Annotated in this window: 61 protein-coding genes, 2 tRNA genes and 1 rRNA gene (1 of these 64 running past the window's edge); 31 read left to right on the top strand and 33 right to left on the bottom strand. The window is 69.6% G+C overall.

All coding sequences use genetic code 11. The features are described from left to right. The 5 genes from msrA (A4X16_RS02275) to A4X16_RS02255 form a co-directional block, all read right to left on the bottom strand. A protein-coding gene (gene msrA / locus A4X16_RS02275; protein ID WP_020625394.1) for a peptide-methionine (S)-S-oxide reductase MsrA crosses the window boundary here: on the bottom strand, positions 1 to 133 show its 5' end (the start). The gene continues 431 nt to the left of window position 1, outside the view; only the first 133 of its 564 coding nucleotides appear in the window; its start codon is at positions 131 to 133; its stop codon lies beyond the left edge, outside the window. Then, a complete protein-coding gene (gene msrB, locus A4X16_RS02270) occupies positions 130 to 606 on the bottom strand; it encodes a peptide-methionine (R)-S-oxide reductase MsrB (RefSeq protein ID WP_020625393.1) in 477 nt (158 codons plus the stop codon). Before msrB ends, msrA (A4X16_RS02275) begins: the two co-directional genes overlap by 4 nt. A gap of 126 nt (positions 607 to 732) precedes the next feature. Next, positions 733 to 2,181, bottom strand: coding sequence for a cysteine--tRNA ligase (gene cysS / locus A4X16_RS02265; protein ID WP_067115747.1), 1,449 nt, complete (start codon positions 2,179 to 2,181; stop codon positions 733 to 735). Positions 2,182 to 2,184: 3 nt separating this feature from the next. Next, complete coding sequence (locus A4X16_RS02260) at positions 2,185 to 3,048, bottom strand: DNA-3-methyladenine glycosylase family protein (RefSeq protein ID WP_067115744.1); 864 nt, start codon at positions 3,046 to 3,048, stop codon at positions 2,185 to 2,187. 7 nt (positions 3,049 to 3,055) lie between these two features. Beyond that, positions 3,056 to 3,430 carry a VOC family protein gene (locus tag A4X16_RS02255; RefSeq protein WP_067115741.1) on the bottom strand — a complete coding sequence of 125 codons (375 nt, stop codon included), beginning with the start codon at positions 3,428 to 3,430 and terminating at the stop codon, positions 3,056 to 3,058. A 77-nt stretch (positions 3,431 to 3,507) separates the two neighbouring features. On the opposite strand from A4X16_RS02255, the gene A4X16_RS02250 reads away from it, so the two are divergent. Further along, positions 3,508 to 3,945, top strand: coding sequence for a MarR family winged helix-turn-helix transcriptional regulator (locus A4X16_RS02250; RefSeq protein ID WP_067115738.1), 438 nt, complete (start codon positions 3,508 to 3,510; stop codon positions 3,943 to 3,945). Here A4X16_RS02250 and A4X16_RS02245 read toward each other — a convergent pair. The 4 genes from A4X16_RS02245 to A4X16_RS02230 all read right to left on the bottom strand — a co-directional run bounded on the left by A4X16_RS02245 (position 3,935) and on the right by A4X16_RS02230 (position 6,347). Next, complete coding sequence (locus A4X16_RS02245; protein ID WP_067115735.1) at positions 3,935 to 4,288, bottom strand: hypothetical protein; 354 nt, start codon at positions 4,286 to 4,288, stop codon at positions 3,935 to 3,937. The genes A4X16_RS02250 and A4X16_RS02245 overlap by 11 nt on opposite strands. Beyond that, positions 4,285 to 5,082 (bottom strand): helix-turn-helix domain-containing protein, encoded by a 798-nt coding sequence (locus A4X16_RS02240; protein ID WP_331709739.1) that lies wholly within the window; start codon positions 5,080 to 5,082, stop codon positions 4,285 to 4,287. The genes A4X16_RS02245 and A4X16_RS02240 overlap by 4 nt, the downstream gene beginning before the upstream one ends. 273 nt (positions 5,083 to 5,355) lie before the next feature. Then, positions 5,356 to 5,814 (bottom strand): DUF5709 domain-containing protein, encoded by a 459-nt coding sequence (locus A4X16_RS02235; RefSeq protein ID WP_067115729.1) that lies wholly within the window; start codon positions 5,812 to 5,814, stop codon positions 5,356 to 5,358. Next, positions 5,811 to 6,347 carry a carboxymuconolactone decarboxylase family protein gene (locus tag A4X16_RS02230; protein WP_067115726.1) on the bottom strand — a complete coding sequence of 179 codons (537 nt, stop codon included), beginning with the start codon at positions 6,345 to 6,347 and terminating at the stop codon, positions 5,811 to 5,813. The genes A4X16_RS02235 and A4X16_RS02230 overlap by 4 nt, the downstream gene beginning before the upstream one ends. A 253-nt stretch (positions 6,348 to 6,600) precedes the next feature. On the opposite strand from A4X16_RS02230, the gene msrA (A4X16_RS02225) reads away from it, so the two are divergent. The 25 genes from msrA (A4X16_RS02225) to A4X16_RS02110 all read left to right on the top strand — a co-directional run bounded on the left by msrA (A4X16_RS02225) (position 6,601) and on the right by A4X16_RS02110 (position 27,601). Beyond that, the gene (gene msrA / locus A4X16_RS02225; protein ID WP_067115864.1) at positions 6,601 to 7,101 is read left to right on the top strand and encodes a peptide-methionine (S)-S-oxide reductase MsrA; all 501 of its coding nucleotides are present in this window, start codon (positions 6,601 to 6,603) and stop codon (positions 7,099 to 7,101) included. 24 nt (positions 7,102 to 7,125) lie between these two features. After that, positions 7,126 to 7,521, top strand: coding sequence for a GNAT family N-acetyltransferase (locus A4X16_RS02220; RefSeq protein WP_082914216.1), 396 nt, complete (start codon positions 7,126 to 7,128; stop codon positions 7,519 to 7,521). Between the two features lie 28 nt (positions 7,522 to 7,549). After that, a complete protein-coding gene (gene trxA, locus A4X16_RS02215) occupies positions 7,550 to 7,930 on the top strand; it encodes a thioredoxin (protein WP_067115723.1) in 381 nt (126 codons plus the stop codon). Beyond that, positions 7,930 to 8,418 carry a carboxymuconolactone decarboxylase family protein gene (locus A4X16_RS02210; protein ID WP_067115721.1) on the top strand — a complete coding sequence of 163 codons (489 nt, stop codon included), beginning with the start codon at positions 7,930 to 7,932 and terminating at the stop codon, positions 8,416 to 8,418. Before trxA ends, A4X16_RS02210 begins: the two co-directional genes overlap by 1 nt. Before the next feature lie 9 nt (positions 8,419 to 8,427). Then, positions 8,428 to 9,447, top strand: coding sequence for an AraC family transcriptional regulator (locus A4X16_RS17340; protein WP_082914215.1), 1,020 nt, complete (start codon positions 8,428 to 8,430; stop codon positions 9,445 to 9,447). Positions 9,448 to 9,685: 238 nt separating this feature from the next. Next, positions 9,686 to 10,774 (top strand): ImmA/IrrE family metallo-endopeptidase, encoded by a 1,089-nt coding sequence (locus tag A4X16_RS02205; protein WP_067115718.1) that lies wholly within the window; start codon positions 9,686 to 9,688, stop codon positions 10,772 to 10,774. After that, on the top strand, positions 10,774 to 11,688 hold the full coding sequence (locus A4X16_RS02200; protein ID WP_067115715.1) for a bifunctional DNA primase/polymerase: 915 nt from the start codon (positions 10,774 to 10,776) through the stop codon (positions 11,686 to 11,688). The genes A4X16_RS02205 and A4X16_RS02200 overlap by 1 nt, the downstream gene beginning before the upstream one ends. Next, the gene (locus A4X16_RS02195; RefSeq protein ID WP_067115712.1) at positions 11,685 to 12,332 is read left to right on the top strand and encodes a DUF2637 domain-containing protein; all 648 of its coding nucleotides are present in this window, start codon (positions 11,685 to 11,687) and stop codon (positions 12,330 to 12,332) included. The genes A4X16_RS02200 and A4X16_RS02195 overlap by 4 nt, the downstream gene beginning before the upstream one ends. Next, complete coding sequence (locus A4X16_RS02190; RefSeq protein ID WP_067115709.1) at positions 12,329 to 12,760, top strand: hypothetical protein; 432 nt, start codon at positions 12,329 to 12,331, stop codon at positions 12,758 to 12,760. Before A4X16_RS02195 ends, A4X16_RS02190 begins: the two co-directional genes overlap by 4 nt. Positions 12,761 to 12,840: 80 nt before the next feature. Then, a complete protein-coding gene (locus A4X16_RS02185) occupies positions 12,841 to 13,704 on the top strand; it encodes a hypothetical protein (protein WP_024357599.1) in 864 nt (287 codons plus the stop codon). After that, entirely contained in the window at positions 13,701 to 14,774 is a 1,074-nt protein-coding gene (locus A4X16_RS02180; RefSeq protein WP_067115706.1) for a ParB N-terminal domain-containing protein, read from the top strand. The genes A4X16_RS02185 and A4X16_RS02180 overlap by 4 nt, the downstream gene beginning before the upstream one ends. A gap of 71 nt (positions 14,775 to 14,845) precedes the next feature. After that, positions 14,846 to 15,544 (top strand): hypothetical protein, encoded by a 699-nt coding sequence (locus A4X16_RS02175; RefSeq protein WP_067115703.1) that lies wholly within the window; start codon positions 14,846 to 14,848, stop codon positions 15,542 to 15,544. A gap of 15 nt (positions 15,545 to 15,559) precedes the next feature. Further along, the gene (locus A4X16_RS02170) at positions 15,560 to 16,735 is read left to right on the top strand and encodes a M23 family metallopeptidase (protein WP_024357602.1); all 1,176 of its coding nucleotides are present in this window, start codon (positions 15,560 to 15,562) and stop codon (positions 16,733 to 16,735) included. Beyond that, positions 16,735 to 17,001, top strand: a complete 267-nt coding sequence (locus A4X16_RS02165) for a DUF6112 family protein (protein ID WP_024357603.1) — start codon at positions 16,735 to 16,737, stop codon at positions 16,999 to 17,001. Before A4X16_RS02170 ends, A4X16_RS02165 begins: the two co-directional genes overlap by 1 nt. 78 nt (positions 17,002 to 17,079) lie before the next feature. Next, complete coding sequence (locus A4X16_RS02160) at positions 17,080 to 17,349, top strand: DUF6112 family protein (RefSeq protein ID WP_020627604.1); 270 nt, start codon at positions 17,080 to 17,082, stop codon at positions 17,347 to 17,349. A 40-nt stretch (positions 17,350 to 17,389) separates the two neighbouring features. Beyond that, positions 17,390 to 18,835 carry a conjugal transfer protein TrbL gene (locus A4X16_RS02155; RefSeq protein ID WP_067115857.1) on the top strand — a complete coding sequence of 482 codons (1,446 nt, stop codon included), beginning with the start codon at positions 17,390 to 17,392 and terminating at the stop codon, positions 18,833 to 18,835. Positions 18,836 to 18,841: 6 nt separating this feature from the next. Beyond that, positions 18,842 to 20,302: an SCO6880 family protein gene (locus tag A4X16_RS02150; RefSeq protein WP_024357605.1), complete on the top strand. Its 1,461-nt coding sequence runs from the start codon at positions 18,842 to 18,844 to the stop codon at positions 20,300 to 20,302. Between the two features lie 52 nt (positions 20,303 to 20,354). Further along, positions 20,355 to 21,191: a hypothetical protein gene (locus tag A4X16_RS02145; RefSeq protein ID WP_024357606.1), complete on the top strand. Its 837-nt coding sequence runs from the start codon at positions 20,355 to 20,357 to the stop codon at positions 21,189 to 21,191. Further along, positions 21,188 to 22,735 (top strand): ATP-binding protein, encoded by a 1,548-nt coding sequence (locus tag A4X16_RS02140; RefSeq protein WP_024357607.1) that lies wholly within the window; start codon positions 21,188 to 21,190, stop codon positions 22,733 to 22,735. The genes A4X16_RS02145 and A4X16_RS02140 overlap by 4 nt, the downstream gene beginning before the upstream one ends. Next, positions 22,735 to 23,292, top strand: coding sequence for a hypothetical protein (locus A4X16_RS02135; protein WP_024357608.1), 558 nt, complete (start codon positions 22,735 to 22,737; stop codon positions 23,290 to 23,292). Before A4X16_RS02140 ends, A4X16_RS02135 begins: the two co-directional genes overlap by 1 nt. Then, on the top strand, positions 23,289 to 25,085 hold the full coding sequence (locus A4X16_RS02130; protein ID WP_067115700.1) for a type IV secretory system conjugative DNA transfer family protein: 1,797 nt from the start codon (positions 23,289 to 23,291) through the stop codon (positions 25,083 to 25,085). Before A4X16_RS02135 ends, A4X16_RS02130 begins: the two co-directional genes overlap by 4 nt. A 53-nt stretch (positions 25,086 to 25,138) precedes the next feature. Beyond that, on the top strand, positions 25,139 to 25,591 hold the full coding sequence (locus tag A4X16_RS02125; RefSeq protein ID WP_067115697.1) for a single-stranded DNA-binding protein: 453 nt from the start codon (positions 25,139 to 25,141) through the stop codon (positions 25,589 to 25,591). Between the two features lie 15 nt (positions 25,592 to 25,606). Then, positions 25,607 to 26,179, top strand: coding sequence for a hypothetical protein (locus tag A4X16_RS02120; RefSeq protein WP_141369226.1), 573 nt, complete (start codon positions 25,607 to 25,609; stop codon positions 26,177 to 26,179). Beyond that, entirely contained in the window at positions 26,176 to 26,391 is a 216-nt protein-coding gene (locus A4X16_RS02115; protein ID WP_067115694.1) for a helix-turn-helix transcriptional regulator, read from the top strand. Before A4X16_RS02120 ends, A4X16_RS02115 begins: the two co-directional genes overlap by 4 nt. A gap of 43 nt (positions 26,392 to 26,434) precedes the next feature. Continuing rightward, positions 26,435 to 27,601 (top strand): tyrosine-type recombinase/integrase, encoded by a 1,167-nt coding sequence (locus tag A4X16_RS02110; protein WP_331709738.1) that lies wholly within the window; start codon positions 26,435 to 26,437, stop codon positions 27,599 to 27,601. Between the two features lie 208 nt (positions 27,602 to 27,809). On the opposite strand, the gene A4X16_RS02105 is transcribed toward A4X16_RS02110, so the two are convergent. Together A4X16_RS02105 and A4X16_RS02100 are read right to left on the bottom strand one after the other, a co-directional pair. After that, a tRNA-Pro gene (locus tag A4X16_RS02105) sits at positions 27,810 to 27,883 on the bottom strand. 112 nt (positions 27,884 to 27,995) lie between these two features. Continuing rightward, a tRNA-Pro gene (locus A4X16_RS02100) sits at positions 27,996 to 28,065 on the bottom strand. A gap of 118 nt (positions 28,066 to 28,183) precedes the next feature. Here A4X16_RS02100 and A4X16_RS02095 point away from each other — a divergent pair. Genes A4X16_RS02095 through A4X16_RS02075 form a run of 5 tightly spaced genes read left to right on the top strand, consistent with a single transcriptional unit; the run spans position 28,184 to position 31,859 of the window. Continuing rightward, on the top strand, positions 28,184 to 28,768 hold the full coding sequence (locus A4X16_RS02095; protein ID WP_067115687.1) for a GNAT family N-acetyltransferase: 585 nt from the start codon (positions 28,184 to 28,186) through the stop codon (positions 28,766 to 28,768). A gap of 37 nt (positions 28,769 to 28,805) precedes the next feature. After that, positions 28,806 to 29,258, top strand: a complete 453-nt coding sequence (locus A4X16_RS02090) for a hypothetical protein (protein ID WP_067115683.1) — start codon at positions 28,806 to 28,808, stop codon at positions 29,256 to 29,258. A 29-nt stretch (positions 29,259 to 29,287) separates the two neighbouring features. After that, on the top strand, positions 29,288 to 29,956 hold the full coding sequence (locus A4X16_RS02085; protein ID WP_067115680.1) for a lysoplasmalogenase: 669 nt from the start codon (positions 29,288 to 29,290) through the stop codon (positions 29,954 to 29,956). Continuing rightward, positions 29,956 to 30,342 carry an RNA-binding S4 domain-containing protein gene (locus A4X16_RS02080; RefSeq protein ID WP_067115677.1) on the top strand — a complete coding sequence of 129 codons (387 nt, stop codon included), beginning with the start codon at positions 29,956 to 29,958 and terminating at the stop codon, positions 30,340 to 30,342. The genes A4X16_RS02085 and A4X16_RS02080 overlap by 1 nt, the downstream gene beginning before the upstream one ends. Before the next feature lie 38 nt (positions 30,343 to 30,380). Further along, positions 30,381 to 31,859 (top strand): HNH endonuclease signature motif containing protein, encoded by a 1,479-nt coding sequence (locus A4X16_RS02075; RefSeq protein WP_067115674.1) that lies wholly within the window; start codon positions 30,381 to 30,383, stop codon positions 31,857 to 31,859. Positions 31,860 to 31,887: 28 nt separating this feature from the next. On the opposite strand, the gene A4X16_RS02070 is transcribed toward A4X16_RS02075, so the two are convergent. The 22 genes from A4X16_RS02070 to rrf all read right to left on the bottom strand — a co-directional run bounded on the left by A4X16_RS02070 (position 31,888) and on the right by rrf (position 54,529). Continuing rightward, positions 31,888 to 32,826, bottom strand: coding sequence for an NUDIX domain-containing protein (locus tag A4X16_RS02070; protein ID WP_067115671.1), 939 nt, complete (start codon positions 32,824 to 32,826; stop codon positions 31,888 to 31,890). Positions 32,827 to 32,931: 105 nt separating this feature from the next. Next, on the bottom strand, positions 32,932 to 34,404 hold the full coding sequence (gene der, locus A4X16_RS02065) for a ribosome biogenesis GTPase Der (RefSeq protein ID WP_197491747.1): 1,473 nt from the start codon (positions 34,402 to 34,404) through the stop codon (positions 32,932 to 32,934). 40 nt (positions 34,405 to 34,444) lie between these two features. Next, complete coding sequence (gene cmk / locus A4X16_RS02060) at positions 34,445 to 35,164, bottom strand: (d)CMP kinase (RefSeq protein WP_067115668.1); 720 nt, start codon at positions 35,162 to 35,164, stop codon at positions 34,445 to 34,447. Beyond that, on the bottom strand, positions 35,157 to 36,278 hold the full coding sequence (locus A4X16_RS02055) for a prephenate dehydrogenase (protein WP_067115851.1): 1,122 nt from the start codon (positions 36,276 to 36,278) through the stop codon (positions 35,157 to 35,159). Before A4X16_RS02055 ends, cmk begins: the two co-directional genes overlap by 8 nt. A 50-nt stretch (positions 36,279 to 36,328) precedes the next feature. Beyond that, positions 36,329 to 37,126 (bottom strand): pseudouridine synthase, encoded by a 798-nt coding sequence (locus tag A4X16_RS02050; protein WP_067115663.1) that lies wholly within the window; start codon positions 37,124 to 37,126, stop codon positions 36,329 to 36,331. Further along, the gene (gene scpB / locus A4X16_RS02045) at positions 37,123 to 37,779 is read right to left on the bottom strand and encodes an SMC-Scp complex subunit ScpB (RefSeq protein ID WP_067115661.1); all 657 of its coding nucleotides are present in this window, start codon (positions 37,777 to 37,779) and stop codon (positions 37,123 to 37,125) included. Before scpB ends, A4X16_RS02050 begins: the two co-directional genes overlap by 4 nt. Beyond that, positions 37,769 to 38,626: a segregation and condensation protein A gene (locus A4X16_RS02040; RefSeq protein WP_067115658.1), complete on the bottom strand. Its 858-nt coding sequence runs from the start codon at positions 38,624 to 38,626 to the stop codon at positions 37,769 to 37,771. Before A4X16_RS02040 ends, scpB begins: the two co-directional genes overlap by 11 nt. Next, entirely contained in the window at positions 38,610 to 39,500 is an 891-nt protein-coding gene (locus A4X16_RS02035) for a ParA family protein (protein WP_067115656.1), read from the bottom strand. The genes A4X16_RS02040 and A4X16_RS02035 overlap by 17 nt, the downstream gene beginning before the upstream one ends. A gap of 113 nt (positions 39,501 to 39,613) precedes the next feature. Further along, positions 39,614 to 40,966 carry an ABC transporter permease gene (locus A4X16_RS02030; protein ID WP_442922896.1) on the bottom strand — a complete coding sequence of 451 codons (1,353 nt, stop codon included), beginning with the start codon at positions 40,964 to 40,966 and terminating at the stop codon, positions 39,614 to 39,616. Next, positions 40,963 to 41,652 (bottom strand): ABC transporter ATP-binding protein, encoded by a 690-nt coding sequence (locus tag A4X16_RS02025; protein WP_067115652.1) that lies wholly within the window; start codon positions 41,650 to 41,652, stop codon positions 40,963 to 40,965. The genes A4X16_RS02030 and A4X16_RS02025 overlap by 4 nt, the downstream gene beginning before the upstream one ends. Further along, positions 41,649 to 43,223, bottom strand: coding sequence for a hypothetical protein (locus A4X16_RS02020; protein ID WP_082914214.1), 1,575 nt, complete (start codon positions 43,221 to 43,223; stop codon positions 41,649 to 41,651). The genes A4X16_RS02025 and A4X16_RS02020 overlap by 4 nt, the downstream gene beginning before the upstream one ends. A 1-nt stretch (position 43,224) precedes the next feature. Further along, a complete protein-coding gene (locus tag A4X16_RS02015) occupies positions 43,225 to 44,241 on the bottom strand; it encodes a hypothetical protein (protein WP_067115651.1) in 1,017 nt (338 codons plus the stop codon). Between the two features lie 146 nt (positions 44,242 to 44,387). After that, positions 44,388 to 45,290, bottom strand: a complete 903-nt coding sequence (gene xerD / locus A4X16_RS02010) for a site-specific tyrosine recombinase XerD (protein WP_067115649.1) — start codon at positions 45,288 to 45,290, stop codon at positions 44,388 to 44,390. A gap of 3 nt (positions 45,291 to 45,293) precedes the next feature. Further along, positions 45,294 to 45,863, bottom strand: a complete 570-nt coding sequence (locus tag A4X16_RS02005) for an NUDIX domain-containing protein (protein ID WP_231880236.1) — start codon at positions 45,861 to 45,863, stop codon at positions 45,294 to 45,296. A 2-nt stretch (positions 45,864 to 45,865) separates the two neighbouring features. Continuing rightward, positions 45,866 to 47,578 carry a CTP synthase gene (locus tag A4X16_RS02000; RefSeq protein ID WP_067115645.1) on the bottom strand — a complete coding sequence of 571 codons (1,713 nt, stop codon included), beginning with the start codon at positions 47,576 to 47,578 and terminating at the stop codon, positions 45,866 to 45,868. 17 nt (positions 47,579 to 47,595) lie between these two features. Beyond that, on the bottom strand, positions 47,596 to 49,287 hold the full coding sequence (recN, locus tag A4X16_RS01995) for a DNA repair protein RecN (protein ID WP_067115642.1): 1,692 nt from the start codon (positions 49,285 to 49,287) through the stop codon (positions 47,596 to 47,598). Then, positions 49,284 to 50,198 (bottom strand): NAD kinase, encoded by a 915-nt coding sequence (locus tag A4X16_RS01990; protein WP_067115639.1) that lies wholly within the window; start codon positions 50,196 to 50,198, stop codon positions 49,284 to 49,286. Before A4X16_RS01990 ends, recN begins: the two co-directional genes overlap by 4 nt. Next, positions 50,195 to 50,992, bottom strand: coding sequence for a TlyA family RNA methyltransferase (locus tag A4X16_RS01985; RefSeq protein ID WP_067115636.1), 798 nt, complete (start codon positions 50,990 to 50,992; stop codon positions 50,195 to 50,197). The genes A4X16_RS01990 and A4X16_RS01985 overlap by 4 nt, the downstream gene beginning before the upstream one ends. Next, the gene (locus A4X16_RS17990; protein ID WP_197491745.1) at positions 50,989 to 51,165 is read right to left on the bottom strand and encodes a hypothetical protein; all 177 of its coding nucleotides are present in this window, start codon (positions 51,163 to 51,165) and stop codon (positions 50,989 to 50,991) included. Before A4X16_RS17990 ends, A4X16_RS01985 begins: the two co-directional genes overlap by 4 nt. Positions 51,166 to 51,231: 66 nt before the next feature. Further along, complete coding sequence (locus A4X16_RS01980) at positions 51,232 to 52,269, bottom strand: HAD-IIA family hydrolase (protein WP_067115634.1); 1,038 nt, start codon at positions 52,267 to 52,269, stop codon at positions 51,232 to 51,234. Beyond that, positions 52,269 to 54,338: a hypothetical protein gene (locus tag A4X16_RS18200; protein WP_231880235.1), complete on the bottom strand. Its 2,070-nt coding sequence runs from the start codon at positions 54,336 to 54,338 to the stop codon at positions 52,269 to 52,271. Before A4X16_RS18200 ends, A4X16_RS01980 begins: the two co-directional genes overlap by 1 nt. Positions 54,339 to 54,412: 74 nt before the next feature. Then, positions 54,413 to 54,529, bottom strand: a 5S ribosomal RNA gene (gene rrf, locus A4X16_RS01965). Between the last annotated feature and the right edge of the window lie 169 nt (positions 54,530 to 54,698).

The raw sequence follows: 54,698 nt of genomic DNA, 5'->3' as shown, positions 1-54,698 counted from the left end.
CGCGGGTGCTGATCACGCCCGGCTGCTTGCGGATGAGCTCGTCCACGCCCCAGAAGCAGCCGCCGGCCAGGACGGCCGTCTCGGTGCCGGGTGTGCGGGTGACCTCTCCGGTGTCGTGAATTCCACTGGTCATGATGCGTGCTCCTTCGTGGTCGTGGTGGTGGTCTCGAACAGTGAGCGGAACTCTCCATACCCCTCGGCCTCCAGGTCGGAGACGGGGATGAACCGCAGCGCGGCGGAGTTCATGCAGTAGCGCAGGCCGCCGGCGTTCGCGGGGCCGTCGTCGAAGACGTGCCCGAGGTGGCTGTCCGCCCCGGTAGAGCGGACCTCGGTGCGGGGCATCCAGAGGGATCGGTCCGTCTTCGTGTGGACGGCGTCAGCGACGACCGGCTTGGTGAAGCTGGGCCATCCGGTTCCGCTGTCGTACTTGTCGGTGGATGAGAACAGGGGCTGTCCGGAGACGACGTCCACGTACAGGCCGTCCTCGTGGTTGTCCCAGTACTCGTTGCGGAAGGCCGGCTCGGTGCCGTCCTTCTGGGTGACGCGGTACTGCTGGTCGTTGAGGCGGCTCAGGGCCTCAGAAGTCTTGCTGTAGTCGTGCGACACGATGTCCTCCTTGTTCGGCGCCGCTGGCTGCGGCGTCACTGTTGATAACGCCGGGGTGACGCGGTTTGGTCCCGTGAGCCTGGGAGTGGGCTGTGACTTCGAGAATCCTCCTGTTGTTGTTCCGGGCTATGAGGTACGGCCTTCGGTGAAGCCCCATGTCGTACCTGACTCGCTGTCGTTGAGCACGATCCCGGCGGCGTCGAGTTCGTCACGGATACGGTCTGCGGTGCGGAAGTCTCCGGCCGCACGTGCCTGGGCTCGCTGGTTGAGCGCCTGTGCGACCAGGGCCTCCACTGCGCGCTCGGCGTGCGGGGGTGTGGCCGTTGATTCGTCCCACGGGCTGTCGCGCGGGTTGATGCCGAGGACGCCAGTCATGGCGAGCACCGCATCCAGCGTGTCGGCACCGGCCCGCGCGTCGTGCTGGGCGAGGGCGGTGTTACCCCGCCTGACCTCGTCATGGAGGACCGCGAGTGCCGTGGGGATGTTGAGGTCCTCATCCAAGGCGTTTCGGAATGCGACCGGCAGCATCTCCGCGTCCGCCGTCCGCCTGGAGTGGTTGGTGCTCCGGGTGATGAAGTCTTCGATCCTGCGCATCGCCGCCGTGGCTGCTCGCAGGGCCGAGTCGGTCAGTTCCAGGTTCGACCGATAGTGGGCCGATCCGAGGTAGTAGCGCAGGTCGAGAGGACGCATGTGCTGCAGTAGATCGTCGAGGGGTGTCGCATTGCCGAGGGACTTGCTGATCTTGTCGCCGCTGGACGTGACCCAGCCATTGTGCATCCAGTAGCGCGCGAATCCGTATCCGGCGGCACGGGACTGCGCCTGTTCGTTCTCATGATGAGGAAAGCGCAGGTCGAGCCCGCCACCGTGGATATCGAAGCTCTCTCCCAGGTAGCGGAGAATCATCGTCGAGCAGCTCAGATGCCATCCAGGGCGTCCCGGCCCGTAAGGCGAAGCCCATGCTGCGCCCGCGGTACTCGCCGTTCCTGTCGCCGCATCCGAGAGAACCGACTTCCAGAGCGCGAAGTCGCGAGGGTCACGTTTCTCCGTCGCCTGATCGGTATGTTCGTCTCCGCGGAGAGTCCCGGTCTCCTGTGAGGTCAGAGACCCGTAGTCGGGCCATGATGAGACGTCGAAGTAGACGTCCCCCGCTTCCCCTCCCGCTCGGTACGCGTGGCCTCGGGCGATCAGCCGGTCAATGAAGGTAAGCATCTCGGCCGTGTGCCCTGTCGCGCGCGGCTCGATCGACGGCGGCAAGATGCCGATCATGCGATACGCGTCGGCGAACGCCCTCTCATGACGAGCCGCCCACGCCCACCATGGAACGCCCGCCGCCTGGCTCGCGACAAGGATCTTGTCGTCCAGGTCGGTGATGTTTCGCACCAGAGTCACGTCGAGATCGTGGCCGATCTGGAGCCATCGTCGCAGCTGGTCGAAGACCACTGCCGAGCGGAGATGACCGACGTGCGGCGGAGCCTGAACAGTCGGACCGCACAGATAGATGCCGACGTGGCCCGGTCGCAGGGGCGCGAACGTGCGCAGCGATGACGTTCCACTATCGAAGAGCCGTAACGTCATCGATCAGCCCATCTCACGGGTGCGCTGCTCTCGGAGCGCACGGAGGTGGACAGCGGCCCAGGAGCGGAAGGGGCGCCAGCGTTCCGCGACCTCCTCGAGCACCGAGTCGGGCCCGTACTGGTAGGAGATCTCGGCGTAGAGGCGGCGTTCCGCGCGCGGAAGGATGTCCTGGGCGTTGGCGCCGCGGATAAGGATGAGGTCCGTGGCGAACGGGCCGATGCCTGTCACCGCGAGCAGGTCGCGGCGAGCCGATTCTTCGGGCATTGCTCGGAGCCAAGGACCGTTGAGCAGTCCGGTGAGTGCGGCCTCTGCGACAGCCCGGAGATACTCTGGCTTCCGACCGGGTAGGTCTAGTTCTCCGGCGTCGATGGCGCGGATGAGCGCATCGGGCGCGGGAAAGGCCCCGTCGTTGCCGTGCGCGACGATAAGGTCGCGGCGGAGTCGGGCAGCGACTGGGACGCGAGTGCGCTGCGACAAGACACACCAGGCAGCGGCTTCGTACGGAGAATGGAAGCCGCACGGGCGATATCCGGGGAGAGCCCTTTGGGCGGTGGCGATGATCGGGTCGCGATCGCCGACGGCCGGCCATCCCCGCGCGTCCACATCGAGAGAGAGGAAGCGCCGCACCTGCTCAGCGGCTGCGGCCAGATCGCCCGGGCCGGACAAACCTATCTGGGCGCACTCCCGGCTCTGGGTGACCTGGGCGGACACAGACGTCCAGTCATGCTCGCTCACAAAGCGTGCGGAGAGGACGTCCGGATCACCGCCGGCCTCGATCGCGGTAGGGGTGAACTCTTCCCAGAACCGCTTGCTGGTGCGCAACGACCAAGGCCCGAGCACTGGGACCGAGAGGGTGTGCTGCGCCATGGTGGTGTTAGGCGCGGGCGTGAATGGTGACGACGTAGCCGTCGGGGTCTCGGAAAGAGAACTGCAGTCCGAACGGCCCCTCGAACGGTTCCTGCACGATCGGCACTCCCGCGTCGACGAGTCGTGCATGCACGCCTTCCGCGTCATCGTTGTGGAACCAGACGCCGATGCCGGCGCCGAGCTGAGGGATCGCGTCGAGATCCACGCCCGGGAACGGGTCGCGGATGGCGAACGCGGCACCTCCTGCGGAGAAGACGGTCGCTGCCGGGTTCGAGTCTGGGAGCCGCGTGAGTCCGACGAGCTTGTCGTAGAACTCCGCGGAGACGGCGCGGTCCCGCACCTGGAAAGAGACGAAGTCCGGGCCGGTGGTTGTTGCTGCCATGAGCAGGCTCCTGTTCTGTTCAATAACGCCAGTGTCAATATCCTGACACTCAGTGGAGTGTGTGTCAAACTATTGACATGGATGCATTGGACCGGAGCCCGGAGTCGCTGGGGGTGCTGATCAAGGAGACGCAGTCGCTCCTGAACCAGCGAATGGACGATCGGCTTCGCCCGCTCTCGCTGAGCGTGCCGCAGTACGCGTGCTTGACCGCCTTGCAGGACACGCCAGGTATCACGAGCTCCGAACTCGCCCGGCGCGCGTTCGTGTCTCGCCAGTCGATGAACGTGCTGCTGCAGGGACTGGAGAAGCGGGGACTGGTGACCCGCTCGAGTGATCCTGGGCCCAGGCGAGAACGGAGCGTGGTGCTGAACGACGCCGCAGAGCTCCTCCTCGAACGCGCGCATGAGGAAGTCTCCTCGGCTGTTCAACGCATGACCATGGAGGTCGAACCGGTGGAGCGCGCCCGTCTTTACGAGCTTCTGGCCCGTTGCCGAGACGCCCTGCTCATTCCTTGACGGCATTCTCAGGCCCGGGGAACTGGTACCGGCCGACGGCGGTGTAGGAGCCGCGGCGGAAGCGGAGACCAGCGATTCGCTCGTCTTCGACGAGCCAGCGCAGTTCGTAGCACGCTCGGTAGTCTGGCGGCCAGAAGGAGCAGAACTGCCCCCCTGCATCCACGTACCACTCCCCCAAGGTGGGTCTTCCGTCCTCGACGTACACGGTCTTGCCGTTCTCGGCGAATGCCTGCGTCGCCCCGTCCTCGTACAGGATCGATGCGGCCGTCAGCGCGCGAGGGATATCCGATGCTCGAACTTCCTCCGCGTCGATGACGGTGAGGTCAGACAGAGGCTCGTTCATCCGTACGTCTCCTCTGGTCTGATCTGCTGCGAGAGTTCCAGTCGGCTCTCGTCCTGGGTCTCCTCGAGGCGTGGTGTGGTGTTGTTGCGCCATTGGCGGGGGGTTGTGCCGAATTCTTCGCGGAAGATGCGGCTGAAGTGGCTGGCTGAGACGAATCCGTGCTGTTGAGCGAGGACGCCGATGGGGACGTCGATGGTGGCCGGTGCGGTCAGGGCGTCGCGGACGCGGCGCAGGCGCTGGGATTGGATCAGCTGCGCGAGCCTGATGTCCGCGCGGGACATCTCCGCGTAGAGCAGACGCTCGGACACGTGCAGGTCCTTCGCGATCCTGGCGGCTCCGAGGCCGGGGTCGGTGAGGTTGTCGAGCACGTAGGTGACGATCTGCTCGGCCAGCGGATACCGGGTCGTGGCGCGGTCGGGAGTGAGGGCGCTGAGCAAGGTGACTTTCAGCAGGTCGGCGACGGGTGCGAACACGTCGACCTCGTCGCGAAGGCTGAGTTCGGAGTCCATCACGCCCCCGAGCACGGACCGCAGCAGCGCCGCCAGCGAGGTTCGTTCCTGCAGGTCCACACCCGAGACCTCAGCGACCTGATCCGCCGTCAACCCCACCACACCCAACGGCAGTCGGAAGAAGTCCCCGATGACTCCTTCGTCGAAGGCGTGGACGTAGGGGCTCGTGCTCGGGTAAACGACGATGCTGCCCGGGGTCATCACGGTCTGGTCATCACCACGGCGCAACATCGACCGGTTGCCGCGCTGGAAAACCACGAACAAGGACTCGTCGTCGTCCGACATGATCATCCGCTGAGGACGCATAGCGAGGGCCGCCAGCGAGGGCACCGTCTTGACGGACAACGCTCTCAGCTGCCCAATGTCTTGGTACGACACGCTCACATGCGCCTCGCGGCCCTGCGGGTCGAGAGTCAGGTCTGTCTGAACGAGGTTCTCGCAGAGCATCGTACGGATCGTCTCCACGCGGTCACGTGGATCGACGCTGCGCGAGTCCCATGTCTGCTGCATCATTACAGCCTCCGCCGTTCTCCCGGGCTTCCCCGGTCTGATTCCAGACTATTGCCGGTCATAGTCGCCCTCGTCAATGACGACATGGATAGCTGCCTCCTCGGCGGAGGCGGCGCCGTTATCGATGCCGATGTCGGAGGCCCAGAAGTCGGAGGATGGGTCTGGGTTGCCGGGTTCGGTCCAGATCAGCCGTCCAGCGCGTACCGATCCGACCTGGTCGTCAAGGATCTCGCCGTCCGTGCCGATGATGTCGCCGATCCCGTCGCCCATCGGCTCTTCGGGTTCGTGCTCCGGCACCTCACGCGCCAAGCGAGCCGCCAGCGGTTCTCGAGTACGTGCTTCGCGTGCGGTGAATCCCCACGACAGTTCGGATGACCGCCGCTCCGGTGGAGAGTATCCCGGGCCGTCGTCATCAGAGTCTTCGCCGAGAAGATCCGAGTCGAGGCTCTCATCCGGCGGAAGCAGATCGAACTCGATGTCCTGCCCGCTGACCGATCCATCAGTCATGATGGGTTCCCTTTCTTTCCCCCGGCGCCTGGTCTATCGGCGTCACGTGCAGGCTCTTCGTCACCGGGTGATATCACCGGTACGGCGCCCTGCGCGAGCTTCAGCCGCGTCCACACGTTCATGTTGATGACGACGGCTGCGATCTCCGCGATCTCACGCTCATCGAAGAACACCGTCAGTCCTTGATGCATCTCATCGAAGTGCTCGTGCTCGTAACGTGTCAGCGCTTCGCAGTACGCCAGTGCAAGTGCTTCGGAACCGGAGAACATCGTGCTCTGCCGCCAGCTCGCCAGGTGCGCGACCATCGCCGCGCCGATGCCTACCTCCACGGCGATACGCGTGTGCAGGATCAGGCAGTACGAGCACGGATTGATCTGAGCAACCCGCAATCGGAGAAGAGCAGCTAGGCGATCACCGATCGACAACTTTGCCGTGTACCCGAACCCCGCAGCCATCTGCTTCGCAAGCTCATGGAAGTCAGAGAGATCCGGATCAAAGCGCACATTCTCGAAATCGATCTGCTCTGATATCACGATCTCTCCTCACCGTAGGGCACGGTTCGCTGGCTTGCCGGAGTTCCGACGCCTCCTCCGACGGTAGATCCGCTTCTCTGCCCCGTGTGGCCTGCCCCTGCAGAGAGCTGTCTTCTCCCTGCAACCGCCCGCCCCGCTTTCGAACGCGGCAGGTCGCGGACATTACGCTGCACAGCCAGGCCACCTGGACAGCACCCGGCTCCGTATCGTGACCCGAAGGGGCGTGCTGCCCGCCGTGAAGAGAGAGAAGACGATGCCGACCTCGAGAGTGATCCTCGCCAGCGGCTGCTTCTGGGGAGCCCAGGAGCTCTTCCGCTCACTCCCGGGCGTCGTGAGCACCCGCGTCGGATACTCCGGCGACGACGACACCCCCAACGCGACCTACCGGGATCACGGGGATCACGCAGAAGCCCTCGAAGTGATCTATGACCCCTCGATCATCCGATTCCAGATACTGCTGGAGTTCTTCTTTCAGATTCACGATCCCACCACTCGGAACCGTCAGGGAAACGACATCGGGCGCAGTTACCGATCAGCGATCTTCACGACGACCGAGGGACAGAGGAAGGTCGCCTTCCACGTGATCGAAGCGATCAACGCTTCCGGCCGCTGGCCAGGAAAAGTCGTGACAGAGGTGGGCGAAGCCGGCTCGTTCTGGGAGGCCGAACCCGAACACCAGGACTACCTGCAAAAGCACCCCAATGGCTACTCGTGCCATTTCATCCGACCCGACTGGGTACTACCGGGCCGCTGACCGAGATCTCGCGATAGGAGAGACATGAAACATCCCGACGGAATGATCGGCTTGACCGCGACCGACGCCGACACTGACCTCCCGGCTGCATCCTCGGACGCAGCCGAAGACTTCGTCATCACTGAGAACGTCGAGTCCGAGCTGTACGAAGCGACCGTGAACGGCAAGCTCGCCGCCGGCCTGCTCTACAGCAGAACCGGCGACCGGGTGCTTCTGCTCGCGACGTCCGTGTTCCCCGAGTTCCGCGGAAAGGGAGTCGCGGCGCGACTCCTTGGAGGCGTCCTCGACCGTCTCCGCGAGGACAAGAAGACCGCGACGGTCTCGTGCCCCTTCGCCGCCGCGTACATCCGCGCTCATCCGGAGTATGCGGACGTCGTCGACACGCGATTCCCCGGCAACCCCCACGGACACCACCACTGATCATCATGCGCACAAGAGGAGAACCCACATGGCAACCGTCGAACTGACCGAGGACAACTTCGAGGTCACGATCAATCAGAACGACATCGTCCTCGTCGACTTCTGGGCGGACTGGTGCGCACCATGCCATCAGTTTGCGCCGGTCTTCGAGAAGTCGTCGCAAGACAATCCGGACATCGTCCACGCGAAACTCGACACGGAGTCGGAGCAGCGCATCACCGCGGCGGCCCAAATCACCGCGATTCCCACTCTGCTCGCCTTCCGCCAGGGGTTGCTCGTCTTCAGCCAGGCCGGCGCCCTACCGCCCACTGCCCTGGCCGAAGTAGTAGAGAACGTCAGAGGACTCGACATGGACGAGGTCAGGAAGGACCTCGACTCCGATGGCGGCTCAGCCAAGGAGGATCGGTGATGACGACCTTGCATGAACCACGCCCCTACATGGACAAGGCCGTCCCAGAAGCATGGGAAGCCGCGTCTGCGTTCGCGACCGCTGTGTCTGAGGCCGCTTCGCAACGCGGACTCACTCCCGCCGAGAGCGAGTTGATCAAGGTTCGGGCGTCGCAGCTGAACGGATGCGTCTTCTGTCTCGATCTGCATTCGCGGCAGGCAAGGCGCGCAGGCGTTAATCAGCAACTACTCGACATCTTGCCCGCCTGGCGCGAGTCGCCCCTGTTCAGCGATCGAGAGCGCGCCTTGCTCGCGATCGCTGAAGCAGCCACCCGGCTCCCGCTCGACGCCGCCGTGAATGTCGAGCTCGCGCAGGCCCGAAGCACCCTCACCGAGGAGGTGTTCGCGGCCGCGGAGTGGGTCGCTGCGGCCATCAACATGTTCAATCGGATCTCGATCCTCAGCCAACACCGCGTGCGACCACGCGACTCGGAAGGCAAGCTGAGCTGACGGTGTGCCGTGCGCAGCGTGGCCGCTACGCCAGAGGACGCGTTCGAGGCCGCGCACGACTTGCCGCCCAATCAACCGATCAAGTTCACGCGCCCCTACCCAGCGGTTCAAGCGCCAGGCGATATCGCGGCCATAGAGATGGTGCGTACGGTCCCGTCAAGCCGTACCGTGTTCCGGCACGCGAAGATACTCAACGTCGTCGAGGGCTCTTGCGCCCTCGATACTGCTGAGAGCGTGCACGTCCTGCGTCCTGGCATGTCTCTTGCCCTCGGCACCGGCAAATGGTGTCGCTTGCGGCCATCCCCGTCCGTACGCATCTGGGCCATCTACGCCGACGAGCAGTTCTGGCGCACCCAGATGGCATGGTTCCTCCCCGACGCAGAACGAGTAATCGCAGGACTACATCCCCTCGAGTGGGACGGCCGCGCGATCGTCCTTGCACCAGGAATCGCTGCGCTGCGGCAGGTCGAGCCGATATGGCGACAGATGAGCATCCTGCGCAGCGGGACCCACTCGCCCGAAGTCGTCGCGACTCACACTCTCGAGCTTCTCGCGCGATGGATGAGGTTGATACTGCCGTATTTTCTGGATGAAGCGTCGGACACCACCACGGCGCCGTGGACACCTATCAATGGACGACTGACCGACACCGGATCTATTGGCTACGTCGGTCAGGCAATCCGGTTGCTTCGCGGGCGCATCGCAGAGCCGTGGACCGTTGGAGCGCTCTCACGAGAGCTCTCCCTCTCACGGACCCACCTCACCCGCATGTTCGTACAGCACGCCGGCGCCGCCCCGATGCGTCTACTCACTGAACTCCGGCTCACTGAATTCGCGCGGCTCATTGAAGAAACCGATATTTCCGTGATGCGTGCCGCGAGCGAAGTCGGGTGGAGTGACCCGCGCGTAGCATCCCACTGGTTTCATCGTCGCTACGGCATCACGCCGACACAGTACCGACGCACACCACACACGGTTCCTGAAGATCGACAAAGCCACGCTATCGCTGCCAACGACACCAGCCGGTAACCTCTGCGGACTCGTCGTATGAACCGCTCCACTCGACGCGTGTCCCACGTTTCACCGGCGACGTCGACAGGTCTTGGACTGCCGTGTAGAACACGTCAAATACGTCGGGTTCATCGCGGAGCCTGACGGCCACAGGCCCAGTCCGTTGTCCGTCTCTTCTTCCTGATCCGCCCGGCGCACCTCATGGTCGCAAGGGTCAACGGCTTGTGCCGTTGGCCTCGCCGGGAGGAGGTCATTGATGGCGACGGACGAGGAGGCGCGAGCGGCGCAGGATGCGCGGCTCCAACAGCTCCACGAGCGGCTAACGGCTGCAGTCGATCAGCTCGTCTCGGGTGAGGACTGGAAGCGTGCGCTGGAGTTCGCGGCCCGGTTCCGGGCGAAGTCGTTCAACAACACCCTGCTGATCTGGGCTCAACATCTCGATCTCTACGAGGCAGGTCGCACAAGCGCGCCAGAGCCGACCTTCGTGGCCGGTTACAAGCAATGGAAGGCGCTGGGTCGCTCGCCGCTCGCGGGCGGGTCGATGCAGATCTTCGCCCCGCTGATGGCGCGGTTCGCGTCCTCGACACCGCAGAACCCCGGATCATGGCGCCGCCTGGACAGGTACGAGAAGCCGAAGCCCGGAGAAACGGTCCGGTCGAAGATGGTCCGCGCGATTCCGGTGCGTGTCTGGGACGTCTCGATGACCGACGGCCCGCCGATCCCTGAACGCCCGGCGCCGACGCTGATGGAAGGCCAGGCACCGGACGGCTTATGGGAAGGGCTATCGGCACTGGTGGCGGCCGAGGGCTTCGCGGTGCTGCGGGTCGAGCACGAGGGGATGATCCACGGCGCGAACGGCCTGACCGACTTCCAGGCGCGCACGGTCGCGGTGCGGACGAACATGGACGAGGTCGCGCAGGTGAAGACTCTCGCGCACGAGCTCGCGCATGTGATGCTGCACGGCCCCGACAATCCGAATGCGACCGGGCATCGAGGCGTCGGCGAGGTCGAGGCCGAGTCCGTGGCGCTGATGATCGGTGCCGCGCATGGCATGGACACCACCGCCTACACGATCCCGTATGTCTCAGGCTGGGCGGGCACGGTGAAGGACAGGGACCCGGTCGAGGTCGTGCAGGCCACCGGCGAGCGAGTCCGCAAGGTCGCGGTGACGATTCTCGACGCGCTGCCCACCGTCCAGGTCGGCACCGGCGACCCGCCCGGCCTATCCCGTGAGCCGGCTGGGACTTCGCGTGTGGCTGGCTCAGAGCGGATCGCACCCCAGTCGGTGCCGGTCGAGTCGGCGCGTTCGCCACGTCCTGCGGGCGTGGCGGTGAGGAGCCTGTGATGAGCGTCGCCAGCGTCCTCGCCTCGGTGTCAGGCCTTCCATTGCCGCAGGCCGCCGCACGGCTCGCGGCTGCTGGGGTGCCGGTGTTCCCGTGCGTGCCGGGCGCGAAGAACCCGCTGTTGAAGCCCGACGAGGAGAACCCGCAGGCGCAGCCCGGCGGGTTCCACACGGCAACCACCGAGACCCGTCAGGTGGCGGCGTGGTGGCGGCGCTGGCCGTCGGCGAACATCGGCATCCCGACCGGCGCTGCCTCCGGGGTCGAGGTCGTCGATGTGGACCGCAAGCCCGGCGGTGACGGGTTCGCGGCGTTCGAGCGCGCCCGCCGTGCCGGCCTGGTGCCGGGGTGGCTGGCCGTGGTCAGGTCGGCGTCGGGCGGTGCGCACTTCTACTTCCCGGCCGACCCGGACCGGCCGCAGCGGTCGTGGCAGGCAGCGAAGGCGCATGTCGACTTCCGCGGCGACGGCGGCTACATCATCGTCCCGCCCTCGGCCGTGACCAGCTCCGGTACCTACGAGTTCGTCGCCGGCGCCGACCGTGTGCCAGGACCCGTGGATGCGGCTCGACTGCGGGGCTTCCTCGACCCGCGCCCGGAGCCTGCCCCGCACCAGGCGCGCGGCCCGATCCGCTCGCAGGACGCGGCGCGGCTGGCCGCATGGGTCGGGATGCGCGCCGAGGGCGAGCGCAACCGCGGCCTGTTCTGGGCATCGTGCCGTCTCGCGGAGGCGGGCCTGTCGCTGCCCGAGATGGTCGACGCGCTCGCCCCAGCGGGCGAACGGGTCGGCCTCCCGCAACGGGAGATCGAGACGACGATCCGCTCTGCGTACCGCGCCACGCACGCCCAGCCCGCGTCCGTCGTCGGGCAGAGCGATGCCTCGCGCCAGCCGGCGCGGCTCACGGGGCAGGTGCTCTCATGAGTTCCGCGGTGCGGACGCGGGGCGGGCGGGTCGCGGTCGTGACGGCCGTGGCCGGGACGGTGTTCATCGCGGCCGGCGCGTTCTGGCTCTCGTTCACCGCCCTCGCGGACCTCGCTCGCCGCTCGGGCGTGGATGCCGGGCAAGCGTGGGCGTGGCCGCTCATCGTCGACGGGATCATCGTCGTCGCCACGGTCGCTGTCGTCGCCCTCGGGGGCCAGCGGTCGGCTTGGTACCCGTGGCTGCTGCTCGCGGCCGGTGCGCTGGTGTCGGTGACGGCGAACGCGATCCACGCCGTCGTTGCGGCCGACGCCGACGTGCCGGGCGTGCTCGCCGCGTGCGTGGCGGCGGTGCCGCCGCTGGTGCTGCTGGCGATCACACACCTCACCGTGATCCTCACCCGCCCCCTTCCCGTGAGCATCGAGCCCGCCGAGGAGTCTGCGCCTGATGAGGACATGCCTGATGCTGCGCCGGCGCCGCCGACAGTCGTGCCTGTGCGCCAGGTAGGCCGGGAGCTCGCGGCGCGCCTGCGGGAGGAGGGCTGGTCGAACAAGTCCATCGCCCGGCGCCTGGGCGTGCACCCATCCACCGTGGGCCGCTGGTTCGCCCCGCCCGCAACGACGAGGAGTCAGGAGGAGACGCCATGAACGACGACCAGCACACGACCGCTCTCCACGAGCAGGTCGAGCGCGAGCCCGACCAGCGGGAGCGCGACGAGACGCCGCGGGAGCGCGAGACCTCGGCGCTCGCCCGGCACCGCGACCCGTCGCTGACCCAAGACGCCACGGAGGCGGCGAAGAAGCAACGGCCGGGCGTGGAGTGGGTGCGCCCGACCGACCTCATGGCCTCTCGCTCGGCCCGGATCGCTGGGCGGGGCATCGACTTCCAGGCCGAGCTCGCCCGCCGCTCCCGCCTTGTTCCCGGCCAGGCATACCGGGCGACGCGCACCGGGGCACGCACGGGTGTCCGGTTCGTGAGCGAGCGTGCCCGGAAGCTGCCGCCCGTGACGGCGTTCGGCCGCGGGTCCGGGGAGCACTACTCCTGGGTGTCGCGCTCCGGGATCGGGCTCGGGTAACCATGTTCGCCCCCGGCGCGACGGCGCGAAGCCAGGCCACTGGGGGCCGTGTGCGCACCTGCCTGTCAGGAGGTGCCGTCATGGAGACTGCCACGGCCCGCGACCGGCGGGCACGATTCGAGGACTCGGAGGCGCTGCGCGCCCTGCTCACCCGCCTCCACGAGGCGGGGCGCGGAGCGTGGCGCCATGACCCGGAGGCCGCTGCGCTCATGGAACATGCGGCGAGAAAGTACGCGGCGCTGGCCCGCAAGCACGGGCTGGACCCGTGGGAGGCGGCGTCTGCGGCATTCGAGGCGATGCGCGGTGCCGCGACCCGCCGGGCGGAGGACCCGTGGGCGGTGATCACGCGGGCGGTGCAGGTGACATGCACCGCGGAGGAGCGCGGCAACGGGCTGCTGTGCTCCGTCCACCAGGCCCGCCGGCCCCGCTACTCGGTGTTCCATGACGCGGAGCGGTTCAGCGATCGGGAGAACCCGCTGCCCGACTACCACCCCGCGTTCCGGTTCGATCCCTTCACCGACGGGGAGCCGGATGCCGATGGCGATGCGGTGCCGGAGCGGGCAGTGAATGTGACCGCCGCGATCGAGGACACCATCGCGTTCCTGAGCTGGGTCGGGTGGGAGCCTGCGACGGCGCGGGCTGCGGTCGAGTACATCACTACGCGGCTCGCGGAGTCGGTGTCGCGGGCGTCGGCGTTCGAGGTGCTGCGCCGTGACCGGCAGGCCCGCGCCCTCCTCGACCTCCCCAGCGCCTCCTGGACGGCGCTGCTGCGGGTCGTGCTCGGCGTTCCCGACCCGGCCCTCACGCACACGAACGCCGGCCGCGGAATGCTCCGCCGCCTGCTAATCGGCCAGCCGCTGCGAGCACTCCTCACAGACGACAACCTCGTGATCACCGCCGGACTCGCCGCACCCAGATTCGGTGCCGGGAGCGGCGGGTCATGAGCACGCCACTGGAAGGACGCATCGAGCTGGAGCGCGCGGTCGATTCGATCATCGTCGGCGCGCGGCACCGGCACGACCACGGCGACCTGACCCCATTGGTCGAGTCGATCCGTCGCCACGGGCTGCTGCAGCCGATCACGGTCACCCTCGACGGGCACCTGATCTGCGGAGCCCGCCGGCTCGCGGCGATCAAGCTGCTCGGCATCAAGACCGTCAACGTGTGGGTGCGGTCCGGGGTCTCCGACCGGCTCGGGCAGCTCCTGGCGGAGCAGGACGACAACCAGCTCCACAAGCCCCTCACCCAGCTCGAAGCTGCCGCCCTCTACCGCGAGCTGAAGGCCCTGCTGGCCGAGGACGCCGCCCGCCGACAGGAGGCCACCAGGTTCCAAACGTCCGCCGAAGATGCAGAAGACGGTGGTGCCAATTTGGCACCACCGCAGATCGAGCAGGGCAAGACCCGCGCGCAGGCCGCTCGGATGGTCACTGGCCGCGCCTCATACACGACGTTGGAGCGCATCGGCCGGCTGGAAGACCTCGCCGCGGACGAGTCCCAGCCCGAGGCGGTGCGGGCGCGCGCCGCGCAGGAGATCGAGCGGATCAAGACCGGCGGCAGCGTCTATCCGTCGCATCTGCGCGTGAACGCGGAGCTGTCGCTGGCGGAGCTCGATCAGCTCGCCGCCGACCTGGCACAGCCCGCCGGGCTGCGCGAGCGGGCCCGTACCGAAGCGGATGCGGTGCGGGCCGCGGAGCGGGAGGCGAAGGCCGCAGAGCTGGAGCAGTTGGCGCAGTCCGCGCTCGCCCGCGTCAAGGCAGCCAAGACCGGCAGGAAGGCGAAGCGGCCCGCACTGACGGCGGTGGAGCCGGGCCTCCCGGTGCCGTTCCCTCTGACCGTGTTCACCGCGACGTGGGACGACATGGCCTCGTGGTGGAAGCACTACGACCCCACCGAGGTCGGCCCGGCACTCACCACCGAGCAATGGGCACGGTTCGAGGAGACGATCGCCGGCACCGTCGCGTTCGCCGATGCCGCGCGCGTCGCCCGGGAGGGCCGGCCCGAGCAGACCGCCTGAACAGGGCGGTGGCGCGCACCTTCCTGGCAGCCACGCATCCCCTTGTTGCCGTCCGGGAAGGACCCCTGTTCATGGACCCCGCCGCCCCCGATGACCGTCGCCGTCGTCGCCTGCTGATCGCCGCCACTGCCGCAGGCCTCGCCCTGCTGATCCTCGTCGGCATCGGCATCTACGGACTCGTCCGCGGCCCCGCCGCCCCGGCCGACCCGGCACCGAGCGAACGACCCTCCACCACGACGCCAGTGACGCCCGGCCCGATGCCGGGCGGTGAGCTGGAGCCGCTGCCGCAAAGGCTCGGCCCGGAAGCGTTCGCCCGCGCGGTCGCGACCGCGCTGTTCACCTGGGACACCACGACCGGGCACACGCCTTCGGACTATGCGCAGGTGCTCGCGGATGCCGCCCACGGTTCCGAGGCGGATGCGTTCGTGGGCGACGTACGCGCCTACCTCCCGACGACGGAGGCGTGGGCGCAGCTGCGCCAGTACGCGACGCGCCAGTGGCTCACCATCGACGAGGTGTTCATCCCGGAGGCGTGGGAGACCGCCGTCGATCAAGCCGCCCCCGGCCAGATCCCGGCCGGGGCAATCGCCTACACCTTCGAGGGCACCCGGCACCGCGACGGCACCTGGGGCACGACGCCGGTAGAGGCGTCCCGCCCGGTCGCGTTCACCGTGTTCCTCGTCTGCACCCCGCCCACGCCCGGCCACGGCGCGGCATCAGGTTCGTGCGAGGTGCTGCGGCTGTCCGAGCTCGACACCCCGCTGCACTGAGCCGGGAGCGTCGCGATGAAGAAGCTCGCCGTCCTCGCCCTCACCCTGCTGCTCATCGGGCCCTCCACGGCCCTGCTGGGCGTCGCCGCCCTCGGCGGCACCTCCGCGACCGCCGCCGTCTGCACGCCCGGCTCACTCGCGGTCGGCCCGATCCCGGACTCGCTGACCGCCACCACCCGCAACGGGGAGACGGTCACGCTGGACCGGCAACAGCTCACGCACGCGGCGACGATCATCACGGTCGGCAGGCAGACCACCGGCGTCGGACGCGACGGGGTGCTCATCGCACTCATGGCCGCCCTCACCGAATCCACCCTGCGGATGCTTGCCAACACCAGCGCCTACCCCGAGTCCGCGGACTACCCGCACGACGGCAACGGGTCGGATCATGACTCGCTCGGCCTGTTCCAGATGCGGCCCGCCAGCGGCTGGGGCACCGTCGCCGAGCTCATGGACTCGACATACCAGGCCAGGGCGTTCTACGGCGGCGAGTCCGGCCCGAACTACCCGTCCCCGCGGGGGCTGCTCGACATCCCGGGCTGGCAGCAGCTCGACCCCGGAGAGGCCGCGCAGGCCGTCGAGGTCAGCGCCTACCCGGACAGGTATCAGAACTACCAGCCGGTGGCGCAGGCGATCCTCGACGCCCTCACCCGACCCGCGCCCTCCGGCAACGGCGGCGGGGATGAGACACCGGTCGTGCCCGAGACGACCAGGATCGTGCTCCCGCTTCCCGAGGGAACCTGGGTGCGGACGAGTCCGTTCGGGTGGCGCAATGACCCGATCACCGGGGAACGTCGCTTCCACGCCGGCTCGGACTTCGCTGCCCCCGATGGAACCCCGATCTATGCCGTCGCCGACGGCGTCGTGGTGCGCGCGAACTACACCGACGCAGGTGGCGGGGTCATCGTCATCGAGCACACCGTCGGCGGTGAGCGGGTCGCGTCGATGTATGTGCACATGTGGCAGCACGGCATCCACGTCGCCGAAGGCGACACCGTGACCGCCGGGCAGCACATCGGAGACGTCGGCTCCTCCGGGCACTCGACCGGCCCGCACCTCCACCTACAAGTCCACCCCGGCGGCGCAGGAGCGGACCCGGTGGACTCCGACGCCTGGCTCACCGAACACGGTGCCGAAGGGATTGCGGGCGGCGAAGCCGCCCCCGCCCTCTGCACCGCCGGGGGTGCGTGATGGACGTGTTCCCCGACTTCGGCGGCGTGGGCGGCGCCGCAGACCTTCGGTCCATCGTCGGCGCGCTGCTGATGTTCGTGCTCGTCACCGCGGTGCTCATGCTCATCGTCTGCGCCATCATCTGGGCGATCGCGTCCGCCAGCGGCAACTACCAGGCCGCCACCAAGGCGCGCACCGGCCTGCTCGTCGCGGTCGGCGCCGCCGCGCTATCCGGCGCCGGCGTTGCCTGGCTCAACTTCCTCCTGGACGTCGGCACCCGGCTCTGACCGCCCCCGCCTGCGCTGGGAGCGGGTGTGCACCTGACCGTCGAGAACCCCGTCTCGACCAGTCAAGGGAGCACAACCGTGATCGACATCGACCCCAACAGCTCGGGCCTTCCGGGCATCGAGCAGCTGCGCATCATCGTCGGCGCCGTCATGACGGTGGGCCTGATCCTCTCCGTCCTCGCGCTCATCGTCTCCGCGATCGTCTGGGGTCTCGGATCGAACAGCAGCAACCCCCACCTCGCCAGCCGCGGCAAGGTCGGCGTCCTCGTCTCCTGCGGGGCGGCGATCATCTGCGGCGCCGCGGTCACGCTGGTGAACTTCTTCTGGGGCGTCGGGCAGGCCGTCTAATGACGACCCGACATGACCTCCGACGGCGGGGGTGGGCGCGGTGAGCGTCTGCGACGTCCCGGTCATCTCCTCCGTCTGCGACGCCGTCGGCGAAGGCACCGCCTCCCTGATCGCGGCTCCGTTCGACTGGCTCGCGCAAGCGATGGCCGGGGCCGCCGCATGGCTGTTCGAGGCCGTCTGGTGGGTGTTCGACACCACGACCCTCGTCGACGTCACGAGCGCCGAGTACGTCGGCGTCTACAACGTCCTTTTCGGTGTCGCCGTGTTCGTGATGCTGATCTTCTTCTGCCTCCAGCTCATCACCGGCCTGGTCCACCGCGACCCCACCGCGCTCAGCCGTGCGGCGCTCGGCCTGGCGAAGTCCGTCCTCGGCAGCTTCTTGGTGATCACGCTGACGGCGCTGCTGTTGGAGGTGACCGATCAGCTCGCGGTCGGGATCGTGCAGGCTACCGGCAACACGATGGAAGGGATGGGGACCCAGATCGGGCTCCTCGCCGTCGCCCTCGGCGCCATCAACATCGGCGGCCCTGGCGTCGGGGCGATCCTCACGATCTTCCTCGCCGGCCTGGCCATATCGGCGGCGGCGATCGTGTGGTTCTCCCTGCTGATCCGCAAGGCGCTGCTGCTCGTGGCGATCGTATTCGGCCCGGTCGCCCTGGCCGGGGCCACGTGGGACGCGACCAAGGGCTGGTTCGCCAAGTGGGCGGCCTTCGTGATCGCCCTGATCTTCTCCAAGCTCGTCCTCGTCGTGATCTTCCTCGTCGCGATCGGGCAGGTCTCGGCCCCGATCGAGGCCGACCTGGCCTCCATCTCCGACCCCATCGCCGGCGTCGTGCTGATGTTCATCGCCGCGTTCGCGCCCTACATCACCTACAAGTTCCTGTCGTTCGTCGGCTTCGACATTTACCACGCGATGTCGTCCGAGCAAGAGGCGAAGTCCGCGCTGAACCGGCCCGTGCCGGTGCCATCTGCCCCGCAGGCCGACACAGCCAAGAAGGTCCTCGACGGCGGCACCGACACGGGCAGCAACCCGCCAAGCGGTGGAGGCGGCGCAGGCGGAGGCTCGACACCGCCCCCGCCTCCTCCCGGTGCGTCGGCTGCGGCCCCTGCCAGCGCGGGAGCGGGCACGGCGGGTACCGGCGCCGCTACATCCGGTGCCGGAGCAGGGGCTGGAGCTGCCGGCGCTGGCGCGGCTGGTCCCGGTGCGGCCGCGGGGCCCGTCGGTGCCGCGGTGGTCATCGGAGCCGCCGTGGTCAAGGCCGCAGCGGCCGCCGGCCCGAAGGCAGGCAAAGCCGTGGGCGGCGCGGCGGACAGCCAGGCCGGCGCGGCGGCCGAGCAGGCATCCCCGCCGCCGTCGCAGGGCACCCCGCCGCGTCCCGCACCGTCAACGCCGCCCTCTCCCGGGCCTGCAGAGTCCTCGCCCGCGCCTCGGCGCCGGCAGGACCCGCCGCCTCCGCCATCGTCCGCACCGGCCGGGAAGGAGTAACACCTGATGGTCACGAACTCGACTAGCGACTACCCGCTGGCACCGGTGCAGTTCTCCCGGCTCGCCAGGCGCGGCATCATGCTCGGCCTGTCCCTGCCGCAGCTCATCGTCCTGGGCGTCGCGGTGCTCACGGTCGTCTTCTCCCTCTACGCCGCCGGCGGGATGGGCTTCGCCTGGACCGCACCCGTCTGGGGCACCTGCGCCCTGCTCGCGGTGATCCCTGCCGGGGGCCGGAAGGTGATCGAGTGGGTGCCGGTCCTCGCCCGCTGGGCCGCCCGGACCTATCTCGGGCAGCTCGTCTACCGGCGCCGCGTCATCAAGCCCCGCCCCGCCGGGACGCTCTCCCTACCGGGCGATGCGGCGCCGCTGCGGGAGTGGGAGGACCCCGAGACCGGGGCTGCGATGATCCACGACCCGCACGCACAGACCCTCACCGCGATCCTAGGCGTCTCCCACCCCGCGTTCGTCTTGCTCGATCCGGGTGAGCAGCAGCGCCGGGTCTCCGGCTGGGGCCGCGTGCTGGCCGCCGCGTGCCGTTCCGGACGGATCGCCCGCATCCAGGTGTCCGAGCGGACCCTGCCGGATTCCGGGACGGGCCTGGCGGAGTGGTGGCGCACGCACGGCACCGACGACGGCTCCTGGGCCGCGACCACCTACGCCGAGCTCATCGACCGCGCCGGCCCCGCCGGAGAACGCCACGCGACGACCATCTCGCTCGCGCTCGACATGAAGGCCGCCGCCCGGCAGATCAGGACCAGCGGTGGCGGGATACGGGGTGCGGCCGCGGTGCTGCGGCAGGAGATGAGCACGCTGACGACGGCGTTGCGCGCGGCGGAGCTCACGTCGACCGGGTGGCTGGCGCCCGGCGAGGTCGCCGTCGTCCTGCGCTCGGCCTACGACCCCGCCGCCGCGCCCGCGCTGGAGCGGCACGGGGACCTCGGCCGTGACCTGGCGACGGCCGGCCCGGTCGCGGTCACGGAGACCTGGGACCGGCTGCGGTCGGACTCCGCGCACCATGCGGTGCTGTGGATCACCGAGTGGCCTCGCTCGCAGGTGTATCCCGGCTTCCTTGCCCCGCTCGTGCTGTCCAACGGCATCCTGCGCACCCTCGCCCTGCACTACACCCCGGTTCGCGCCGACCAAGCAGCGCGGGACCTGCGGAAGAAGAAGACCGAGCTCATCTCCGATGCCGCCCAGCGGCGCAAGATAGGGCAGATCGACGACGCGGCCAGCAGCGCCGAGCTGGACGACGTGCTCCAGCAGGAGGCGGACCTGACTGCCGGGCACGGCGTCCTGCGCGTCTCCGGCCTCGTCTCCGTGTCCGCGCCGACCGTGGACGAGCTCGACGCGGCGGTGGCGGCGGTCGAGCAGGCGGCGATCCAAGCGTCCTGCGAGACCAGGCGGCTCGTCGGTCAGCAGGCGCAGGCGTTCACCGCTGCCGCGCTGCCGTTGTGCCGGCCGGTCTGACTCGGCGCACCTGCTCACCAACCGTCACGCCTTCTTGTGAGGAGCCTTGATCATGCCGATCTTCGATGACCCGCTCGCGGACGCCGCTGAGGCGTCCGCCGCGCTGCGGGGCCTGGCCCACGCGACCCGGACGTTCGCGAGCCCCGCCGACACCTACCCGGTGATCGGAGAGCTGCTCGCCGGCGTCAGGTCGCTGCGGCAAGTGCTCGACCAGCTCGCCTCCGCCCATATCAACGCCCGCGCCAGGGCGCACGACGACGCCGGGAATCAAGCCGCTGGCGCAACCTCGGCTCTCGCGGCTGCCGACGAGCTGCACCAGGCCGGCACCCTGCTGGACACCGTGGAGTGGCGGCTGGACGCCGCCTCCCAGCACTCCGGCCGCATCGCCTGGCACCCAGCACCTGCCGTCGAGGACGGCCCGGCGAGGCGGTGGGTCAGCGTCGTGTTCCTGGAAGGCTCCGAGGCCGACGAGGTGCTGGAGCTGATCGACCGCGACGGGACGGATGCAGCGATCGAGCACCTGGCCGGGCACGACTACGGAGCGGAGACCACCCAGGCCGCGCTCGAGAACGGATACGTCTACGACGAGCCCCCGGCAGGTGCGCTCGACAAGGTGGCGACCAGAGACGTCTACACGCTCACCTACAACCCCTTCCTCGGGCACGTCTCGCTGCTGCGCGAGCACGACACTATGCGCGATCCGGCACTCCTCGGCGTCGACGCCCCGGCCTCCGCATCCGCATCGGAGTCGGGGCGGGAAGCGGAACGCGCCGCGCACAAGTCCACGCGTGCAGTCGGCGCCGCGGTCAGTCGGGGGCGAGACGGGGCCGACTGGTTCACCCGCCGCCCCGGCACCGCCTCCGCACACGGCCGGGGGCTGGCGCTGTGACCGGGCAGGACGACAGCCGCCTGCACACCGCTGTGCTCGTCGGGCCCGAAGGCGAGCGGCGCCGGGCACGCAAGGCCCGCCGGCAGGCGGCGGCGAAGGTCGAGACCGATGCCCGCCAGCATCGCAAGCTAGAAGCTCGGGCGAAGTGGGAGGCGGAGCAGGCTGAACGCCGCAGCACGAGCTACCTGCCCGCCGCCGGCGAGGCGGGACCTGCGGCGTTGCGGACGCCGGGCCGGTTCCGGCTCCCCAAGCACCAGGACACCTCCGCGACGCTCGCCGGCCAGTACCCCTTCCTGGCCGAAGCCGGCCTCGGCAGCCAGGGCGTCTTCGTCGGCCAGGACCTCTACAGCGGCGGATCGTTCGTGTTCGACCCCTGGGTGCTCTATCAGCGGGGGCTCATCACGGCGCCGAACGTCGTGCTCGCCGGCATCGTGGGGAGCGGCAAGTCGTCCCTGGCGAAGTCGCTGTACACGCGCAGCCTGCCGTTCGGACGCAGGGTCTACGTTCCCGGCGACCCGAAAGGGGAGCATACGAGTGTTGCGGAGGCGGTCGGCGGGCGGGCGATCATCCTTGGCCACGGCCTGCGCAACAGGCTCAACCCGCTCGATGAGGGCCACCGGCCGTCTGCGGTGTCGGATGCGGAGTGGGCGATGCAGGTCGCCTCCCGCCGCCGCGACCTCATCGGCGCCCTCGCAGAGACCGTGCTGGATCGGGCGCTGTCGCCGTTGGAGCACACCGCGATCGACCTCGCCCTTCAAGACGCTGTGAGGAGCGCCGAGGTCCCGATCCTGCCGATGGTCGTCGACCGCATCCTCAGCCCCAGCCGCGTCGACGACGAGGACGGCCGGCTCGCGGAAGATGGCCGGCTCGTCGGCCACGCGCTCCGTCGGCTCGTCGCTGGAGACCTCCAAGGCCTGTTCGACGGGCCCAGCACTGTGCGGTTCGACCCGTCGTTGCCGATGGTGTCGCTCGACCTGTCGCGGGTCGCGGAGAACAGCACGCTGATCTCGGTGCTGATGACCTGCTCGTCCGCATGGATGGAGTCCGCCCTGTCCGACCCGGCAGGCGGACAGCGATGGGTGATCTACGACGAGGCGTGGCGGCTCATGCAGTACCCGGCGCTGCTTCGCCGCATGGACGCCCAGTGGAGGCTGGCGCGGCACTTCGGGATCGCGAACATGCTCATCTTCCACAAGCTCTCCGACCTGGACAACGTCGGCGATGCCGGGACCGCGATGCGCGCCCTCGCCTCGTCGTTGCTGGCGAATGCGGAGACGCGGATCGTGTACCGGCAGGAGCCGGACCAGCTCGGCTCCACCGCCCTCGCGCTCGGGCTCACCGGCACCGAGCAGAAGCTACTCCCAGGGCTCGGAACCGGGCAGGGGCTCTGGCGGATCAAGGACCGCAGCTTCGTCGTCCAGCATCAGCTCCACCCCGCCGAGCTCGCCGCGTTCGACACCACCGGCCGTATGACGAGCGATTCCCATGAGTTCAGGAATCTCGACGTGCCTTCAGGAATCCCGAACGATCGGCAGGATTCCTGATGCCCCGGCCCCGCTACAAGCGATCCTGGGGCGAACCCGCATCTCGAGACGGGAGTGTCGAGCCCGTGCCGGTCGTGCTCCCGCTCGTCGCCATCGCCATCGCCGAGGACGGCCGCATGACCGTCACTGTCGACGGGGCGCCGTTCGAGCCAGAGCCGTTCGCGCCGCCGTGGCGGCGGGAGGACTTCGCCCGCGTCCTCGACCAGCTCACCGACCTGCGCCGCTCCCCGGTGCGGGTCGAGGTGCGCGAAGCGGAAGGAACCGTGTTCACCGACATCATCACCCCGAGCAGGCGCCGCCGCACCGAATCCGATCCAGAGCCGGCATCGGAGGAACCGGCCCGCCGACCGGCGACGGATCTCGTCGTGCTGCACGGGGAGGGGTTCGTGCCGGGTGAGGACGTCGCGATCGCCGTCGTCATCGCCCACGGCGACGCCGCCCCGGATGGCACCATGCGCGGCATCATCGAGGCGGCACAGCTCGCCGGGAGCCCGACCCGCGAGGTCATCCTGCTCGGCCGGGTCTCCGGCACCTTCACGATCGGGCACCCCGAATGAGCACGCCCCGGCCCGCGGGGGCGCTCGGGGACGAGCTGAGCAACCTCGGCATCGGCATCCTCATCGGTGCCGCGGTCCTCGCCGCCATCCTCCGCGGCGCCGGGTCTGTCGCCGCCTGGATCACCGGGACCGGCCAGCCCACCGGCGGGATCGAGGCGGGCCTGGGTGTGCTGCTACACTCCGGCGACCCCGCTGCCGCGCTCGACGCTCCTGGCCTGAACGTCGTCGCGTACTGGATCACCGCCGGTCTGCTGGTCCTCGGCGCCGGGGTGGCCGGCTGGTGGGCGTGGCGGTTCTTCCGCGAGCACGGCCGCCGCGTGAAGACGGACCCTTACCGCATCGCCGGGATCGCCACCCGCAGCGAAGTCGCCAAGGCCGCCTCAGAGGCGGCGCTGCTGCGCCGGGCCGGTCACCTGCGGCCCTCGCTCCACCAGCCGCGGCCGGAGGATGTCGGCTACCGGATCGGCGCCTCACATGGCACGAGCGTCTGGGCGTCCGTCGAGGACAGCATCCTGCTGATCGGCCCGCCCCGCTCCGGCAAGGGTGCCCACATCGTCATCAACGCCATCTTGGACGCCCCTGGCGCAGTCGTCACGACGAGCACCCGCCCGGACAACCTCACCGCGACCCTCCGCGCCCGGCAGAAGATCGGCCCGGTCGCGGTGTTCGACCCGCAGCACCTCGCCGAAGGCCTGCCCGCCGGGCTCAGGTGGTCACCCATCCGCGGGTGTGAGGACCCGCTGACGGCGATGATCCGGGCGACCGGCCTCGCCGCCGGCACCGGTCTCTCGGCCGGCGGGGTCGAGGGCGGCGGGTTCTGGGAGGGCAAGACGAGAACCGCGCTCCAAGCGCTACTCCACGCCGCCGCCCTCGACCACCGGCCACCCTCGGAACTGTTCCGCTGGACCCTCGACCCCTCCGCCGCCGCGGACGCGGTCGCGATCCTTACCGCGAACCCGCGAGCCGCGACTGGGTGGGCGGACTCGTTGCAGGCGATGATCGACTCCGACCCCAGAACCCGCGACTCCATCTGGCAAGGCGTCTCGCTTGCCCTGGCCGCGCTGGCAGACCCGCGCGTGCTCGACGCCGTATCGCCGCGCGAAGACGAGGACTTCGACCCCGAAGCGTTCCTCCGCGACCGAGGAACCCTTTACCTGCTCGCCACCGGAGCCGGCGCCAACAACTCCGCTGCGTTGGTGGCTGCGTTCGTGGAAGACGTCGTGGAAGCTGCCCGCCGCCTCGCCGCCACCAGCCCCGGCGCCCGCCTCGACCCGCCACTGCTGCTCGCGCTCGATGAGGTCGGCAACCTCGCCCCGCTGCCGTCGCTACCGACGCTCATGGCTGAGGGCGGCGGAACCGGGATCACGACGATGCCCGTCCTCCAAAGCCTCGCGCAGGCGCGGGAGAAGTGGTCGGAAAACGCGGCCGGCGCGATCTGGGACGCCTCCATCGTCAAGATCGTCCTGGGCGGAGCGTCGAACTCCAAGGACCTGCACGACCTCACCACGCTCATCGGCGAGCGCGACGAGGTGACCGACTCCACCACGGTCGGAGACCACGGCTCCCGCTCCGCGCAACGCTCCATCCGCCGCGTGCCGATCATGCCGCCCGACACGATCCGCACCCTCCCGTTCGGGACTGCACTGGTGCTGCTGCGCTCCGCACCACCCATCGTCACCCGGATGCGGACCTGGACCGACCGGCCCGACGCGAAACAGCTGCGCGACGACCGGGCCGACATCGAGGCGACGCTGCAGCACCGCTCGGAGGAGCCGCCGGGCGCACCTGCCTGACAGAGCGGCCCCATCGTGGGGTCGCCGCCGATGTCAGAAAGAGGGGCAGTCCAATGGCTCTCCACACGCAGGAATCCGTCTCGGGGTTCATCGCCTCCGACCCGCAGCTCACCTACACGGAGCGGGGCGATGCCCGGTTCTACGCCAAGATCGGGCAGGAGCACTATCGCAAGGAGCCGGACGGGTCGTTCACGCAGACGGAGACGACCTTCCACGACCTCGTGGCGTTCAAGAAGACCGCCGAGCGCGCCCACGACCGGCTCGCCAAGGGAGACAAGTTCGTCGCCGAGGGCTACACCCGCGAGTACGACCGCGCCACGCCGGAAGGCGAGGTGGTCAAGTCCGAGGAGTTCGTCGCGAAGAAGCTCGGCCACGACCTCGCCCGCACGAGCTACGAGGTCGACCGCACCCGCCGCCAGCCCGCCACGACGCAGGAGCCTGTGGGACAGGCGGCCGGCGCAGCTCATCGCGAGAGCTCGGGCACCGCCCCGGCGCTCGGGCTCTGAACGGCGGTGACCGCGATGAACCAGAACGACACCGCCCCCGAGACCGACGAGCCGGACCTGGACGAGGAGTCCGAGGAGTTCAACGGGCCGCTGATCCCGGAGCCTCCGCGCCCGATCAACTGGAACCTCCTGACCAGCGAGGAAGCGGAGGCCGAGTGGCTGGAGCTGAACCGCTGGGTCGACTGGCTGCGCCGCACCTACGGGCTGCCTGCTTCGGTGGTTCCGCCGTTCTGGCACCGCCACCCGGAGCTGTTGTGGGAGCTGAGTGCGCTGCATCTGCATTGGCTGTCCGCCTACGACCCGGAGCAGAACGGCTCCGCGCCGCTGGGCTGGCATCGCGACTTCGCCGACGCCCGCCAGCGGCTCCGTGACTGGGTCGCAGCTTCCGGAACCCGGCTCGACCGAGACCGCCCGACCCGGCAAACCACCTGGCCCGGGGAGGACCCGGCAGGCCCGGTCGAGGACACGATCATCGCTCACCGGGATCAGGACTTCGTGCAGTTCGTCCTCGACGATGTCGCCGCGCGCCGCCAGGCCGAGGACGACTTCTATGCCGGGCTCAACCCGAACACCGGAGAAGTCGCATGAGCGATACCGGCGGCACGATCGTGGTCTCCCCTCTCATGGACAGTCGCGAGATCGCCGCCTATCTCAAGGTGTCCGAGTCGACTTTGTCGAGGTGGCGTTCGGCTGGTCAGGGGCCGCCGTTCCTGCGGCTGGGCGGGATCGCCCGGTACCGCATCGACGCGGTCGACGCCTGGCTGGCGGGGCTGGAGCACAGCCATGCCCAGGAAGGCTGAGCCGCTCCCGCACGCGCAACCGAAGCCGGTGCCTCCGGTCGGCGTGAGGATCTCCACCGACCTGGAACGTCGCTCCTACGGCATCCGCGCCCGTGCCCGCTGGACGGACCCGATCAGCAAACGCCGCATCATCCGCTCCGAGATCGTCGCTGACGAGGCTGCAGCGCATGAGTTCTTCGACTCGCTGCGGCAGTCCTCGGCCAAGGGCATGGACGTGTCCATGACGCTCACCGAGTTCGTCACCACGATCGGCGACCGATGGGCGCGCGGCCTCGACCCCACCTCCACCGGGGAGACCTACGGGTACGGGCTCAAGCTCCGCGTGCTACCTGCCCTCGGGCACCTACCCGTCACGCAGATCACCGCCGGGATCATCGACCGCACCATCGATGCCTGGGAGAAACGGCATGGGGCGTCAACGATCAAGAACTCGATCGCACCTCTCGTGCGGGTCCTCGACGAAGCAGTGCGCGACGGGCTCATCCCGATCAACCCCGCGAAGAACCGTGCCAAGCGCAGCCTGAACCGCAATGCCTTCCGTCTCCAGCCTGCGGAGGATGCTTCCCCACGCGCCCATGCGATCCCGGACATGGGCACGCTGACGAAGCTCGCTGAAGCCTGCGGGAAGGTCCACCAGTCGTACTCCGACTTCGTCATGCTCGCCGCCCTCCTCGCAGCGCGCTCCTCCGAGGTCTCGGGCCTTCAGGCCGGTGACGTCCGGTTCGACAAGAACATCGTGGTGATCGCGCGGCAGACCTACCCCGGCAAAGGCGGGCTCATCACGAAGCAGACCAAAGGCCGCAGAGAACGCCGCGTCCCGATCCTCGACCCGCTCCGACCGGTTCTTGAGCGGCTCACGGAGGGGAAAGAGCCCGAGGATCGGCTGCTGGTCGGCCCGAAGGGCGGCGCTCTCACGACCGCGACCGTGCGGGACGCGACGAACTGGGACCAGATCGTCAGCGATCTCGGCCTGCCCGACCTTACCCGGCACGGCCTCCGGCACACCGGCGCGACGTGGATGGCGGACGCCGGCATCCCGCTGCACGTCCTTCAGGACATCCTCGGCCACGCCTCCGTCGAGACCACCCGCGGATACCTGCACCCCGACGACCGCCACCTCGCCTCCGCTGCGGAGCAGGCCAACGCCTTCCTTGCCCGATCCGCCAAGGCCAGCAGACCGAGCCGGCGCGGGGCCTCGAGGTCACTGTGACGGGGAGCCGGGAGCCACGACGGAGGCTCTGGTCCCCTTTTGGTCCCCTTATCCACAGGCAACGACCTCCAGAGAGCCAGATACGCCCTCCGACGTCTGTGAGCCGGCATCGATGCCTTGGCGAGGGGACCAGAGGGGGACCAACAAAAACCCGTCGCCAGACATGACGAAGCCCCGATGAAAATGGCTTCTCATCGGGGCTTTTCTGTCGGGATGACAGGATTTGAACCTGCGACCCCCTGACCCCCAGTCAGGTGCGCTACCAAGCTGCGCCACATCCCGTGGCATCGATTTTCAGTTATTTCGGGCCGACCGGAGGGGGTGAACCCCTTGACCCCCAGTCAGGTGCGCTACCAAGCTGCGCCACATCCCGTGGCATCGATTTTCAGTTATTTCGGGCCGACCGGAGGGGGTGAACCCCTTGACCCCCAGTCAAGTGCGCTACCAAGCTGCGCCACAGCCCGTTGTTCTGCACTCACGCGCAGGCAACTCCCCTATCTTAGCCCCACTCCGTGGCCCTCCGCGAACCGACGTCCGCCCCGGGCGTTGCGACTGTCCGGGGCCGGGGGTACGGTCGCGTGCATGGCGACGATCACGACTGAGGTGGCGACGACCGATCGGTGGGACGACGTCCAGCGCGCGCTCACGGGCGGCGGCGACGGGGCGAGCTGCCAGTGCATCTGGCCGATGATCAGCAACAAGGAGTGGGACGCGACGACGACCCCGCAGCGCACGGAGATGTTCCGTCACGAGATCGACAAGGGTCCTCCCCCGGGACTCGTCGCGTACGTCGACGGCGAGGCCGCGGGATGGATCCGCATCGGTCCGAGGAGTCGTCAGGCGAGAGTTCCGCGCACCAGGATGATCGCCGCGGCGACGACCGAGCCCTTCGATGACGAGTCGGTCTGGGCGGTCACGTGCTTCGTGGTGCGGAGAGAGCATCGAGGAAAAGGGCTCAACCGCGAGCTCCTGCGGGCTGCCGTCGACTTCGCCCGGCGGTCGGGAGCGCGGGTGATCGAGGGCTATCCGGTCGACACGAAGGGCGCCCAGCAACGGGCGAACGAGCTGTTCCACGGGACGCTGAGCACATTCCTCGCCGCCGGCTTCGAGGTGCAGACCGAGATGAAGCCCGGCCGCACGCTCGTGGCCCTCGACCTCGCCGCCTGATCGACGCGCCGCCTCCGTGGCCGCTAGCGTGGAGGATATGACCGCGCACCCCACCATCGACGATCCCGAGCTCGGCACCCTGGTTAGGGCGACGACCGAGCTGAGCGACGGCACCGTGCTCACGCACGACTGGTATGCCGGAACGGTGACCGTCGACGGAGCGGAGCTCGAGTTCATGATCGAAGGGACCGACGCCGACGAGGCAGCGGCGCTGATCCCCCGGGTCCGCGAGACGATCGGGGTTCTCGATGTGCTCCGACGGCTGGCGACGGATGCCGTGGTGACGGCGTTCAGCACGGGAACTCCCGAACAGCACGAGCTCGACGATGCCGCATCCGATCTCGTCCTCGACACCCTCGAGGCGTCCTCCGATGAGACGGTCGTCCTCCATTTCACCGACGGCTGCGGCGAGCACTTCCCCGAAGGCTACTGGCCCGCGGTCCATCTCGGTGCGGACGGCCAGATCACCCAGGTCACCGTCGAATCCTGAGCATGGCCGCCCGGCCATACGATGGAGGGATGCAGAGTAGCGAATCGTCCGCCCCACCGCTGTGGACCTTCGCTCCGTACATCGTCGCCTCCGCCCTGCATGTGGTGCTCCTCGCGATCGACAGCCCGGGCGCGCAGCCGTCGAAGCTGCTGCTGATGCCGCTGCTGGCCCTCCCCGTCCTGCTCACGCTCTCCGGCACGCGGCCGCGCGCCGCGGTGGCCCTGCTGCTCTCCGCCATCGCCTTCTCCTGGCTGGGCGACGGGGTCGGACCGTTCTTCCCCGACGCCCAGGAGCTCCCGCTGATGCTGCTGTTCTTCGGCATCGCCCATCTCGCGTACATCGCTCTCTTCCTCCTCTTCCTCGGACGCAGGCGGATGCCGTGGTGGGCACTGGTCTACGCCGCGTGGTGGATCGCGATGCTGGCGGGCCTCGGCGGGCATGTCGGAGCCCTGCTGCTCCCGGTCGCCGCATACGGACTCGTCCTCGCATCCACGGCCGCGTTCTCCGCGCGCTGCCATCCTCTCGTCGCCGCGGGCGGGGCGCTGTTCCTCGCGAGCGACACCGTGCTGGCTCTCCGCCTCTTCCTGCCGGAGTCGCTGCCGGAGTGGAGCAGCCCGGCCGTCATGCTGACGTACGCGCTCAGTCAGGGTCTCATCGTCGCGGGAACGCTCAGCTCGCTGTCACGGGAGGCGGAGTGATGGCGGATGCAGCGCGGGTGGACAGCTGGCTGTGGGCGATCCGCGTGTACAAGACGCGATCCGCCGCGACGACCGCATGCCGCGCCGGGCATGTTCGGGTGAACGGCGACCGGGTGAAGGCGGCGCAGCAGGTGCGGATCGGCGATGAGCTGCGGATCAGGATCGCCGGATTCGATCGCATCCTCATCGTGCGGCAGATCCTCGTGAAGCGGGTCGGCGCTCCGATCGCCGCTGCGGCATATGAGGACCGGACGCCGGAGAGGGAGCCGCAGGCCATGCTCGGCGTTCGCGATCGGGGTGCCGGACGACCGACCAAGCGCGAACGCCGAGACATCGACCGCCTGCGCGGACGAGGCGACGAGGATCCCGGTATCTTCCTTCACTGACCCTTCGATTCTTCGAACATACGTTCTATACTCGACGTATGAGCCAGCCCACGGATCTCGACCTCGACCTCGAGGAGCGGCTGCGCCTGCTCGACGCCTGGACCGAGCTGCGGCGCCGCATCGCGCGCCTCGAGGCCGAGGCGAGCGACCTGCTGGTCGAACGCATCGCGATCCACGACGCCGACGTGGCGGAGAGTCCGTTCCACCGCGACGCGATCATGCGCTCGATGGTCGCGGAGTACGGCGCGGCCGGGCATCTGCCGAAGGGCTCCGCGGAATCCGCGTTCACGGACGCCCGCACGCTCTCCCGCAGCCTTCCACTGACCCGAGCCGCCTTCGCCGCAGGGACGATCAGCGTCCAGCATGTGCGTCAGATCGTTCGGGCGAGCGACATCGTGACCGACGCGATCAGCAACCGACGGGTGGATGCCGGGGTTCTCGCCCTGTTCGAGACCGCGGTGCTCGTCGTCGCCGAGCAGGACACCGCTGCGCGCACGGGAGCGCACGCCCGGAGCGTCGCCGCCGCCCTCGTCGGCGAGACCATCTCGGAGGGACACCGCCGCGCAGCGCGCGAGAGGACGGTGACCGTTACCTCGGTCGGCGACGGGCTGGCGCTTCTCACCGCGGTGCTGCCGGAATGGATCGCGGTGGCGATCCAGGACCGCCTCACCCAGATGGCGCGCCACATCTCCCGTACGCGTGATGACCGCGAGCCCGACCTCGAACCGATGGACGACGGCGGCGAGCACGCGGTCCACCTCGAGGATCTGTCGCCGGAAGACCCCCGCTACGACGCCTACTTCTCCGGCGTCCGTTCGCACGTCGACGGGGCGATCTTCGGATCCGACGACACGTTCACGACCGATCCTCTCGTCGGATTCGCCGATCCGATGACCGACCCCTCCAGCCCGGACATCGAGCATGTCGAGCACGACACCCGCACTCTCGATCAGGTCCGCGCCGATGTGCTCGCCGATCTGCTGCTCGCGGGTCGTCCGAGCGCCGCGCAGGGCTCAGGGCTCGACGAGATCAGGGCACGGATCCAGGTGACGGTCGCCGCCACGACACTCGCCGGAGACGATGACCGACCCGCGGAGCTCGACGGCTGGGGGCCACTCGACCCCGATGTCGCCCGCTGTCTCGCCGGACGCCACACCGGGTGGACTCGGCTGTTCCTCGACGCCACCGGACTCGTCGTCGAGACGGACACCTACACGCCCACGGAGCCCATGCGACGGTTCCTCCGAGCACGGGACCAGCACTGCAGGTTCCCCGGATGCCGGATGCCGCTGCACCGATGCGAGATCGACCACAACCACGACCATGCACGCGGTGGCAGGACGCGAGTGGACAATCTCGCCCACTTCTGCAGGGCTCATCACGCGCTCAAGCATCCCGACATCGCGGCACTTCACCGATGGACGGCGAGACAGCTCCCGGACGGGAGCATCACCTGGACGAGTCCGCTCGGTCGCGAGTACACCGACCGCGTATCCCGCAGGGTCGTGTTCACGTGACCCTGGACTCCTGTCGCCGCGGCTGCGGTCAGCGATCTTCGCTGCCGAGGACGCCCTGCAGCCATCCGGCCGATCGCACCTGCTCGGCGCCGGCATCCGCGATTCGCTGTCGCAGCTCGCGGTCGCTCGTGACGGCTGTCACCCTCTGGCCGTCACGCACACGCCGCTCGACCTCGGCTACGATCGCGTCGTCGCCGCCGGCTTCCGCGTCGACGACCGATACCACTGCTGCCGGCAGCACTTCGCCGGTGTCCCCCGGCTCCGGCGCATCGATGCCTCGGGCCTTCCCCTCCACGACGAGCGCGATCTCGGGGAACCACTCGGTCCCGCCGGTATCGAGATCCGCCGCCGTCACGGAGAGACCGTCGAGGCGGTGCGCCAGTCGTGACGCCGCTGCCGCGCGATCCTTCCACCAGCCGTCGGGCACCGAGCCGACGACGTTCGCCGCATCGACGACGAGAGCGGGTCTGACCGCCAACAGCTCGCGCAGCACCGGCCATGCCTCGCCGAATCCCGGGTGGAGCGGCCGTGCGTCCACCTCTGCCACCGGAACCCATTCCAGTGCGACGCTCTCGGGATCGCTGATCATCGGCTCGAAGGGGTGCACGACATCGGCGACGACCGTCGTGTACGACCAGACACCGAGGTCGAGAACGCTCGTGAACCGCGGCCGCACGGCTCCGTCCGGCACTCCCGCCTCCTCCTGCGCCTCGCGCACGGCGCCGACGATGGCGCTCTCGCCCTCGTGCATCGCGCCGCCGGGCAGGCCCCAGGTGCCTCCGAAGTGGCTCCAGGACACACGGTGCTGCAGCAGAACGCCACGCTCCGAGTCGAGAGCGAGCAGCCCCGCTGCGCCGAATCGTCCCCAGTACTTCTCGCCCGAGGGCGCGACGACCCAGGCATCCCCGGGGTTGCGCGGGCCGTCCGGGCGACGGGGTTCGCCGGTGGCGGGAGGTACGACAGTCACCCCTTCAGCCTGTCACAGCATCCGGGCATCGGCATCAGCCGAGGTCACACACGGGAACGCGCGCGCCCCGCCGGAGGACCGACGGGGCGCGGACGGATCTCGGTCTCAGCGCTGGCGCTTCTCGCGCACGCGCATGTTGACGACGATCGGGGTTCCCTCGAACGGGTACAGCTCGCGCAGGCGGCGCTGGATGAAGCGGCGGTAACCGGGGTCCAGGAAGCCGGTGGTGAAGAGCACGAACGTCGGCGGACGAGTCGAGGCCTGCGTGCCGAAGAGGATGCGCGGCTGCTTGCCTCCACGGAGCGGGTGCGGGTGCTCGGCGACGAGTTCGGCCAGGAAGGCGTTGAACTTGCCGGTCGGGATGCGCCGATCCCAATTCTCGAGAGCGGTCTCGAGCGCGGGCACCAGCTTGTCGAGGTGACGTCCGGTCTTGGCCGAGATGTTGACGCGCGGAGCCCAGGCGACGTGAGCGAGGTCCTGCTCGATCTCCCGCTCGAGGTAGCGGCGACGGTCCTGGTTCTCGAGGTCGTCGTCGTTGAGGCGGTCCCACTTGTTGAAGGCGAGCACGAGCGCGCGCCCCGAGTCGAGCACGAGGTCGATGATGCGCACGTCCTGCTCGCTGATCGTCTCCGAGACGTCCAGGACGACGACGGCGACCTCCGCCTTCTCGAGCGCGGCCGACGTGCGCAGCGATGCATAGAAGTCGGCACCCTGCGCCATGTGCACGCGACGGCGGATGCCGGCGGTGTCGACCAGCGTCCACAGCTTGCCGCCGAGCTCGACGATCTCGTCGACCGGGTCGCGCGTGGTGCCCGCGAGGTCGTTGACGACGACGCGCTCCTCACCGGCGGCCTTGTTGAGCAGCGACGACTTGCCGACGTTGGGGCGTCCGAGGATCGCGACTCGGCGGGGGCCGCCGATCTCGGCCTTGGCGACAGCGGACACGTCGGGGAGCTTCTTCAGCACCTCGTCGAGCAGGTCGGCGACGCCACGGCCGTGGATCGCGGAGACCGCGTGCGGTTCGCCGAGTCCGAGGTTCCACAGCGCGGCGGCCTCCGGCTCCTGCCGGGCGTCGTCGATCTTGTTCGCGACGAGGAACACCGGCTTGCCGCTCTTGCGCAGCAGCTTCACGACGTGCTCGTCGGTCGAGGTGGCTCCGACCATCGCGTCGACCACGAACAGGACGACGTCGGAGAGGTCGATCGCGACCTCGGCCTGGGCGGCGACCGAGCGGTCGATGCCCTTCGCGTCGGGCTCCCATCCTCCGGTGTCGACGAGCGTGAAGCGGCGGTCGTTCCACTCCGCCTTGTACGTCACGCGGTCGCGCGTGACGCCGGGCGTGTCCTCGACGACGGCCTCGCGACGGCCGAGGATGCGGTTCACAAGCTGCGACTTGCCGACGTTCGGTCGCCCGACGATCGCCACGACGGGCAGCGCGGGCAGGAACTGGATGCCGTCCTCGCCCAGCGTCACGCCGGCGAGGAGCGCCGCATCCTCATCGTCGAGCTCGTAGTCCGCGAGGCCGGCGCGGAGCGTCTCCGCGCGCTGCTCGGCGAGCTGCTCGTCGAGCGCGTCCATCTTCTCTGCGAGGTGGTCGGGGCCGCCTTCGTATTCGTCGTCAGCCACGGTGTGCTCCTCGGAGTCGTTCGATGACCGCGAGTACGGCATCGATGGTCTGGGTGAAATCGAGCTCGGTCGAGTCGACGACCTCGACGCCCTCTGCGGCGTTCAGGAAGTCGACGACCGCGCTGTCGGAGGCGTCGCGCTTGTGCAGGGCCGCGGCGACCGCCGCGGCGTCCTCGCCGGCGAGTTCCCCTGCCCGACGTGCGGCGCGCACCTCGGGAGCGGCCGTCAGCAGGATGCGGACGGGGGCGTCCGGCGCGACGACGGTCGTGATGTCGCGTCCTTCGACGACGACAGCGGGATATGCGGCATCGGCGACCAGCGAGCGGAACAGGCGGTTGACCTGCTCACGGACGTCCGCGACGCGCGCGACTCCGCTCACGGCGCCCGACACGCGCGGCTCACGAATGGCCTCGGTGATGTCGGTCTCCCCGACCCGCACCGTGCGGTCGTCGGGATCGAGACCGAGCTGCACCGGGAAGTCGGATGCCGCCGCGAGGACCGCATCGGGGTCGGAGGTGTCGGCGCCGCGGTCGAGCACATGCCACGCGAGGGCGCGGTACGCCGAGCCGGTGTCGAGGTATCCGAAGCCCAGCGATCGAGCGACCGCCTTCGACACGCTCGACTTGCCCGAGCCCGCGGGGCCGTCGATCGCGATGAAGTCGGGGGTGCGCGCCGTGACCCCGCCGTCGGCGACAGTGGTCGAGTCAGTCATTCGTGCTCCCTGCAATCCGCCAGCCGCGTCCCTGGAGTCCGGTGATCGCCCCGTGCAGCGCTGCCGGGTCGACGCTGATCTCGGCGAGGCCGAACTGCGCACCGGGCGAGTGCTCCAGGCGCAGATCCTCGACGTTGACGCCCAACTCGCCCAGCTCGCCGAACAGGCGGCCCAGCTGACCGGCCGTGTCGTCGACCATGACGACCAGCGACTCGAACCGGCGGTTCTGTCCGTGCTTGCCCGGCAGGCGCTCCACGCCGTCGTTGCCCTGTCGGATCGTCTCGGCCACCACACGACGGGACCCCGGCGCCTCCGGCGCACGCAGCGCGTCGGACACCTTGCGCAGATCGTCGGCGAGAGCGTCGAGGATCTCGACGACGGGCTGCGCATTCGCCCCCAGGATCTGCACCCACAGCTCGGGGGCGGATGCGGCGATGCGCGTCGTATCGCGGACGCCCTGCCCCGACAGTCGCAGCGCTCCCTCGTCGGCGACCGCGAGGCGGGCGGCGAGGAGACTCGCGACGACCTGGGGCACGTGCGAGGTGAGCGCGACCGAGCGGTCGTGCTCCTCCGGCGTCATCTCGAGCGGCATCGCGCCGACATCGAGCGCCAGGGCCTCGACGAGGGCGAGGTCGGACGCCTTCGTGTCCTCGTCCCGGCAGACGACCCACGGGCGACCGATGAAGAGATCGGCGCGCGCGGAGATCGCTCCGCCGCGCTCGCGTCCGGCCAGCGGGTGCGAGCCGATGTAGCGGGTGAGGTCGACGCCGCGACTCTTCAGCGTGCGGAACGGGTCGAGCTTGACGCTGGCGACGTCGGTCACGACGGCATCCGGATAGCGGGTGAGCTCGGCCTGGATCACATCGGCGGTGACGTCCGGCGGCACGGCGACGACGACGAGCGCCGGCGCATCCGCGTCCTCGGCCGCGCGACCCGCGCCGTAGTCGACGGCGAGACGCAGCTGCGCGGGCGACGTGTCGGAGAGCACGACGTCGACGCCCTTCGCGCGGAGGGCGTGACCGATGCTCGCTCCGAGCAGGCCGGCGCCGACGATCCGCACCGTGCCCGACAGGCGCGTCGCGACGCGGGGTGCGGCGGATGCTGCGGCCCGCACGCCGTCGTCGACGCGTCCGGGCGCCTCGATGGGCGCACTCGTCGTGTCGGTCACTCGTTCTCCTGCTGCTCGCCTGGCGCCTCGGCGACACCGGAATCACGGCGCGCGAGAGTCAAGAGCGCACCGAGTTCGATTTTACTCAGTTCACGCGAGCGCCCGGCAGGGAGGGTTCCCAGGTGCAGCGGCCCGAACTGACGACGGACCAGCTCGGTGACCGGGTGGCCGACCGCCGCCATCATCCGCCGGACGATGCGGTTGCGCCCCGAGTGCAGCGTCAGCTCGACGAGGCTGCTCCCGCGCGAGGTGTCGAGCAGCCTCGCCTTGTCGGCCGCGATGTGCCCGTCCTCGAGCTCGATGCCCTTCGTGAGCTTCGCGATCGTCTGCGCGGTCACCGCACCGTCGACCTTGGCGATGTAGACCTTGGTGACGCCGAAGGACGGATGCGCGAGCACGTGCGCGAGCTCGCCGTCGTTGGTGAGCACCAGCAGGCCGCTGGTCTCCGCATCCAGGCGTCCGACGTTGTAGAGGCGCTCCTCGTACTCGTCGGTGAAGCGCCTCAGGTCGGGGCGCCCGCTCTCGTCGCGCATGCTGCTCACGACACCCGTGGGCTTGTTCAGCATGACGTAGCGCTTCGAGACGTCGAGCTGCACGGCCGTGCCGTCGACGTCGACCAGGTCGGTCTCCGGGTCGATCCGCCGACCGAGCTCGGTCACGGTCTCGCCGTTCACGCGGATGCGACCCTCGACGATGTACTGCTCGACGACGCGCCGCGAGGCGACGCCGGCAGCGGCGAGCACCTTCTGCAGACGCACGCCCTCGGGCTGATCGGTGGATCCCTGCATCGTCATCGGATGGTCCCTTCGTCGAACCCGTCTGCGCCGTCGTCGAGCAGCGGCGAGATCGGCGGCAGCTCGTCGAGCGAGTTGATGCCGAGATGCTGCAGGAGGGCATCCGTGGTTCCGTAGTTGATGGCGCCGGTCTCGCTGTCGGCGAAGAGCTCGGTGATGAGTCCGCGCGCGAGCAGCGTCCGCACCACGGAGTCGACGTTCACGGCGCGGATGGAGGCGACCTGGCTGCGGGTCACCGGCTGCTTGTAGGCGATCACGGCGAGGGTCTCCAGCGCCGCCTGCGAGAGTCGCGCCGGCGCCTGTCCGCCGACGAACTCGGCGACCAGGTCGTCGTGGTCGTCACGCACGTAGAGCCGCCACCCGCCGCCGACCTCACGCAGCTCGAAGCCCCGGCGCGGCCCGCGGCCGCGGCCGTCGTAGTCCTCGACGAGCGTCTCGATCGCCTGGCGGACCGCGGGAACGGGCGAACCTACCGCGGCGGCGAGGGCGACGAGGCCGATCGGCTCGTCGATGATCAGGAGGATCGCCTCGATCCGTTCGGTGAGCGGCGAGGCCTGGCCGACGTCGTCGACCCGGCTCGCGGTCCGGTCACCGGTCTCAGTCCGGTCATCGGTCGCGGTCCGGTCATCGGTCTCAGTCCGGTCATCGGTCATAGTCGGCCCCCAGGGTCGCGAGTGTCTCGTCCGACCAGGAGTCGGCGGCCCAGCGCAGCGTGAGCTCACCGAGCGGTTCCAGTTGTTCGAAGGACAGCGCCGCGTGCCGGTAGAGCTCCAGGACGGAGATGAACCGCGCGACGACGATCCCGGGTTCCCGCACGCCGGCGACCAGCTCGCGGAAGCTCACCGACTCGGCGCCGCGGAGCAGGGTCACCACGATCGCCGCCTGCTCGCGGATGCTGACGAGCGGCGCGTGCAGATGGTCGAGCCCGACGTGCGGGATCTCCTTCGGCGCGAACGCGAGCAGCGCCAGCGCGGCGAAGTCGTCGACCGTGAGCGACCAGACCAGCTCGGGGGTCTTCCTGCGGTGCTTCTCGTCCAGCCGTACCGCGCGGACGTGACGTCGATCCTCGCGCTGGAGGCAGCGCGCGAACCATGCCGACACCTCCTTGAATGCCCGGTACTGCAGGAGTCGGGCGAACAGCAGGTCGCGGGCCTCGAGCAGAGCCACGGCCTCGGCATCCACCAGCTCCCCCTGCGGCAGCAGCCCCGCCACCTTCATGTCGAGCAGGGTCGCGGCCACGACGAGGAACTCGGACGCCTGATCCAGCTCCTCGTCCTCGTCGAGCTCCTTCAGATAGGCGATGAACTCGTTCGTGACGGCACTGAGAGACACCTCGGTGATGTCCATCTCGTGCTTCGAGATGAGGGTGAGCAGCAGATCGAACGGTCCGTCGAAGTTCGACAGCGAGACGCGGAAACCCGCGTCGGCATCCGTCGTGTCGGCGGTGTCTGGCGCCTCGGCCGGTGGAGCGGTCGGCTCGACCTCAGGCGACGGCGCCACGGGCGACCAGCTCCCGCGCGAGACGCAGATACGCCTGAGCGGCGGCGTGCTCGGGAGCGAACTCGGTGATGGGCACCCCGGACACCGACGCGTCCGGGAACTTGACGGTGCGGCCGATCACGGTCTCGAGCACATCGTCTCCGAAGGCCTCGACGACGCGCTCGAGCACCTCGCGCGAGTGCAGCGTGCGCGGGTCGTACATCGTCGCGAGCAGCCCGTCCATCGTGATCGACGGGTTCAGGCGGTCGCGGACCTTGTCGATCGTCTCGATCAGGAGCGCGACGCCCCGCAGCGCGAAGAACTCGCACTCGAGGGGGATGATCACGCCGTGCGCCGCCGTCAGCGCGTTCACCGTCAGGAGTCCGAGCGACGGCTGGCAGTCGATGAGGATGACGTCGTACTCCCCCGCCACCTGGCGGAGGACGCGGGCGAGGATCGTCTCCCTGGCCACCTCGTTCACGAGGTGCACCTCGGCGGCGGAGAGGTCGATGTTCGCCGGCATCACGTCGAGCCCCTCGACGCCGGAGTGCACGATGGCGTCGTGCGCATCGCGCTTGGTGTCGAGCAGCAGATCGTAGATCGTGGGCACGTCGTGCGTCTGGATGCCGAGACCGGCCGACAACGCACCCTGGGGGTCGAAATCGACGGCGAGAACCTTGCGGCCGTACTCGGCGAGCGCGGCGGCGAGGTTGATCGACGTCGTCGTCTTGCCGACGCCGCCCTTCTGGTTGCAGAGCGCGATGATCCGGGCAGGTCCGTGGGACGCGAGCGGTGCGGGAGTGGGGAACCCGTGATACGGGCGACCGGTGGGTCCGAGGGGTTTCTCGTCGGCCTTCTGTGCCTTCGCCCTGGACTTCGCCGCTTTCTCAGCCACCGCTTCTCCTGCTCCTTCGTGCTTGCTCGATTGTAGCGGCAGGCCCGTGGGCGGGCGTCCCGGCGCGCGGCGTGAGCGCGCATGCGGACCGCTGTCTCCGCGCGCCGGGCGTGTCAGACGCCCCGCAGCGCGGCGACGGGTTCGATGCGGGCAGCACGGCGCGCGGGGTACCAGCCGGATCCCCAGCCGACGATCGCCCCGAGAACGGCGCCCGCGATCGCGACCAGCGGATCCGTGACCGGGGTCCATCCCTGCACGACCGCCACGACGATCACCGCGACGACCCCCACGGCGGCCCCGATGAGCCCGCCGATGAAGCCGATCACGATCGACTCGACCGTGAACTGTGCGCCGATCTGACGACGGGTCGCCCCGAGAGCACGGCGCAGACCGATCTCCCCCACGCGCTCCATCACCGACAGAAGGGTCACGTTCGCGATGCCGAGTCCGCCCGCGAGCAGCGCGATGACCCCGAGGATCAGGAACACCACGTTCACGTCCGCCTGCACGCTCTGGCTGAGGTCGGAGGATCCCGACGGCGCTCGCGCCTGCAGCGTGTCGGGCTCATCCGGCTGCAGGGCGATCACGGCCTGCTCCGCGACCTGCGGTCCGGCTCCCACCGAGATCCGGATGTCGAGCTCCGACGGCGCGGCGAGGCCGAAGTCCGCGCGCGCGGAGCCGGTGGGCACGATCACGGCATCCTGCAGCTCGCTGCGCCGCTCCATGTCGTCAACGATGCCGATGACCGCGTACGCGACGCCCGCGATGAACACGGACGGCTGCGAGTCGACGCGATTGATCCCCATGCGCTCGGCGGCGCGCTGGCCCAGGACGGCCACCCGATCCGCGCGCGCGTCGTGCCCGGAGTCGAAGACGCGTCCCGTGACCAGGGTCCCCTGCGTCGTGTCGAGCAGCTCGGAGGAGGCGCTGAACAGGCGAGGCGAGGCGACGGCGGCCGCCGACGGATCGTTCACGGGCACCGCGGTGATCGTCTCGCCCTCGGCCAGCTCGACCTCCGCGAGCAGGGTCGCACTCTCGACGCCGGCGAGGCGGGCCACCCGCTCCGGCGCATCCCAGGGCAGCCGCCCCGCCGCCACGCTGGAGTTCTGCGACCCCGCCTGCGCGGTCGCGGCCGACACCACGACCCGGGTCGCGGCGGCGCCGTCGAACTGGCTCGCGATCTGCGCGGCGGCCGTCTGCGCGAACCCGATGGTCGCGACGAGCGAGGCGATCCCCAGCACGGTGCCCAGGATGGTCATGACCAGGCGCGCCGGTCGAGAGCCGATGTCCGCGGTGGCCTCGGCGATCAGGTCCTGGACGGTGAAGCGGTCGGCGTGGGCGACAGCCGGGACGAGCGGCGTCTCCGCTGCTTCGCCCGGGGCGTCCCCGTCCCGTCCGCCGTCGGCATCCCGCTCCTCCTCCAGGGTGCGCCCGGTGCGCCGGCCCGGGACTGCCAGCCGCCTCACAGCTCGCTCAATCGGCCGTCGGAGATGCGGATGCGCCGACGCGCCCGGCGGGCGACGCCGTCGTCGTGGGTGATCACGATGAGGGTCAGTCCGTCGTCGTTCAGCTCTTCGAACAGCGTCATCACCTCGCCGGAGGTGGTCTGGTCGAGGTTGCCCGTCGGCTCGTCGGCGAGCAGCATCCGCGGACCGCTCACGACGGCGCGTGCGACCGCGACCCGCTGGCGCTCACCCCCGGAGAGCGATCCGGGGAGGAAGTCGATCCGGTGCGAGAGGCCCACGCGACTCAGCGCGTCGCGGGCCCGGGACTCGCGCTCGCGTCGAGGCACGCCGCTGTAGAGCATCGGCATCAGCACGTTGTCGAGCACGCTGCGCCGCGGCAGGAGGTGGAACGACTGGAACACGAAGCCGATGAATCGCGCTCGAGCGGCGGCGCGGTCGTCGTCCGAGAGATCGCCGGTGAGCGCGCCCGCGAGACGGTACTCGCCGACGCTCGGTCGATCGAGGAGTCCCAGGATGTTCAGCATCGTCGACTTGCCCGAGCCGCTGGGGCCCACGATCGAGAGGTAGTCCCCCGCAGCTACCGTCAACGAGGCGCCCTTGAGCGCCTGGACCTCCGGCGGGCCGGGGAACGACCGCGTGATGTCGCGCAGCTCGATCAGCGGCGCGACGGCATCCGCCGCGGTCACTCTCCGACCACCACGAGATCGCCCTCGTCCAGCTCGCCCTCGATCGGCGTCACCTCCACCGCGCCCTTGGCGGCGAGACCGGTCTCGACGACGACCATGCGGGTCTCCGCGTCCTCGCCCTCCCGAGGATCCGAATCGACGACCTCGACGCGCGACTCCCCGCCCGGCCCGGCCGTCAGCGCGGCCAGCGGAACCGAGAGCACGTCGCCGTCCGTCGCGCCGACGGCGATCCGCACTCGGACGTTGCTGCCCTGCAGCTGACTGATCTGGTCGGGCGTGAGGGGGTCCGGTTCGAAGAGCACGTCCCATCGGGCTTTGCTGTCCTTGCCGGGGGTGAGCTCGGAGACGACCGCGCGGTGCTCCGTGCCGTCCGGCAGCTCGAAGGTCGCCACGGCGCCCACCTCGAGAAGGCGTGCATCGGCCTCCGCCGCTGCGCCGGTCAGACGCACGGTCGCGCCGGAGACGGTCATGACGGCCCCCGATATCGACGTCCCTCGCGCGACCTCGACGGCGTCGACGCGGCGCGGCAGCTCGGTGAGGAAGAGCACCTCGCTCGCGGGCAGGTACGGCAGCACGCTCTGCCTCGCGCTCTCCAGCGCCTCGGCTGCGGAATTTACCTGCGCGCGGGCCGTATCGAGCGCTGCCCTCTCCGCACCGGTGTTCCTGGCGGCCCAGAGCTGGTCGCGCTCGAGGCGTGCCGTCTGCAGATCCCACTCCGCCTGCTGCACGCTCGTGCCCTCGACGCCGTTGCGCGCGTCGGCGAGTGCCTGCTCGGCCTGAGCGACCCGCACATCCGCCTGCCACCCCTCCAGGGCGGTCGGACCGGCCCCCGCGGCGGTGAGCGCCTGCTGCGCCTGCGCCACCCCGCTCTCCGCCGAGCGCACGCCCTCCTCGGCGGATCGCACCGCATCGGCGGCCCCCTCCTCCGGAGCGGGCAGCGGATAGCCCGCCTGGGCATAGAGCTGCCCGAGACCGTCGGCCGTCGCCTGGTCGAACCGATCGGATGCCACGTCGCCGGCGCCGATGCCCACACTGACCAGCGCCTGCTTCAGCTGCAGGACGTCCGGGCCCGACACGCCCATGCGGAGCGTGCGATACGCGGGCAGCTCCCCGGGGAGCACGATCACCGGACGCCCTTCGACCTCCAGCGCGATCGACAGCGGAGCGAGAGTCGCGCCGACCTCGGGCACCGCGCCGGTCACGACGCTGCCGCCGCCGGTCGTGTCGATCGTGACCTCCACCGCGTCGGCATAGCCGACGTCGGCCCGGAGCGTGACGTCGTTGCTCAGCGATCCGAACTCGACGGGAACCGTCACGAGCCCGGGGTCGGGGGTCTCGGAGGCATCCGCAGGCGCGATGAGGAACCTGCCGGCCAGGAGCCCGATGACCAGGCTCGCGACCGCGCAGAGAGCGACGATCCAGAGAGTGCGGTTGCCCCGCACGATCCGGCCCCATCCGCTCACCCGGGAGGTGTCGACCTCGTCACCCGCGAGGTCGCCGTCGGGGTCGACGGCGGCGGGAAGCAGTTCCTCGGGAAGTTCTGTCGTCGTGGTGGCGTCGTCGTCCTTCATGTCAGCTGTTCTGCTCGGCGGCGGCCTTGAACGCCTCGAGGTCGGCCTTGTTCTCGGCGATGAACTTCTCCTCCAGCGCGAACTGGATCTCGAGCGACTTCTTCGTGTACGACGTCTCCGCCCGGCATCCGAGGTCGACGATGGCGAGCTCGATCTCCCGCTCGCCCAGGGCCTTCATCTCGGGGCTCGTGCTCGGGTCCTCGAATTCCGCCGCCTCGGGGTCGACCTCGGTCGTCCCGTCGCCGTAGGCCGCATCGAAGAGCGCGCTCTGCTCGTCCGAGATCGACTGCTGCGCCTCCATCTGCGTGGCGAAGCCCGGCTCGCCGCCCTCGTCCATGCACGCGGCCCACGCCGCGTTCAGCTCCGCGTACTCCGGAGCATCCTGCAGAGAGGTCCACAGCTCGTCCATCTTCGTGCGCAGCTCGGCGAACTCGTCGGCCTGCCAGGGGTCCTCCCCCTGCAGCTCGTGCTGAGCCCAACCCTGGCAGCCCGCGTCCTCCCAGCTGTATTCGTAGCTGCCGTCCTCCGCGAGTTCGTCCTCCTCGGGGGGAACCCCGTAGGCGGTCTCGTAGAACGCGGTCTGCTCGGACTCCGAGAGCGACTGGACGTACTCGGCGTTCGGGTCGACGTACTCCTCGGAGGACTGCTCCTCCGTCATGTCGTTGTACGGGTTGTTCACGATCCCGTATCCGTACTTCTCGACCCACTCCTTCTCGTCGGGCTCCCACGGGACCTCGTCGTCCGAGAAGACGATGCCGCCGCTCTGCAGGTTCGGCGTGTACTCGAACCCCTCGTCGGCCATGCACTCCGCCATCAGCTCCTCCTGCTGACGCTGCTGCTCCTCGAACTGCTTCTGCTGCTCCTCCTGCGAGAGATCGCCGCCGTAGGCCGACGACAGGTACTTCGTGAGCGGCGAGTCCTCGTAGTCGAGGTCGGCATCGCCGGAGCCGGAACAGCCGGCAAGCACGAGGGCCAGAGCGGCTGCCGTGCAGACCGCGAGAGGACCGGTGGAACGCATGTCGTACTCCTTCGTCGCCGACGCCCAGAAGTCAGCTGTCCCGAGTAACAGTAGGGGGGCGAGCCCGTTCTTCGCGTCCCCCGAACGGCCGACACGGATGCTCCTCGGATACCTCCCGGGGATGATGAGAAAGCTCGCGGCGACGGCTAGCGAGCCCGCGGGTGGGACGTCGCGTAGATGTCGCGGAGGGCGTCGACGGACACATGCGTGTAGATCTGCGTCGTGGCCACCGACGCGTGTCCCAGCAGCTCCTGCACGACGCGGACGTCGGCCCCGCCCTGCAGAAGATGGGTCGCGAAGGAGTGGCGCAGCGTGTGCGGCGACACCTCCGCGGTGATCTGCGCGAGGTCCGCCGCGGCACGGATGACCAGCCACGCGCTCTGCCTCGACAGCGGCGCGCCGCGCGCTCCGAGGAACAGTCGCGAGGAGGCCCGGCCCTTCGCCGCGAGGCTCGGCCGCACCCGGGTGAGATAGGCGTCGACCGCGTCACGGGCGTACGAGCCGACCGGGACGATGCGCTCCTTCGATCCCTTGCCCCGCAGCCGCAGCACCTCGCCGTGCGCGAGATCGTCGACGTCGAGCCCGACCGCCTCGGACACGCGGGCGCCCGTCGCGTAGAGGAGCTCCAGCAGCGCGCGATCGCGGATGCCGATCGGGTCGTCGGCCGACGGGGCGCCCAGCAGTCGCTCGACCTGATCGATGGTCAGAGCCTTCGGCAGCCGCCTCGGAGCCTTCGGCGGACGGAGTCGGCCGCTCGGGTCATGGTCCTCGATCCCCTCCCTGGCGAGGAACCGGTGCCATCCGCGGACCGACGACTGCAGCCGCGCGAGACTCGTCGCCGCCGGAGCCGGGTCGGCGCCGGAGCGCTCCGCGATGAAGCGGCCGATCACGGACGGCGTGATCGCCGCGGTGTCGGTGATGCCCTCCTGCGTGAGCCACTCGAGGTACGCCCCGAGATCGCGGCGGTAGGCCGCGATGGTGTGGTCGCTGAGGCCGCGCTCGATCGTGACGTGGCGCAGGTAGGTGTCCAGCGCACGATCGAGCTGCACCGGCTACTCCCCCGCGCGACGCCGTTCGGCGGCGAGGAGGCCGATCGCGAGCAGCGCGTTGTGCATGCGTCCTCCGAGCACCGCGTCGACGGCATCCGTCAGCGGCATCCACTCCACGCGGATGTCCGCCTCCTCGTCCTCGCGGGCATGGGCGTCCGCGAGGGCGGACAGACCGGTCGCGACGAAGAAGTGGACGATCTCGTTGCTGCCCCCGGGGGTCGCGAACGTCGTGACCAGCGGTTCCCAGTGCGCGGCCGCGAGATCGGCCTCCTCGGCGAGCTCGCGCTGCGCCGCGAGAAGAGGCTCCTCGCCCTCGACGTCGAGCAGCCCGGCCGGCAGCTCCCAGTCGCGGTGGCGGATCGGATGCCGGTACTGCTGGATCAGGAGCACACGCCCGTCGTCGTCGATCGCCACGATTGCGACCGCGCCGGTGTGATCGATGTACTGACGGACGATCTCGCCCTCGCCGTAGCGGACCCGGTCGGAGCGCACGTCCCAGACGCGTCCCTCGTACACGAGGTCGCTCGCAAGGACCTCCGGCTCGAACGGCTCGTCCTGAAGACCGTGCGTCACCGTCACGCCTCTTCGACGTCGAACAGCTCGCTGGCGCGGTGGCGCTCGATCGCGGCCCCCACCAGACCACGGAACAGCGGGTGCGGGTCGGTCGGACGCGAGCGGAGCTCCGGGTGGGCCTGCGTGGCGATGTAGTACGGGTGCACGTCGCGCGGCAGCTCGACGTACTCGACGAGGTCGAGCTCGGGGTTGAGGCCCGAGAACACCAGCCCCGCCTCGGAGAGACGCGCGCGGTAGGCGTTGTTGACCTCGTAGCGGTGCCGGTGGCGCTCCGAGACCTCTGCGGCTCCGTACACCTCGCGCGCCAGCGAGCCCTCGGCGAGTGCGGCCTGGTAGAGACCGAGGCGCATCGTGCCGCCCAGATCGCCGCCGTCGAGGATCTCCACCTGCTCAGCCATCGTCGCGATGACCGGCTCGGTGGTCTCGGGGTCGAACTCGCTCGACGACGCGTCGGCGATCCCGGCGACGTCTCGGGCGTACTCGATCACCATGCACTGGAGGCCGAGGCAGAGGCCGAGGGTCGGAATGCCCTGCTCGCGAGCGAACTTCAGCGCGCCGAGCTTGCCCTCGATGCCGCGGATGCCGAAGCCGCCGGGCACGCAGATGCCGTCGAGCGCGCCGAGCTGCTCCTTGGCGCCCTCGGGGGTCTCGCAGCGGTCCGACGGGATCCAGCGGATGTTGACCTTCGTCTCCTGCGCGAAGCCGCCGGCTTTGAGCGCCTCCGTGACCGAGAGGTAGGCGTCGGGGAGGTCGATGTACTTGCCGACCAGACCGATCGTCACCTCGTGCTTCGGGTTGTGCACGGCGTGCAGCACCTTGGACCAGCGCGTCCAGTCCACCTCGTCCGCGGCCTTCTGGTCGAGACCGAGGCGACGGACGATGTACGAGTCGAGTCCCTGATCGTTGAGCGTCGACGGGATGTCGTAGATGCTCGGGAGGTCAACCGTGTTGATGACTCCCTCGGCGTCGACGTCGCACATCAGCGCGATCTTGTTGCGGTTGCTCTCGCTGACCGGGCGATCGCTGCGGAGGACCAGCGCGTCGGGCTGGATGCCGACCTGACGCAGCGCCGCGACGGAGTGCTGCGTGGGCTTGGTCTTCTGCTCTCCGGACGCGCCCATGAACGGGACGAGCGACACGTGCACGAAGAACACGCTGTCCCGTCCGAGCTCGTGGCGGAGCTGACGTGCGGCTTCGAGGAACGGCTGCGACTCGATGTCGCCGACCGTGCCGCCGACCTCGGTGATGATGACGTCCGGACGAGGATCCTCGGTGGCCTGCAGACGCATGCGGCGCTTGATCTCATCGGTGATGTGCGGGATGACCTGCACCGTGTCGCCGAGGTACTCGCCGCGGCGCTCGCGGGCGATGACCTGCGAGTAGATCTGGCCGGTCGTGACGTTGGCGGCCTGCGACAGGTTGATGTCGAGGAAGCGCTCGTAGTGGCCGATGTCGAGATCGGTCTCGGCGCCGTCGTCCGTGACGAACACCTCGCCGTGCTGGAACGGGTTCATGGTGCCGGGGTCGACGTTCAGATACGGGTCGAGCTTCTGCATCACGACGCGGAGTCCGCGGGCCGTGAGGAGGTTGCCCAGGCTGGCGGCCGTCAGTCCCTTGCCCAAAGACGAGACGACACCGCCAGTCACGAAGATGTGCTTCGTGGTGAATGAGCGCTGCTCGGTGTCGTTCTTGGGTCCCGCGGAAGAAGAGTTCATCACGGGCTTCGATCCTATCAGGCGGCGGAGGTGCCGAGGCTGAGAAGTTCTCGGGCATGGGTCAGCGCGGCGTCGGAATCGGTGAGTCCCGAGAGCAGTCTGGCCATCTCCGCCTCCCGCTCCGCCCCGTCGAGACGGCGCACACTCGACGCGGTGACGGCGCCGTCGTGGGATTTCACCACGGAGAGGTGGTTCGTCGCGAAGGCCGCGACCTGCGCGAGATGCGTCACCGCGATGACCTGCGACTTCTCTGCGAGCCGGGCGAGTCGTCGTCCGACCTCGATCGCGGCAGCGCCGCCGATGCCCGCGTCGACCTCGTCGAACACGAAGGTCGGAACCGGGTCGGTGCCGGCGATCACGACCTCGATCGCGAGCATCACACGGGAGAGCTCTCCGCCCGAGGCGCCCTTCGCGACGGAGCGCGGCTCGGCTCCGGGATGCGGAGCGAGGAGGATCGCGACGTCGTCGCGTCCGTGGGTGCTCTCGGACCCGGCCGACACGGACACCTCGAGCCGCGCGTCGGGCATCGCGAGGGCGTGCAGCTCCTCGCTGACGGCATCGCCGAGGCGCACCGCCGCGGCCGTCCGCTCGGCGGTGAGGGCGGCGGCCACGGCATCGAGTTCCGACCGTGCGGTCGCGCGCTGCTCTTCGAGGCGCTCGAGTCGGTCTCCGTCGTCGTCGAGCTCGGCGAGACGCGTCGATCCGGTGCTCCACAGCTCGAGCGCGTCGTCGAGCGTGCCGTGCGCCCTGATCAGCGCGCCGAGCGCGGCGCGACGCTCCTCGACCGCGGCGAGCTCGTGGGGTCCGGACTCGTCGAGATCGGCGAGGTATGCCGAGAGCTGACCGGCGATGTCGGTGACCCGATAGCCGATGTCCGCCAGCGCCTCGGAGAGATCGGTGAGCGTACGGTCGGGGACGCGCTCCAGAAGGCGTCGCGACTCGGCGAGCAGAGCCGTCACATCGGGCTCGCCCTCCTCGTTCGACAGCGCGCCGTGGGCGAGGGTGGCCGCCAGGCGCAGCTCCTCCGCGTTCGCGAGGCGCTCGGCACGCGCCGCGAGCTCGACGTCCTCCCCCGCTTCGGGCGCGGTGGCCTCGATGAGCGCGAGCGCCTCGCGGAGACGGGAGGCCTCCTCGGCACGGCGGTCGCGATTATCGGTGATGTCGGCGATCTCGGCGTCGAGCTCCCGCCAGCGGGCGAACGCGGTGCCGTAGGCCTCGAGGGCCGCGGCGATCGGCGCACCGCCGAAGCGGTCGAGAGCATCGCGCTGGGCAGCGGAGGATCGCAGGCGCAGCTGCTCGGACTGACCGTGCACGACCACGAGCTCCTCCGCGAGCGCGGAGAGGACGCCCGCCGGCGCCGCACGTCCGCCCACGCTCGCCCTGCTCCGCCCCTCGGCGCTCAGCGTGCGGGAGACGTAGAGCTCGGCGATGCCGGAGCCTGCGGGTTCGAGCTCGCCCCCGGCGTCCGTCACGATGTCGGCGACCTCACCGGTCTCCGGCACGATCCACACGCCGGCGACCGACGCCTGCGCCGCTCCTGCGCGCACCGCGCCGGAGTCCGCGCGCTGGCCGAGCAGGAGTCCGAGACCCGTGACGACCATCGTCTTGCCCGCACCCGTCTCGCCGGTGATCGCGGTGAACCCGGCGCCGAGGGGCAGGACGGCGTCGGCGATCACGCCGAGGCCCTGCATCCGCATCTCCTCGATCATGCGCTCGCCCCCTGTCCGCGCCACCCGGCGACCGGCAGCTGGAACTTGCGCACCAGTCGGTCGGTGAACGCCGTCGGATGCAGCCGGGCGAGCCGCACGGGTCGCGACGAGCGCCGCACGACGACGCGCGCCCCCGGCGGCAGATCGTGCGAGCGTCGGCCGTCGCACCAGAGGATGCCGGATCCCGAGGTGCCCTCGAGCATCTCGATCGCGACGGCGGCGTCGGGACTCACGACGAGCGGCTTCGCGAACAGGGCGTGCGCGGAGAGCGGGATCACGGCGATGGCCTCGACGCTCGGCCAGATCACCGGCCCGCCTGCGGAGAAGTTGTAGGCGGTCGACCCGGTGGGGGTCGACACGACCATCCCATCGCATCCGAAGCTCGACAGCGGACGGCCGTCGATCTCGAGCACCACCTCGATCATGCGCTCGCGGCTGGCCTTCTCGACCGTCGCCTCGTTGAGGGCGAACGTCTCGTAGACCACCGCACCGTCGACGTCCTTGACGCGGACGGACAGGGCGAGGCGCTCCTCGACCTCGTAGTCGCGGTCGATCACTCGACGCACCGCCGCGTCCATGTCGTCGCGGTCGATCTCGGCGAGGAAGCCGACGTGACCCATGTTGATGCCGAGCACGGGGGCGGCGCAGCCGCGCACGAGCTCCGCGGCGCGCAGGATCGTTCCGTCTCCGCCGAGCACGATCGCCAGCTCCAGCTCGTCCTGCCGTACCGAGTCGCCGAGCACGTCGACCGAGCCGAACCGCGGGTCGACCGCGCGGAGGTCGGCGCTGTCGTCGCCGGCGAGCACCGGACGCGCACCCGAGCCGCGGAGGGACTCGATCACGCGCCACGCGGCCGCCACCGTGTCCTCGCGGCCGGCGTGGGCGACGACCAGGATGTTGCGCTCGTTCATCGTCCCCCTGCCAGTGCATTGATGCGGTCCGACCATTCTGACGGATCACTCCCCCGGCCCGGCGCGAGATGCACCAGGTACTCGGAGTTGCCATGCGTCCCGAGGATCGGAGAGGTGAGGATGCCGAGCATCCCGAAGCCGGAGTCCCACGCGCTCCACACCACGCGTGCCACGGCATCGGCGCGGGTGGCCGGGTCGGTGACGAGGCCGCCGCGCACGGCGGTGCGGCCGACCTCGAACTGAGGTTTCACGAGCAGGACGACGTCGGCGTCCGGGGCGGCGACGACCGCGACCGCGGGGAGCACGAGCTCGAGAGAGATGAACGAGAGATCGCCGACGATGATGTCGGGCGCTGCGGATTCGCCGGTGACGTCGGCGAGGTTCTCCGGTGTCATGTGCCGCACGTTGTAGCCCTCGACGGAGACGACGCCCGGATCTGCGGCCACGGCGGCTGCGAGCTGCTCGTGCCCGACGTCGACCGCGAGCACTCGGCGCGCCCCGCGCTCGCGCAGGACCTGCGTGAAGCCCCCGGTGGACGCCCCCATGTCGAGCGCCAGTCGCCCGTCGGTGCGGATGCCGAAGGCGTCCAGTGCCGCGATCAGCTTGTGCGCTCCGCGGCCGACGTAGTGGTCGACGCCGGCGACCGACAGCTCGGCCGTATCGTCGATCCGGGTCGAGGACTTCACCACCGGACGGCCGTCGACGCTCACGAGGCCGTCGGCGATGAGGGTCGCTGCATGGGTGCGCGAACGAGCGAGTCCCCGCGCGGCGAGGGCGGCGTCGAGTCGGGTCATCGGGGACCCGGGGCGTCGCGCTGGTCGAGTCTCGCGCCGCTCTCGAGGCGGCGGGAGAGCTCGTCGTGCAGCCCGGAGTACGCATCCGCCCGGGCGGCCAGCGGCTGCCCTTCGATCAGACGCAGGCGACTCCACAGACCGTCGGTCGGTGCGTTCGTCGTCTCATCGCTCACGTACCTACTGTACGGGGCGACGGTGACAGGATGACGGTGCCACGGCGGCGGCACGGCCGCCCCGAGTCACGGACGATGGAAGGGATCGTCGTACAGGCGCTCCGGCACCCGCAGCACGAACACCGGCGTGCCCGACGCCCAGATCGCCGCTGCTCCGGCGCGCAGGAGGTCGATCTGCGACTCGCCCTCCGCGAGGATCTCGACATCCGCACCGGTGACCCGCACCGACGCGCCGTTGACGGAGTGCACACCGTCTACGACCGTGACCTGGGGATACGGCTCGTGCAGCTCCCGGAGATCGCTGAGGATGTACGTGGGACGCGAGCCCTCAGGCGCCGCGAGGACGTGTTTCGGGCGATCGATGCCCGTCAGCACGAGGGCCGAGTCGATACCGGCGCGAACCGCACCGAGGATGTCGGTGTCGAGACGATCGCCGATGAAGAGCGGGGACCGGGCGCCGAAGCGCGCCATCGCCTCCTCGAAGATCGGGACCTCGGGCTTGCCGGCGACGGTCGCCAGTCGCCCGATCGCCGTGTGCACGGCCGAGACGAGCGTGCCGTTGCCCGGGGCGACGCCGCGCTCGCGCGGAATGGTCCAGTCGGTGTTGGTGGCGATCCACGGGATGCCGCCCTCGTCCTCGGGCACCTTCAGCGCGAACGCCGCCTCGGCGAGATCGGTCCAGGCCACCTCGGGCGCGAAGCCCTGCACGACGGCATCCGGAGCGTCGTCGGCGCTGCGGGTCACCGTATAGCCGGCCTTCTCCGCCTCGTCGACGAGTCCGTCTCCCCCGACGATGAGAAGCGTCGCGGGCGGAGGCACGATCCCCGCCAGAAGCCGCATCGCGGCTTGCGGGCTCGTGATCACGTCGGCCGGAGCGACATCGAGGCCGAGACTGCTCAGATGCGCCGCCACAGAGGCATCCGTGCGCGAGGCGTTGTTCGTGATGTAGCCGAGCCGCGCTGAGCCGGCAGCCGCGTTCAAGCTCTCCACCGCATGCGGCAGCGCTCCAGGACCCGCGTACACCACGCCGTCGAGATCAGCCAGGACGGCGTCGACCCCGTCGAGCGGCGTGCGCAGCGCGGGCTTCTTGGAGAACAGCCCCACTACGCCTCCTTCGAGGGGTCGGAGGACGTGGGGGTCTCGGAAGCGGCCGCGCTCTCGGTGGCGTCGTTTTCGTCGGTGTCGACGTCATCTTCGCCGAGGAGCTCACGGACCTCGTCGTCGATCGAGTACTCCGGCTCGGACTCCTCCGCGCCGGTCTCGGTCTCGGCGTCGGCGTCGGAGTCGGCGCCGGGGCCGGCGATGCTGTCGGCGTCGGTGTCTGCGTCGGTGTCTGCGTCGGCGTCGGTGTCTGCGTCGGCGTCGGTGTCTGCGTCGGCGTCGGTGTCGTCGAAGCCTTCGATGAGGCCGTCCTCGATGATGATCTCCTCGTCACCGGCGTCGTCGACGCCCAGTGCCTCGGCAGCGACCTCCGCACGATGAGCCCAGAACTCGGCCTCGTCGGTGCGGCCGAGGTCTTCGAGCACCGCCGCACGGGCAGAGAAGAGCGCAGGGCTCCACTCGAACGCGCGGTCCGGGTCGAGCTCCGGGATCTCCAGTTCGCCGAGCGCGAGCTCGAGGTCACCCTGGTCAAGGCGTGCCCCTGACATGGCGATGGCGAGGGAGACGCGCACCGGCGTCGTGAGCGTGGCACGGTCGACGGCACGGCCGGTCTCGAGCGCGCGGTCCGGGCGTCCGATGCCGCGCTCGCTGTCGACCATCAGAGCGATCTGGTCGTCCTTGCCCGAGATGCGCCGGTAGGTGCGCAGTTCACGCAGGGCCAGCGCGAAGTCCTCGGTGGCGTATGCGGTGATCCCGAGCGTCTCGCGGACGATCGCGATGCGCCCCGCACGACGGGATGCCGCCAGGGCATGCTCGTGCGCCAGGGCCGGGTCCTCGTCGATGAGACGGGAAGCCATTGCGAGGTGGCGCGCGACCAGGTCGGCGTTCTCCTTGCTCAGCGTCTTCAGCTCGTTGCGAGCCGAAGAGTGCAGGTCCCGCGCCGTGACGTCGTCGGGGATGTGCGGGTCGTTGAAGCGCGGGCGGTCGCCCGATGCCTGAACCGGGCGCTCGCGGCCGGCTCCCCCGCGCTGCGGGTACGAGCGCGTCGACTCCCGGCGCGGCGCGCCACCATCGCGGTTGTCGCGGTTGTCGCGGTTGTCGCGGTTGTCGCGGTTGTACCCACCCGAGCGGGGTGCGCCGCCGTCGCGGTTGTACCGGCCTTCGCGACGCGGTGCACCACCATCTCGGTTGTCGCGGTTGTACCCACCGGAGCGGGGTGCCCCGCCGTCACGGTTGTACCCACCCTCGCGACGCGGAGCGCCACCATCGCGGTTGTACCCACCGGAGCGCGGAGCGCCGCCGTCACGGTTGTACCCGCCTTCGCGACGCGGAGCGCCACCATCGCGGTTGTACTCACCGGAGCGGGGTGCCCCGCCGTCACGGTTGTACCCACCCTCGCGACGCGGAGCGCCACCATCGCGGTTGTACCCACCGGAGCGCGGAGCGCCGCCGTCACGGTTGTACCCGCCTTCGCGACGCGGAGCGCCACCATCGCGGTTGTACCCACCGGAGCGGGGTGCCCCGCCGTCACGGTTGTACCCGCCTTCGCGACGCGGAGCGCCACCATCGCGGTTGTACCCACCGGAGCGGGGTGCCCCGCCGTCACGGTTGTACCCACCCTCGCGACGCGGAGCGCCACCATCTCGGTTGTACCCGCCCTCGCGACGCGGAGCGCCACCATCGCGGTTGTAGCCACCTTCGCGACGCGGCGCGCCACCATCGCGGTTGTACCCACCGGAGCGGGGTGCGCCGCCGTCGCGGTTGTCGCGGTTGTACCCACCGGATCGCGGAGCGCCGCCGTCACGGTTGTACCCACCCTCGCGACGGGGAGCGCCACCATCACGGCTATATCCACCGGAACGGGGTGCGCCGCCATCTCGGCTGTATCCGCCCTCGCGACGCGGAGCGCCACCATCACGGTTGTACCCACCCTCGCGACGGGGAGCGCCACCATCACGAGAGTCGCGGTTGTAGCCGCCGCGGTTCTGGGCGGGGCGAGCACCGGAAGGTCGGTCTCCGCGCTGTCCTCTGTCGTCGTTGCGACGCGGACGGCGCTCTTCCTCTTCCGGCATGATGCTCCTCGATATCAGTGTCTGTAAACGCAAAATGGCCACCCAACGATGGGTGGCCATTTTGTCTAAAAGGAGTCCGGCGGTGTCCTACTCTCCCACAGGGTCCCCCCTGCAGTACCATCGGCGCTGTGAGGCTTAGCTTCCGGGTTCGGAATGTRACCGGGCGTTTCCCTCACGCTATGGCCGCCGAAACACTATTGATGTTTCAAATCGTGCATAACAAAAAGATTTTGGTATGCGGTTCTCGACCGTACATCGAGAACCACTCAGTGGACGCGTAGCACCAACAAACGGGGTGTTATCAAGTCATCGGCTTATTAGTACCAGTCAGCTGCACACGTTACCGTGCTTCCACATCTG

This window comes from Microbacterium sp. H83, from assembly GCF_001650405.1.
Classification (GTDB): domain Bacteria; phylum Actinomycetota; class Actinomycetes; order Actinomycetales; family Microbacteriaceae; genus Microbacterium.
This window is presented reverse-complemented; position numbering and strand designations above follow the sequence as displayed.

What these genes read in the sequence shown, in the direction of transcription:
- A4X16_RS02240 (WP_331709739.1), bottom strand. Translation starts at nt 5,082, where the DNA reads ATGTCGGACGACGACGAGTCCTTGTTCGTGGTTTTCCAGCGCGGCAAC.
- A4X16_RS02180 (WP_067115706.1), top strand. Translation starts at nt 13,701, where the DNA reads ATGAGCACGCCACTGGAAGGACGCATCGAGCTGGAGCGCGCGGTCGAT.
- cysS (WP_067115747.1), bottom strand. Translation starts at nt 2,181, where the DNA reads ATGACGTTACGGCTCTTCGATAGTGGAACGTCATCGCTGCGCACGTTC.
- A4X16_RS02175 (WP_067115703.1), top strand. Translation starts at nt 14,846, where the DNA reads ATGGACCCCGCCGCCCCCGATGACCGTCGCCGTCGTCGCCTGCTGATC.
- A4X16_RS02210 (WP_067115721.1), top strand. Translation starts at nt 7,930, where the DNA reads ATGACGACCTTGCATGAACCACGCCCCTACATGGACAAGGCCGTCCCA.
- der (WP_197491747.1), bottom strand. Translation starts at nt 34,404, where the DNA reads ATGGACGCGCTCGACGAGCAGCTCGCCGAGCAGCGCGCGGAGACGCTC.
- A4X16_RS02165 (WP_024357603.1), top strand. Translation starts at nt 16,735, where the DNA reads ATGGACGTGTTCCCCGACTTCGGCGGCGTGGGCGGCGCCGCAGACCTT.
- recN (WP_067115642.1), bottom strand. Translation starts at nt 49,287, where the DNA reads ATGATCGAGGAGATGCGGATGCAGGGCCTCGGCGTGATCGCCGACGCC.
- A4X16_RS02170 (WP_024357602.1), top strand. Translation starts at nt 15,560, where the DNA reads ATGAAGAAGCTCGCCGTCCTCGCCCTCACCCTGCTGCTCATCGGGCCC.
- A4X16_RS02115 (WP_067115694.1), top strand. Translation starts at nt 26,176, where the DNA reads ATGAGCGATACCGGCGGCACGATCGTGGTCTCCCCTCTCATGGACAGT.
- A4X16_RS02205 (WP_067115718.1), top strand. Translation starts at nt 9,686, where the DNA reads ATGGCGACGGACGAGGAGGCGCGAGCGGCGCAGGATGCGCGGCTCCAA.
- A4X16_RS02075 (WP_067115674.1), top strand. Translation starts at nt 30,381, where the DNA reads ATGAGCCAGCCCACGGATCTCGACCTCGACCTCGAGGAGCGGCTGCGC.
- A4X16_RS02235 (WP_067115729.1), bottom strand. Translation starts at nt 5,814, where the DNA reads ATGACTGATGGATCGGTCAGCGGGCAGGACATCGAGTTCGATCTGCTT.
- A4X16_RS02200 (WP_067115715.1), top strand. Translation starts at nt 10,774, where the DNA reads ATGAGCGTCGCCAGCGTCCTCGCCTCGGTGTCAGGCCTTCCATTGCCG.
- cmk (WP_067115668.1), bottom strand. Translation starts at nt 35,164, where the DNA reads ATGACTGACTCGACCACTGTCGCCGACGGCGGGGTCACGGCGCGCACC.
- A4X16_RS02220 (WP_082914216.1), top strand. Translation starts at nt 7,126, where the DNA reads ATGAAACATCCCGACGGAATGATCGGCTTGACCGCGACCGACGCCGAC.
- A4X16_RS02125 (WP_067115697.1), top strand. Translation starts at nt 25,139, where the DNA reads ATGGCTCTCCACACGCAGGAATCCGTCTCGGGGTTCATCGCCTCCGAC.
- A4X16_RS02120 (WP_141369226.1), top strand. Translation starts at nt 25,607, where the DNA reads ATGAACCAGAACGACACCGCCCCCGAGACCGACGAGCCGGACCTGGAC.
- trxA (WP_067115723.1), top strand. Translation starts at nt 7,550, where the DNA reads ATGGCAACCGTCGAACTGACCGAGGACAACTTCGAGGTCACGATCAAT.
- A4X16_RS02130 (WP_067115700.1), top strand. Translation starts at nt 23,289, where the DNA reads ATGAGCACGCCCCGGCCCGCGGGGGCGCTCGGGGACGAGCTGAGCAAC.
- A4X16_RS02145 (WP_024357606.1), top strand. Translation starts at nt 20,355, where the DNA reads ATGCCGATCTTCGATGACCCGCTCGCGGACGCCGCTGAGGCGTCCGCC.
- A4X16_RS02000 (WP_067115645.1), bottom strand. Translation starts at nt 47,578, where the DNA reads ATGAACTCTTCTTCCGCGGGACCCAAGAACGACACCGAGCAGCGCTCA.
- A4X16_RS01985 (WP_067115636.1), bottom strand. Translation starts at nt 50,992, where the DNA reads ATGACCCGACTCGACGCCGCCCTCGCCGCGCGGGGACTCGCTCGTTCG.
- A4X16_RS02190 (WP_067115709.1), top strand. Translation starts at nt 12,329, where the DNA reads ATGAACGACGACCAGCACACGACCGCTCTCCACGAGCAGGTCGAGCGC.
- A4X16_RS02250 (WP_067115738.1), top strand. Translation starts at nt 3,508, where the DNA reads ATGGATGCATTGGACCGGAGCCCGGAGTCGCTGGGGGTGCTGATCAAG.
- A4X16_RS02085 (WP_067115680.1), top strand. Translation starts at nt 29,288, where the DNA reads ATGCAGAGTAGCGAATCGTCCGCCCCACCGCTGTGGACCTTCGCTCCG.
- A4X16_RS18200 (WP_231880235.1), bottom strand. Translation starts at nt 54,338, where the DNA reads ATGCCGGAAGAGGAAGAGCGCCGTCCGCGTCGCAACGACGACAGAGGA.
- A4X16_RS02185 (WP_024357599.1), top strand. Translation starts at nt 12,841, where the DNA reads ATGGAGACTGCCACGGCCCGCGACCGGCGGGCACGATTCGAGGACTCG.
- A4X16_RS02080 (WP_067115677.1), top strand. Translation starts at nt 29,956, where the DNA reads ATGGCGGATGCAGCGCGGGTGGACAGCTGGCTGTGGGCGATCCGCGTG.
- scpB (WP_067115661.1), bottom strand. Translation starts at nt 37,779, where the DNA reads ATGACCGATGACCGGACTGAGACCGATGACCGGACCGCGACCGATGAC.
- A4X16_RS02090 (WP_067115683.1), top strand. Translation starts at nt 28,806, where the DNA reads ATGACCGCGCACCCCACCATCGACGATCCCGAGCTCGGCACCCTGGTT.
- A4X16_RS02245 (WP_067115735.1), bottom strand. Translation starts at nt 4,288, where the DNA reads ATGAACGAGCCTCTGTCTGACCTCACCGTCATCGACGCGGAGGAAGTT.
- A4X16_RS02195 (WP_067115712.1), top strand. Translation starts at nt 11,685, where the DNA reads ATGAGTTCCGCGGTGCGGACGCGGGGCGGGCGGGTCGCGGTCGTGACG.
- A4X16_RS02255 (WP_067115741.1), bottom strand. Translation starts at nt 3,430, where the DNA reads ATGGCAGCAACAACCACCGGCCCGGACTTCGTCTCTTTCCAGGTGCGG.
- A4X16_RS02015 (WP_067115651.1), bottom strand. Translation starts at nt 44,241, where the DNA reads ATGCGTTCCACCGGTCCTCTCGCGGTCTGCACGGCAGCCGCTCTGGCC.
- A4X16_RS02050 (WP_067115663.1), bottom strand. Translation starts at nt 37,126, where the DNA reads ATGACGATGCAGGGATCCACCGATCAGCCCGAGGGCGTGCGTCTGCAG.
- A4X16_RS02020 (WP_082914214.1), bottom strand. Translation starts at nt 43,223, where the DNA reads ATGAAGGACGACGACGCCACCACGACGACAGAACTTCCCGAGGAACTG.
- msrA (WP_067115864.1), top strand. Translation starts at nt 6,601, where the DNA reads ATGCCGACCTCGAGAGTGATCCTCGCCAGCGGCTGCTTCTGGGGAGCC.
- A4X16_RS02150 (WP_024357605.1), top strand. Translation starts at nt 18,842, where the DNA reads ATGGTCACGAACTCGACTAGCGACTACCCGCTGGCACCGGTGCAGTTC.
- A4X16_RS02095 (WP_067115687.1), top strand. Translation starts at nt 28,184, where the DNA reads ATGGCGACGATCACGACTGAGGTGGCGACGACCGATCGGTGGGACGAC.
- A4X16_RS01990 (WP_067115639.1), bottom strand. Translation starts at nt 50,198, where the DNA reads ATGAACGAGCGCAACATCCTGGTCGTCGCCCACGCCGGCCGCGAGGAC.
- A4X16_RS02260 (WP_067115744.1), bottom strand. Translation starts at nt 3,048, where the DNA reads ATGGCGCAGCACACCCTCTCGGTCCCAGTGCTCGGGCCTTGGTCGTTG.
- A4X16_RS02135 (WP_024357608.1), top strand. Translation starts at nt 22,735, where the DNA reads ATGCCCCGGCCCCGCTACAAGCGATCCTGGGGCGAACCCGCATCTCGA.